Annotated in this window: 43 protein-coding genes and 6 pseudogenes (2 of these 49 cut by a window edge); 40 read left to right on the top strand and 9 right to left on the bottom strand. The window is 54.5% G+C overall.

All coding sequences use genetic code 11. The annotated features are described in order from the left end of the window. The 3 genes from CRO62_RS00270 to CRO62_RS00280 form a co-directional block, all read left to right on the top strand. A protein-coding gene (locus CRO62_RS00270) for a cation-translocating P-type ATPase C-terminal domain-containing protein (RefSeq protein ID WP_323455406.1) crosses the window boundary here: on the top strand, window positions 1-63 show its 3' end. Its footprint begins 303 nt before the window's first position; 63 of the gene's 366 nt are visible here — the last part of the coding sequence; the start codon falls outside the window, past its left edge; the stop codon is at window positions 61-63. Window positions 64-453: 390 nt separating this feature from the next. Beyond that, window positions 454-1,836, top strand: a complete 1,383-nt coding sequence (locus tag CRO62_RS00275; protein WP_323455407.1) for a hypothetical protein — start codon at window positions 454-456, stop codon at window positions 1,834-1,836. Between the two features lie 322 nt (window positions 1,837-2,158). After that, window positions 2,159-3,235: a hypothetical protein gene (locus CRO62_RS00280; protein ID WP_097098698.1), complete on the top strand. Its 1,077-nt coding sequence runs from the start codon at window positions 2,159-2,161 to the stop codon at window positions 3,233-3,235. A 3-nt stretch (window positions 3,236-3,238) separates the two neighbouring features. On the opposite strand, the gene CRO62_RS00285 is transcribed toward CRO62_RS00280, so the two are convergent. Genes CRO62_RS00285 through dndA form a run of 3 tightly spaced genes read right to left on the bottom strand, consistent with a single transcriptional unit; the run spans window position 3,239 to window position 5,776 of the window. Next, the gene (locus CRO62_RS00285) at window positions 3,239-4,036 is read right to left on the bottom strand and encodes a hypothetical protein (RefSeq protein WP_097098699.1); all 798 of its coding nucleotides are present in this window, start codon (window positions 4,034-4,036) and stop codon (window positions 3,239-3,241) included. After that, window positions 4,012-4,596 carry a class I SAM-dependent methyltransferase gene (locus CRO62_RS00290; protein WP_097098700.1) on the bottom strand — a complete coding sequence of 195 codons (585 nt, stop codon included), beginning with the start codon at window positions 4,594-4,596 and terminating at the stop codon, window positions 4,012-4,014. Before CRO62_RS00290 ends, CRO62_RS00285 begins: the two co-directional genes overlap by 25 nt. A 43-nt stretch (window positions 4,597-4,639) precedes the next feature. Further along, window positions 4,640-5,776 (bottom strand): cysteine desulfurase DndA, encoded by a 1,137-nt coding sequence (gene dndA / locus CRO62_RS00295; protein WP_097098701.1) that lies wholly within the window; start codon window positions 5,774-5,776, stop codon window positions 4,640-4,642. Between the two features lie 89 nt (window positions 5,777-5,865). Here dndA and dndB point away from each other — a divergent pair, with 89 nt between their 5' ends. The 6 genes from dndB to CRO62_RS00325 all read left to right on the top strand — a co-directional run bounded on the left by dndB (window position 5,866) and on the right by CRO62_RS00325 (window position 14,600). Then, complete coding sequence (gene dndB, locus CRO62_RS00300) at window positions 5,866-6,948, top strand: DNA sulfur modification protein DndB (protein WP_097098862.1); 1,083 nt, start codon at window positions 5,866-5,868, stop codon at window positions 6,946-6,948. After that, complete coding sequence (gene dndC / locus CRO62_RS00305) at window positions 6,938-8,518, top strand: DNA phosphorothioation system sulfurtransferase DndC (RefSeq protein ID WP_097098702.1); 1,581 nt, start codon at window positions 6,938-6,940, stop codon at window positions 8,516-8,518. Before dndB ends, dndC begins: the two co-directional genes overlap by 11 nt. Further along, a complete protein-coding gene (gene dndD, locus CRO62_RS00310) occupies window positions 8,515-10,497 on the top strand; it encodes a DNA sulfur modification protein DndD (protein ID WP_097098703.1) in 1,983 nt (660 codons plus the stop codon). Before dndC ends, dndD begins: the two co-directional genes overlap by 4 nt. After that, window positions 10,497-10,871, top strand: coding sequence for a DNA sulfur modification protein DndE (gene dndE, locus CRO62_RS00315; RefSeq protein WP_097098704.1), 375 nt, complete (start codon window positions 10,497-10,499; stop codon window positions 10,869-10,871). The genes dndD and dndE overlap by 1 nt, the downstream gene beginning before the upstream one ends. Before the next feature lie 112 nt (window positions 10,872-10,983). Continuing rightward, window positions 10,984-13,344 carry a DEAD/DEAH box helicase gene (locus CRO62_RS00320; protein ID WP_097098705.1) on the top strand — a complete coding sequence of 787 codons (2,361 nt, stop codon included), beginning with the start codon at window positions 10,984-10,986 and terminating at the stop codon, window positions 13,342-13,344. 14 nt (window positions 13,345-13,358) lie between these two features. Then, window positions 13,359-14,600, top strand: a complete 1,242-nt coding sequence (locus CRO62_RS00325) for a hypothetical protein (RefSeq protein ID WP_143539360.1) — start codon at window positions 13,359-13,361, stop codon at window positions 14,598-14,600. Between the two features lie 38 nt (window positions 14,601-14,638). Here the strand turns inward: CRO62_RS00325 and CRO62_RS00330 are convergent, their stop codons facing one another. Continuing rightward, complete coding sequence (locus tag CRO62_RS00330; protein WP_097098707.1) at window positions 14,639-14,989, bottom strand: DUF2958 domain-containing protein; 351 nt, start codon at window positions 14,987-14,989, stop codon at window positions 14,639-14,641. Window positions 14,990-15,718: 729 nt separating this feature from the next. Here CRO62_RS00330 and CRO62_RS00335 point away from each other — a divergent pair. From CRO62_RS00335 to CRO62_RS00345, 3 genes are all read left to right on the top strand, one after another. Further along, complete coding sequence (locus tag CRO62_RS00335; protein ID WP_097098708.1) at window positions 15,719-16,228, top strand: hypothetical protein; 510 nt, start codon at window positions 15,719-15,721, stop codon at window positions 16,226-16,228. After that, on the top strand, window positions 16,228-17,481 hold the full coding sequence (locus CRO62_RS00340) for a DGQHR domain-containing protein (protein WP_097098709.1): 1,254 nt from the start codon (window positions 16,228-16,230) through the stop codon (window positions 17,479-17,481). The genes CRO62_RS00335 and CRO62_RS00340 overlap by 1 nt, the downstream gene beginning before the upstream one ends. A gap of 407 nt (window positions 17,482-17,888) precedes the next feature. Next, window positions 17,889-18,518: a hypothetical protein gene (locus CRO62_RS00345; protein ID WP_097098710.1), complete on the top strand. Its 630-nt coding sequence runs from the start codon at window positions 17,889-17,891 to the stop codon at window positions 18,516-18,518. Between the two features lie 6 nt (window positions 18,519-18,524). Here the strand turns inward: CRO62_RS00345 and CRO62_RS00350 are convergent, their stop codons facing one another. Continuing rightward, window positions 18,525-19,664 (bottom strand): RHE_PE00001 family protein, encoded by a 1,140-nt coding sequence (locus CRO62_RS00350; RefSeq protein WP_179784412.1) that lies wholly within the window; start codon window positions 19,662-19,664, stop codon window positions 18,525-18,527. A gap of 100 nt (window positions 19,665-19,764) precedes the next feature. Here CRO62_RS00350 and CRO62_RS27390 point away from each other — a divergent pair. The 21 genes and pseudogenes from CRO62_RS27390 to CRO62_RS00455 form a co-directional block, all read left to right on the top strand. Then, window positions 19,765-20,034: pseudogene (locus tag CRO62_RS27390) on the top strand (integrase); the annotation flags it as partial. An 840-nt stretch (window positions 20,035-20,874) separates the two neighbouring features. Next, window positions 20,875-23,040, top strand: a complete 2,166-nt coding sequence (locus CRO62_RS00360) for a hypothetical protein (RefSeq protein ID WP_143539361.1) — start codon at window positions 20,875-20,877, stop codon at window positions 23,038-23,040. A gap of 150 nt (window positions 23,041-23,190) precedes the next feature. Further along, window positions 23,191-25,371 (top strand): type I secretion system permease/ATPase, encoded by a 2,181-nt coding sequence (locus CRO62_RS00365; RefSeq protein WP_097098712.1) that lies wholly within the window; start codon window positions 23,191-23,193, stop codon window positions 25,369-25,371. Continuing rightward, entirely contained in the window at window positions 25,368-26,855 is a 1,488-nt protein-coding gene (locus tag CRO62_RS00370; protein ID WP_097098713.1) for an HlyD family type I secretion periplasmic adaptor subunit, read from the top strand. Before CRO62_RS00365 ends, CRO62_RS00370 begins: the two co-directional genes overlap by 4 nt. Window positions 26,856-27,016: 161 nt before the next feature. Further along, complete coding sequence (locus CRO62_RS00375) at window positions 27,017-28,165, top strand: site-specific integrase (RefSeq protein WP_065703558.1); 1,149 nt, start codon at window positions 27,017-27,019, stop codon at window positions 28,163-28,165. 292 nt (window positions 28,166-28,457) lie between these two features. Beyond that, window positions 28,458-29,165, top strand: coding sequence for a lysozyme (locus tag CRO62_RS00380; protein WP_210201833.1), 708 nt, complete (start codon window positions 28,458-28,460; stop codon window positions 29,163-29,165). A gap of 13 nt (window positions 29,166-29,178) precedes the next feature. After that, window positions 29,179-30,435, top strand: coding sequence for a hypothetical protein (locus tag CRO62_RS26955; protein WP_097098714.1), 1,257 nt, complete (start codon window positions 29,179-29,181; stop codon window positions 30,433-30,435). Between the two features lie 229 nt (window positions 30,436-30,664). Continuing rightward, entirely contained in the window at window positions 30,665-31,843 is a 1,179-nt protein-coding gene (locus tag CRO62_RS00390; protein ID WP_143539362.1) for a HEPN domain-containing protein, read from the top strand. 205 nt (window positions 31,844-32,048) lie between these two features. Continuing rightward, a pseudogene (locus CRO62_RS00395) lies at window positions 32,049-33,140 on the top strand (IS3 family transposase). A gap of 1,013 nt (window positions 33,141-34,153) precedes the next feature. Then, window positions 34,154-34,756: a helix-turn-helix transcriptional regulator gene (locus CRO62_RS27395; RefSeq protein ID WP_323455408.1), complete on the top strand. Its 603-nt coding sequence runs from the start codon at window positions 34,154-34,156 to the stop codon at window positions 34,754-34,756. After that, entirely contained in the window at window positions 34,756-35,130 is a 375-nt protein-coding gene (locus CRO62_RS00410) for a HipA N-terminal domain-containing protein (protein ID WP_097098718.1), read from the top strand. Before CRO62_RS27395 ends, CRO62_RS00410 begins: the two co-directional genes overlap by 1 nt. A gap of 96 nt (window positions 35,131-35,226) precedes the next feature. Then, window positions 35,227-36,105, top strand: a complete 879-nt coding sequence (locus CRO62_RS27760) for a HipA domain-containing protein (RefSeq protein WP_097098719.1) — start codon at window positions 35,227-35,229, stop codon at window positions 36,103-36,105. Window positions 36,106-36,524: 419 nt separating this feature from the next. Beyond that, entirely contained in the window at window positions 36,525-37,739 is a 1,215-nt protein-coding gene (gene repA, locus CRO62_RS00420) for a plasmid partitioning protein RepA (protein WP_097098720.1), read from the top strand. Next, entirely contained in the window at window positions 37,736-38,701 is a 966-nt protein-coding gene (gene repB, locus CRO62_RS00425) for a plasmid partitioning protein RepB (protein ID WP_097098721.1), read from the top strand. The genes repA and repB overlap by 4 nt, the downstream gene beginning before the upstream one ends. 152 nt (window positions 38,702-38,853) lie before the next feature. Next, window positions 38,854-40,065, top strand: a complete 1,212-nt coding sequence (gene repC, locus CRO62_RS00430) for a plasmid replication protein RepC (RefSeq protein ID WP_097098722.1) — start codon at window positions 38,854-38,856, stop codon at window positions 40,063-40,065. Between the two features lie 240 nt (window positions 40,066-40,305). Then, on the top strand, window positions 40,306-42,096 hold the full coding sequence (locus tag CRO62_RS00435) for a hypothetical protein (protein ID WP_179784413.1): 1,791 nt from the start codon (window positions 40,306-40,308) through the stop codon (window positions 42,094-42,096). An 835-nt stretch (window positions 42,097-42,931) separates the two neighbouring features. Further along, window positions 42,932-43,141: pseudogene (locus CRO62_RS27405) on the top strand (acyl-homoserine-lactone synthase); the annotation flags it as partial. Between the two features lie 133 nt (window positions 43,142-43,274). After that, on the top strand, window positions 43,275-43,556 hold the full coding sequence (locus tag CRO62_RS27410) for an acyl-homoserine-lactone synthase (RefSeq protein WP_323455421.1): 282 nt from the start codon (window positions 43,275-43,277) through the stop codon (window positions 43,554-43,556). Between the two features lie 22 nt (window positions 43,557-43,578). Beyond that, a complete protein-coding gene (locus CRO62_RS00445; RefSeq protein ID WP_097098724.1) occupies window positions 43,579-44,652 on the top strand; it encodes a class I SAM-dependent methyltransferase in 1,074 nt (357 codons plus the stop codon). 4 nt (window positions 44,653-44,656) lie between these two features. Further along, entirely contained in the window at window positions 44,657-46,051 is a 1,395-nt protein-coding gene (locus tag CRO62_RS00450; protein WP_097098725.1) for a hypothetical protein, read from the top strand. Between the two features lie 25 nt (window positions 46,052-46,076). Next, the gene (locus CRO62_RS00455; protein WP_097098726.1) at window positions 46,077-46,589 is read left to right on the top strand and encodes a GNAT family N-acetyltransferase; all 513 of its coding nucleotides are present in this window, start codon (window positions 46,077-46,079) and stop codon (window positions 46,587-46,589) included. Window positions 46,590-46,859: 270 nt separating this feature from the next. Here the strand turns inward: CRO62_RS00455 and CRO62_RS00460 are convergent, their stop codons facing one another. Next, complete coding sequence (locus CRO62_RS00460; RefSeq protein WP_097098727.1) at window positions 46,860-47,258, bottom strand: hypothetical protein; 399 nt, start codon at window positions 47,256-47,258, stop codon at window positions 46,860-46,862. Between the two features lie 20 nt (window positions 47,259-47,278). On the opposite strand from CRO62_RS00460, the pseudogene CRO62_RS00465 reads away from it, so the two are divergent. After that, window positions 47,279-47,563: pseudogene (locus CRO62_RS00465) on the top strand (enoyl-acyl carrier protein reductase FabMG); the annotation flags it as partial. Window positions 47,564-47,736: 173 nt separating this feature from the next. Here CRO62_RS00465 and CRO62_RS00470 read toward each other — a convergent pair. After that, a complete protein-coding gene (locus CRO62_RS00470; protein WP_097098728.1) occupies window positions 47,737-48,648 on the bottom strand; it encodes a LysR family transcriptional regulator in 912 nt (303 codons plus the stop codon). 279 nt (window positions 48,649-48,927) lie between these two features. On the opposite strand from CRO62_RS00470, the gene CRO62_RS00475 reads away from it, so the two are divergent. After that, window positions 48,928-49,914, top strand: coding sequence for an aldo/keto reductase (locus tag CRO62_RS00475; RefSeq protein ID WP_210201843.1), 987 nt, complete (start codon window positions 48,928-48,930; stop codon window positions 49,912-49,914). A 307-nt stretch (window positions 49,915-50,221) separates the two neighbouring features. On the opposite strand, the pseudogene CRO62_RS27415 reads toward CRO62_RS00475, so the two are convergent. Both CRO62_RS27415 and CRO62_RS00485 read right to left on the bottom strand, forming a co-directional pair. Then, a pseudogene (locus tag CRO62_RS27415) lies at window positions 50,222-50,740 on the bottom strand (peroxiredoxin); the annotation flags it as partial. A 283-nt stretch (window positions 50,741-51,023) separates the two neighbouring features. Then, window positions 51,024-51,221: a helix-turn-helix transcriptional regulator gene (locus CRO62_RS00485; protein WP_097098730.1), complete on the bottom strand. Its 198-nt coding sequence runs from the start codon at window positions 51,219-51,221 to the stop codon at window positions 51,024-51,026. 491 nt (window positions 51,222-51,712) lie between these two features. Here CRO62_RS00485 and CRO62_RS00490 point away from each other — a divergent pair. The 5 genes and pseudogenes from CRO62_RS00490 to CRO62_RS00510 form a co-directional block, all read left to right on the top strand. Then, a pseudogene (locus CRO62_RS00490) lies at window positions 51,713-53,316 on the top strand (ABC transporter substrate-binding protein). Between the two features lie 4 nt (window positions 53,317-53,320). Further along, window positions 53,321-54,298, top strand: coding sequence for an ABC transporter permease (locus CRO62_RS00495; RefSeq protein WP_097098731.1), 978 nt, complete (start codon window positions 53,321-53,323; stop codon window positions 54,296-54,298). A 14-nt stretch (window positions 54,299-54,312) separates the two neighbouring features. After that, entirely contained in the window at window positions 54,313-55,212 is a 900-nt protein-coding gene (locus CRO62_RS00500; protein WP_097098732.1) for an ABC transporter permease, read from the top strand. Then, window positions 55,209-56,924 (top strand): dipeptide ABC transporter ATP-binding protein, encoded by a 1,716-nt coding sequence (locus tag CRO62_RS00505; protein WP_097098733.1) that lies wholly within the window; start codon window positions 55,209-55,211, stop codon window positions 56,922-56,924. Before CRO62_RS00500 ends, CRO62_RS00505 begins: the two co-directional genes overlap by 4 nt. Window positions 56,925-57,039: 115 nt before the next feature. Next, on the top strand, window positions 57,040-57,671 hold the 5' portion of the coding sequence (locus CRO62_RS00510) for a CapA family protein (RefSeq protein ID WP_097098734.1). It continues 601 nt past the right edge of the window; the window shows 632 of its 1,233 coding nt (coding positions 1-632); the start codon lies at window positions 57,040-57,042; its stop codon lies beyond the right edge, outside the window.

The raw sequence follows: 57,671 nt of genomic DNA on the forward strand, positions 1-57,671 counted from the left end.
AGCAGCAGCGTCCTTTGGTTCGGCGAGGTCCGCAAATGGGTGCTTCGGCGCTGGGACAGATGATACAAGTCACCTACCCAGCCGCACAACACCCGACCAGCCAACAAGAAATCGTCGCCTTGATGGGAGTCGAACCGTCGACACGCAATTCGTCCATACTAAGCCATTATATTAATAGCTTTTTTCGAATTGGCACGCCCATGGCGCCAAAAGAGCTAAGGTGGCCGCCGCTCATCAATCCCACTCACCTGCAGGATCGGACTCTTACGCAATTTCTTGATATTGCGTATGGATAGCTTCGCGGAGGTTTTGACGGATACGAAAATTCATTAATTGTTTTTTACCAGTCACCCACTCTAGATAGTAGCATGTGAACTGGCATTCCTCACATCTTCGATAGCGACCCAGCACGGCTGGGAATCAAGATAGTGTTTGAGGGTAACTAAAGCAGGCATGCTGCGCACCGGCTCAAAAAAGGTGTCTCTCGAAAGCCCAGCAAAGCTTCCTCTCTCCTGTGTTGATGGTACGCTATCGCCATTAGAGATGGAGCTGCTGATGAAACTTACCCGTTCGGAGTTATTCAGGAAGGTATGTGAGCTTCCACTGAGTAAACTTGGACCGGAACTGGAGACAACAGGCACTGCTCTGGCCGCGATCTGCAAGCAGTATCAAATTCCCTATCCGGGATCGGGATACTGGACACGTAAATCGTTGGGCCTTGCCCCTGATCTCCCTGTCCTTCCAGAGGGGACGGATGACGCGATCGAGATTGCGGCGCGCGTGGTCGTCCCACGAAAGTCGCGGGCACCCATGACAGAGGCCAAACCGTCAACAATGGTCAAGTCAAGCCCGAAGCGTCGTCGGTCAGAACACCATTCTTTGCTCTTCGGAGTGGAGGAACACTTTCGGAAAACCCGAGCTGCCGACAAGAATGAGTTTCTACGTCCATGGAAGAGGCTGTTACCGGATATAATATCATCACAGGAAGCGTTGCCCCGAGCCATTGCAATTGCAAACAGGCTTTACCTGGCCTTCAACGAAGTCGGCTTGGGCGTTCAGATCGCTGCAGCGGCAGAAAATCTTTCGAGAATTCAAGTCGAGGAACGCGAGGTTGAGCTTACAGACCGTAAATATGGGCGTTACAGTTTTGGTACCATTTGGGCTCCGGACAGGCCGACCGTGGTATTCATTGACAACGTGCCCATCGGCTTGACCATCACGGAGATGACTGAACGCGCAATAATGAGATACGTCAATGGCGACTATTATCGGGAGGATAGCAAGCTCATCAGGTCGCTGAAAAGCTGGCAGTTAACGCACTCATGGACTACGGAACAGGATTTACCTTCCGGGCGCTTCAGAATTGTTGCCTACTCCCCGAAACCTGGTGTTGACTGGACGCATCAGTGGCAGGATTCAGAATCGGAAGAAGTGTCCAATAAGATACCGGAAATCGTTCAGGCATTAAGGGCGGCCAAGGGAAAGCTGCATGCAATGATGCTTGCTGAAGATGAGGCTCAGGCTAAGCGTAAGAAGGAGCAGGAAGAGGAATGGGAACGCTATCGCCGCCGTGAGGATACCAGGCAGGTTGAGCAGGCTTTTCAGACCAGCCAGAAGCAACTTGCTGAGATCATCGACAGTTGGGGGCGGGCGATGGTCGTTGAGCGCTTCTTTGCGGACGCAGAGGTGCGCCTGGAGGATGCGGAGGAAGAGCGAAAGCAGCGACTGAAGGAGCGACTTGCGCTTGCTCGCCAGATGATGGGAAGCGTTGATCCGTTGGATTTTATTGATAACTGGCAAGCACCTGAAGATCGATATCGCTCGAAATATGATTGATCTGCAGGCGAGCGCCAACGTCTGAGGTCAAGATGGAAATTTTGCCGTCACTTTCCATTCTCGAGCTAGCTCGGCTGATAAAAACCAATTAACCGGAACTATGCTTTCCTGTTCGAAGATACTCCTATGGCGCCTTAGGCGGCGCGACAGGGAGGCAAGTCTCTTACAGCGCTCCTGTTTCTTCCGCGGAAACACCGCAAGTGTTCACTGCATTTGGCCTAGAGTTAAGCGATGTCCTTTGCATCGCTAAGAGGCTTCTTGACGCCGCCGCCGATCTAAGGATCCAACTGCTTTTATCGCCTAACCATTCGGGGGAACAGAAATGCCGATACTCGACGCAGGAGCTTACTCACAACCGAACACTGAATATTTGTTGTCGATGCTAATTGAGCTCTCCGGTGATGAAGCGTTTCACGAAAAGAACGATGTGTTCTTTTTTAATCTTTACCTCGGTGACCAATACGTAGCCTTCCCTAACGGCATGAGTCGGTTCCATCTATGCAGAAATATGGACTACGGTTATCTGTTCGCTATTTTTCACACAGTCCGCCGACAAGATGTCATTGGTGAAAATGTGATGTTCCCGGATTACAGGGATACCTGTTTGACTTTACTTTGGACTGCCGAATCCGACTGCAACGATCACATCACCGCCGCATTGAATTATGCAGACGAAGTAATCAGAAATCTGGAGTTTGCCACGGGTAGAGCGATTCCGATTGGCCTTGGCGAAATGCAGAGACAATCGAACTTCGAAGTCGCGCATGTGAAAGTAGTTGAAGGAATCGTTGATAGGATATCGCTACAGCACGACCGTAGACATGTGCCTACCCTCACTCCCGAGATCGCGCCCATACTCAATGCTCTCATGGGTTTCGACGACGAGTATGAAAAAATTAAGAATTCTGAGCCTGTGAAGTCTGTCACCCATGCGGGGCGTTGGCAGCAGAAGGCGATACGTGCACATGGGAGTGGCGAATATGCCGATTGTGTCATTTGCTCGGCAGTATGGGCCGAGACGTTCTTGGTTCGAATCACTTCCGAGCTCATGGCTCTACTGGGAGAGCCCATCGCCGACCTAAAAGCCGAGCTGCAACGGGGGATCCCGCAATTCCTGAACCGCTATCTCGGATCGAAGTTTTTGAAAGGAAACTGGGATCACACTTCACCGCTGACCCATGTGGGGAAGTGGCATCAAAGAGCTTACAGTCTACGCAGTCGCGTTATGCATGAGGGCCATCTGCCAACGGCTGACGAGGCTTATGACTGCTACGAGACCACACACGATTTCGTACGTTACGTCAGCAAAGAGATTGGAAAACTGAAGGACCCAAGGCTTGCTGCCGCAACACGCTTTTTCAGACATATGCGTCGTGAGCGGCACCCAATTTCTTCGTAATCGTCATAACTTTAGCGGTTCAATCGGCCTGTGTTTTTTACCCGGCTTTGCGAGAAGAACTATAATGCGGGAGTTTAGGCGAGCGATCTCCTTACTGATGGCGTCATCCAATTCGCGCGGATAGACGTTATCTTCAAATCGATCAGATTTTCGATCGAGCAAACCCTCGCTCGCCAGCTCCAACAAGCAGTAGTGCGCGCTGGCTTTCGCGAGGATCGGAATAAGCTGGAGATCAACCAATCCAGATTTTTCGCGAATCAGATCTCGGAGAGCCGCCGCATTTGTGATCATCTTCGCAATAATAGCTTTGTCACTACCATCCAAACTTGCTCGCCAGGCCGGATCGGTTAGCGCGATCAATGTTCGAAACTTATCATCTACCGCTTTGTGTCTGTTCCTGAATTCAAGCGACAACAACTCGTTCTCTCTTGAGATTTGGTTGAACGGGCCATAAAACTCGTTCAGCCTCGTCTGAAGCTCCTTGATCTCGACTTCGTTGGACTTTTGCCTGAGGGTGGACGTTGTGTTTCGAAGGGCGAACCATACACCGAAAATGGCGGCAAACGCACTAGCTAGCCCACTTCCCACTGAACCAGTCAAAATCTCTCGCCAAAGCGGCTTGCTTGGCTGGTCTAACCGGATCGCGGGTATGTCAGAGACTGTAACGGCAAACCTCTGTGGAACAGCCGTCATTGGCGGCTGTCCAGCTTGCCAAGCAATTTCAGAGGCAATGGCACCCGTCGCCAGGAATGCGAATATACTAAATATGATCGCGTTTATGATGCGAATGCGCGTATCCATTTTTCACCATTTTTCGAGAATTCTTGGTCAAACTCAAGTCGTACGTCCAGAAAACCAGCCGATCTGAGCATGGCTTCCCACTCATCGGGCATCACGTAAGTGAAAAATCGTTGGTCAGACGTCCGGCTCTCTCCCTTACCCATCTTTAAAGAGGTGAAAAGTGTGCCTCGCGGGCGTATAACTCGGCGAGCCTCCAGTAGGCCATCGGTCATTTCGCCTCTGCGCAGATGCAAAAAGGACGCAGATGCCCAGATGCCGTCAAATGATCGGGTAGAAAATGGCAGCTGAGCGATGTCCGCAACGACGACAGGGCGATGAGCGAACGCCGCGGCATGTCGAGCCAACCCGAGCGAGATGTCCAATCCGAGTGCATCACAGCCGTGTTCGGCAAGATACTTCAAATCCCGTCCGCTTCCGCAACCCAAGTCCAGAACTCGCGCACTCGTTGGCAACTGATTTAGAAATTGATCTATCTGCTGGGTCATCGACAGTCCGGCGGTAAAACCAGCATATCGAGCGGCATTCTCGTTGTAGAAATGGACTGTTTGAGGATCGCTCACAAATAACTCTGTCTGTTATGACGAACGGCTGCTTTTTCAGATGTCAAAATTGCAAATCTCTTAGTCTGTTCACGAAGTCTTCCCACGGAGGTGTCTCTGTTGCGTGCGACCAAGAAATCCGGACCGTCCCATTCATAATCTCGGACGAAACACCCATAGCTTTGAGAACATGGCTAGGTTCATAACTTGCTGACGTACAAGCCGATCCATTAGAAATTGCCACGATATCCTTTGTAGCAACCATCACGGCTTCTGAGTCGATCCCGTCAATCGACAGGCTCAGGATATGGGGAAGAATTCCCTTTGCGTCATCACCATGAACATACGGCTTCAAACTTCCGAATGCCCGCAGTGCCTCCATCCTCAACTCTGCACAGCGTTTATAACGCGCATCGGCTTCACGATGTGCTAGAGTTGCGGCCAAGCCAAAGCCAACGATCAGCGGAACCGGGAGTGTTCCTGGTCGCAGGCTTTTTTCTTGTCCGCCTCCAAACATCAGCGGCTTCAGAGGTGCTCTCCGATTATCTCGACGTTTCAAGATGAGCGCGCCAATCCCTTTAGGCGCATAAACCTTATGACCAGATATGCTGATCAAGTCGATCCGAGGATGCGCCAGGCTAGAATTTAGACGACCAAAAGTCTGTGCGGCATCGACGTGAAAGAATACGCTTTTCCCGCTCAGTCCATCGGCAATCGCGTCAATCGGCTGGACGGCTCCCGTCTCGTTGTTCGCATGCATCACAGACACAAGCAGAGTGTCTGGACGAACAGCTTTTAGGACGTCATGAGCGTCAATGTATCCTTGGGCATCAGGCTTGATCAGGGTCACTTCGAAGCCGAGCGACCGAAGGTGATCGAGCGGCTCCAACACAGCTTTATGCTCAATTTCCGTCGAAACGATGTGGCGCTTTCCAAGCTTTTCGCCTTCTGGAACCAGTCCAAGGATAGCGAGATTGTCGGCTTCTGTCGCGCCACTCGTGAATATGACATCGGATGCGTCGACCTTAATCGTCGCAGCAATTTGTGCTCTCGCAGTATTGACCGCTGACTGAGCATCCGCACCGAAAACATGCGTTCTGCTGCCAGCGTTTCCGAACTCGCGCACCATAAATTCCATAACACGCTCGGCGACTCGAGGATCCGTAGGTGTTGTGGCAGCCATATCCAAATATGTACGCATGTTTGTGTCTGTTTGTTTTGTTTGGTTGACTTGTTCATGAACAGGTTTATACGATCTACGCCAGATTGGAAGCGTTTTTCGAGGTCGCTATGAAGGCTGTTCTGGAGTTTCCCACCGTGCGCGGGATACAGGCTGGGCGGGAGTATTACATCTCCATGTGCCCTCTTGGTTTGGTGCCAAAAATTTTCCTTTTCAACGAGGGCTTGACACCAGAACAGCGGTCGCAACGCCAGCTCAATCGCGGACGCGTACCTGAAATAACTCGCTATCTTGTTGACAACAAAGACGATTATGTCTTCTCGGCTATTACTGCTTCTATCGATGGGGATGCCGAGTTCTTGCCGAACACCGGGGACGACCTCACCGGGACATTACGCGTTCAGATGAAGACCTCGAAGATTATTATTAACGATGGGCAGCACCGGCGAGCCGCTATAGAAGCGGCCTTGGAAAAAGCTCCAGAGCTCGCTGACGAGACGATTGCAGTCGTACTCTTTTTCGATCGTGGACTTGAACGTTGCCAACAAATGTTTGCAGACCTGAACCGATATGCGGTTCGCCCATCGCGCTCGCTGAGCGTGCTTTTCGACCACCGCGACGAGCTGGCGGTCGCATCTCGGCTCTTGCTAAGCCGCCTTCCTTCAATTGCAGAACTTGTAGAGTTTGAAAAAACAAGCTTGTCTCAGCGGTCAAAAGCGCTGTTCACACTAAGCGCATTTTATACCGCCACTGAAGCTCTATTGGTTGATTACGAGCCCGATAGTCCCAAGCAAAGAGACGATGCAGCTGTTGAGTTCTGGAGTTCTATTGCACAGCAGATGCCTCACTGGGACGATGTTCGGTGTGGGGCGATGACCTCCGGCGCACTCCGTGACACCTACATAAATTCGCATAGCGTGGCACTGCATGCGCTCGGACGCGTCGGCAATGCGCTGTTGAAGCTCCGGAGCAAACGGAAAATAGATGATCCTCTTCCGCGACTTGCGTCAATCGACTGGCGACGGTCGGCGGACACGTGGGTTGGGCGCGCTGTCGTCGCTGGGCGGATGTCTAAAACCCATTTGAGTGTAACGCTGACATCGAATGTCATCAAAACCCATCTGGGGCTTCCGCTATCCGCCGATGAGCAATCCCTCGAAGACGCATTTAGGAGACAGCCTCATGCAGCTTGACCTAGGCAGTAAGAGCACATCCAAAACCTCAGCATTCAGCGCGCTTGGCATGAAAGCGACCATTAACGCGCTCTTGGATGAGATCTCCACCCTCTACCAAGCCGACAGCACGCCGTGGGTCGTCGGATACAGCGGCGGAAAGGATTCGACAGCGACACTCCAACTGGTTTGGATGGCCTTGTCTCGTCTGGATCCTACGGCACGACTGAAGCCTGTATACGTCATCAGCACGGATACGCTGGTCGAAAACCCAATCGTTGCGGCCTGGGTTGCGCGGTCGCTCGATAAAATGGGAGAAGCAGCCGCCAAGAGCGGACTTCCGTTAACGAGCAATCGCTTAACCCCCGATGCTTCGGAATCGTTTTGGACGACCTTGATTGGGCGCGGTTATCCAGCGCCCCGACCGAAATTTCGTTGGTGCACAGACCGACTTAAAATCAATCCCTCAAATCGCTTCATCTCAAACGTCGTCAAAGCGAGCGGTGAGGCTATTGTCGTGCTAGGCACAAGAAAGGCCGAGAGCCAAGCTCGTGCGAAAGCGATGGAGCGGTTTGAGAGCAAACGCGTTCGCGAAAAACTGAGCCCAAACGGCAAGCTACCCAATTCTTACGTTTATTCCCCAATCGAGGATTGGACGAACGACGACGTTTGGATGTTCTTGATGCAGGTCCGCAACCCTTGGGGCTTCGATAACAAGGACCTCCTGACGATGTATCAAGGCGCATCGGCTGACGGCGAATGCCCACTGGTCATCGATGCATCGACACCCAGCTGCGGCGATAGTCGTTTTGGCTGCTGGGTCTGCACCATGGTAGAGCGTGACAAGTCCATGACTGCCATGATTCAGAACGACGTCGAAAAAGAGTGGATGCTCCCATTGCTTGAGCTACGCAACGAACTGGACGTGCGTAACGCTGAAACCGGAAAGCGTGATGACCGCCATTTGCGTGATTTCCGCAAAATGTCGGGTGCGTTACAAGTGCACAATGACCGTCTAGTTCACGGACCTTACTTGCAGGCTTCTCGCGAGCGTTGGTTGCGTAAAGTTCTTCAGGCGCAGCGTCATATTCAAAACAACGGACCGGCGGGTGTATCGGACATTCAGCTGATCACGTTGGAGGAGTTGCGAGAAATACGACGCCTTTGGGTCGTTGAAAAGCATGAAATCGAAGACAGCTTACCACGCATTTATGAAGAAGTTCTTGGCAAGCCGTTTCCAGATGGCCGCATGGATGACAGCCTTTCATTTGGTCATGCGGAAATGGAGATCCTGCGTCAAATCTGCGGCGAGGATGAGTTGCATTTCCAGTTAACGCGCGAGTTGCTCGATATCGAGCGGCAGCATCGAACGATGGCTCGACGCTCAGGCCTGTTCAGGGCCTTGGAGCAATCGTTGCGGCGTGGTTCATACGACAGCGCTGAGGAAGCCGAGCAAACTGCCCTACGGCGACGTGACATCATGGATGACCTCTACGACGGCGACGAGATCGTCGAGGATGAGGATGAGGATCAGGGATCGCCTTTATTGCCTGGTCTCGCATCCTCTGACGACGAAATGAAATCGATATGATCCTTGACGAAATTATTCTGCATGACTTCGGCACCTATGGCGGGCGTCAAAACATCACGTTGACGCCTGACTCACCGGATCGCCCAATAATCCTTTTCGGTGGCCTTAATGGAGGCGGGAAAACGACGCTGTTGGATGCGCTCCAGCTTTGTTTTTTCGGGAATGTTGCGCAGTGCGCCGGACGCGGAGACCTGCCATACGATGAGTATTTGCGACGGTCTGTGCACCGCGGAGCAATTTCACGAGAAGCGTCGATAGAGGTCAGCTTCCGACACACGGTTGACGGCGCCGAACAGAATTGGCGGCTTTCTCGCTCGTGGACTGCCAATGACGCGGTCAAAGAGCGATTTCAGGTGTTTCGCGACGATGTCTTCGATAAAGCGGCCAGTGATCACTGGAGTACACAGGTTGAGGAGTTCATCCCGGCGAGGATTGCTCCGCTTTTCCTGTTCGACGGTGAAAAGGTCGAAAAATATGCCGACCTTGAAGAAGCGCCAGCATTGATACGGACCGCAATCCAGAATCTTCTTGGGCTCGACATCGTCGAGCGTCTCGGAGGTGATCTCATTTCCATCGAAAGGAAAAAGAAGAGCGAGCTTGCGGCGCCGGCCGAGGCAGACGAGTTGAGTTCTCTCCGTGACGATATCCAGGCATTGGCAACCAACAGAGCACGGCTTCTGCGGGAGCGCGCTTCTGGCGCCAACGAACTCGACCAAGCCAAACGAAGAACCCTTGAGTTAGATCAGCGGTACGAGCAAGAGGGCGGAGCGCTCTTCGAAGACCGGGGACGGCTCGAGGCTGAGCTCGCAGTGACGAACCGAGGCAAAGACGCTGTAGAGCGTTCACTTCGCGAACTTGCTAGCGGCGCACTACCTCTAGCCCTCATCGCTGATCTGATTTCTGGCGTGACCGATCAAGCGAAGCTTGAAGCAGAACGTACGCGTAATGCTCAAACAGCGGACGTTTTGGACGCCGAATACAAAGAAATTCTTGGGCTTGATGGCGTCGCAGGGCTTCCAGCAAAGACTCAGCAAGAGATCAGCGACCATCTGCAACTCCGACTCGATAGCTACCGCCGGAAATCGGATGGTCCGCGCTACCTCAATCTCGACGACACTACGAGTGCGATGGCGGAAACGATAGCAACGACCGGGCTAATGGATGTTCAGGCCCAAGCCAGAGAAATGCTCTCTCAACAGCAGCAGTTGGCAACTAATTCCGAGCAGCTCAAGGGTACACTCGCCGCGGTCCCGAGCCAAACATCAGTTGCCGAGCTCATTTCGAAGCGAGAAGCGGCAAATGACGTCGTTCGGCTCGCCGAATTCGAGCAGAAGAAGCGTGATGAAGAGATTGCGCGTCTTGATAGGGAGCTGGAAGCAAAACGTTCGAAAGAAGCGCGGCTACTTGAGAACGTAGCTCGTCAGAAATTTGAACAGGAAGATGTGACGAGGCTTCTGGATCACTCGTCACGAGTTCGCTCAACTCTGGACCAATTCCGTGCGGCCGTCATTGCGAGGCACGTCTCTCGCATCGAACAGTACGTGTTCGAAAGCTTCCAACAACTCGCTCGCAAGGCCACCCTTCTTTCGGGATTGTCGATCGATCCGACAACGTTCCATCTGTCGCTACGCGGCGGTGATGGTCAGGTCCTGACCGCAGAGCGATTGTCAGCCGGCGAGCGTCAACTTCTTGCTATCGCAATTCTCTGGGGACTTGCGCGTGCTTCCGGGCGCCCATTGCCCATGGTGATCGATACCCCTCTTGGTCGACTTGACTCCGAACATCGATCTCGACTGGTGAGCAGCTACTTCCCTTACGCAAGCCATCAGGTCATGCTTTTGTCCACAGATAGAGAGCTTAATGGGACCGACTACCAGGCACTGCTGCCATACGTTGGCCGTTGCTACCATCTGCGCTTTAGTGAAGCGGAAAGCCGAACGATAGTTGAGACAGGATATTTCAACGAGGAGGCCGCCTGATGACAATAGACCACATCAGACTCTCTAAGCAGGCGCGCGAGCAGCTCATTCGATTGAAACGTCATACGGGGATTGAGCACTGGAACATCCTGTGCCGCTGGGCATTTTGTCGCTCGCTTGCCGAGAAATCGGTTCCTCCACCAGCAAAGATCCCTGCAGATAGTAATGTCGAAATGTCATGGCGCGTGTTTGGTGGCCGGCATGCTGACCTTTATTTCGCCCTACTGAAGCAACGATGTGTCGTTGACGGAATTCCAATTAATGATGACGAATTGGCCATACAATTCCGACTTCATCTCCATCGGGGAATTGCCTACCTCGCAAACGATCGGAAATTGCGTGACATCAGCTCGCTAATCGCGCTCGCAGCATAAAATACGAAATTCCGAACATTCATGTCGACATTACGATTTTTCGTAATTGTACAAAATTTCGTACTTGAATTTGCGTGATTACGAGATTATGTAAATGCCATGGAGGCTTTTCATGGCACGCATTGGCATTTTTGAAACTGAGGTCCAGGAAGTCGTTCGCGAACTTGTTATAAGGTTGGCGGCGACCCAAACCGTCGCTGCCTTGGTTCGACAACTCAACGAAACATTGGCTGCATCTGGCGACGACCGGCAGCTGCACGCAAACCGCGTAACACCGTTTTTCTCCGATGACCCGTCTCGCGGCATCAACGAGGCAACTCTGGAAACAGTGCGCTCGGCCATTCGCGCAGCACCCGTAACCGATTCTCAGCTCGCGGCCTTTGTACACTTGGCGGATCAGGTCAAAACACACAAGGGCTTAGGCTTTGGCAATGAAGATATTGCGCGAGTATTGAACATTACACCGGCAGCGGTCCGACTTGGTCTTGGGGACCCAGTTGACGAATTGAAAGATGAAAAACTCGTGAGCCGGGTCTTAGACTCTACCCCGGACTGGTCACACCAAGAGGTCGCTATTGCACGCGTGATGGATGCATTTCGTCGGCGTCCCGCAGGGCGCATCGGGCTAGTACTTCCGACTGGGGCGGGCAAAACGCGCGTAGCTCTTCGTATTATCCTTGAACGACTTGCAAGTGCTCCGGCGTTAGCTCGCGTTGTCTGGATTACCCACCGTAAAACCCTTAAGCGCCAGGCTTTCCGCCAGCTCAACAAACTTCTGCAGTCGAAGAGCAACCTTCCTGCAGATGCAGATAAGCTTGCCAACAGGATCATCTTTGCAATGGTCGGTCAGATTGAGACACTGATCTCAGCCAACGGCCCGAATCTGGCCCTTGTCGTTGTCGATGAGGCGCATCACGCAGCAGCCCCCTCTTATGCAGGGTTGTTTAGCCCCGACCTTCGCTGTCCTGTCTTGCTTTTGACCGCAACCCCGAACCGACCGGACGCCCTCCCGATCGGCGTTGAGGAAATTGCTTACACGATTACCTATCGTGAACTTGCTGAGCGCCGGGTCATCCAGATCCCCAATTTCTTACCATTTGCCGTGGATGACTTCGATTGGAGCGCCAGCGCGGTACGCCAGCTTGCGGACTGGCTTGTTGACGAGACTGCCGGTCGGTTTCGCAAAGTGCTCATTCTGGCACCGCAGGTCAGCCGCGTCGAAGAATTCTATGAGGCGTTTCTAGCGGCACTCCGCAACGAGCAACCCCACCCCCTCCTTCCAGAGGATGTGGGTTATATCCATGGCGGCCGCAACTCACTTGGCATCCCGGATGAGGACTTTTTAGAGCGCTTCGAAGACAAGCCGAGAGCGGTGCTTGTATCCGCCCAAATGCTGTTGGAGGGTTTTGATGATCCGGCAGTCGATACCGTTGTCCTTACATATCCGACGTCGAGCGTAATCCGATTGATGCAAGCAGCGGGGCGAGCAGTACGCTATCATCCCGGCAAGGCTGAGGCTTATGTCGTGCAGGCCGACAACGCCAACCTCGCGTACCGCTTTGATCAGCGCTGGCTATATCAGGAGCTTGATGATTACCTGCGACCCGAGATCATCGATACATCATATGCGGCAGGCGCTGAGCGACGTCTTGCGATTGAGGAACTTCTGGAGCGGCACAACGTGAGCAATGAAGAGCGCGCGGCAGCCCTTAAACAGGTTGACGAGGCTCACCCTCAAGAAGACGTTCGCTTACTTTTTTACGGTAAGCCATACTTTGGCGCTGCTGGAGACTTCGACGCTGAGGCAAAATGGGGTGTCTTCGTGGAAACGCCCGCCAATAGCGTGGCCTTCCGTCAAATCTTCAATTCTTTCTCTGCAATGGGTGCCCATCTTTCGGATCCCACTGATTTTATGACCAAGCAGGCGCCCGGGCTAGGCATCGCCAAGGATCTGTCCCAAGGCTCGACTTGGCGCCAGTTTGGATTGATCCTCACCGCAGCTTATTGTGCCCGCGAAGAGATTTACGGCACGCCAAACTTTGGGCTCCAGGGTAACCGGCCAAAGCCAGAAAAAGGTCCAACGACCTGGCTCCGTTATGCAACCTTCAAATTTGAGCCCCGACTGCCTGCAAGTTTGGCGGCCTTCCTTGCTGATTGCCACAACCGCCAAGAGATCGAGAACGCTTACCTTGATGATATTGAGGGTTTTGAAGCAGTTGCAAAGGTATCCCTGCCCCTTGCTGGGAGTGAAGCCCTTCTCCTTCGGTCCGACACCTTCTGCTTGCTGCAAAGCCGGCTTCAAGAACTCGCTGCAGCAATGAGGCTCGCGGCTCCCGCTGATCGGTATGCAGCACTGGCGGCGCAATTGGCAACCGGCCAACAACCTCCCTTGCCCAGTCAGTTTATCACTCGCATTGAGCAGCTTTTTGAAGAAACGCCGGCAACTTCCCGCATTTTGAAATTCGAACGATAAGGATGTCTATTATTATGGCAGTCAGTGAACTTAGCGATCTCCAGGAAGTCGAATTCGACAGCCTTCAGCTTGATCCGAATAATCCCAGAATCGCGCCTCGCCCGGCGCCCGGCTATACCGACGAGAACAAACTTTTCGACAAGGATGTCCAGGCGTCACTCACTCAAAGGGTCTTCGATGCCTACAACGCGGAGGAGCTGGAAAAGACGATCACCAGCCTTGGCTGGGCGCCGGTGGATCCCATAATTGTTTGGCGACATCCGGCTCACCCCGAGAAAAACCTCGTTGTTGAAGGGAATACACGGACGTCGATCCTTCGCCGCGCGCGCGTGCGCTTAGACGAATCCAAACGTAAGCTTGAAAAACTCAAGGAGGGCGGCCGCCAGTCGATCATTGCGGAAGTGGAACGCGAGGTTAAGCAGTTGCAAAGCCTGGTGGATGACACCAAGACACTCAAGGTTCAATGCGTCCTGGCCGACACACCTGAAGAGTTAAAGGCGAAACTCCCACGCCTGCTAGGCGTTCGCCATGTTTCTGGTGCAAAAGACTGGCTGCCATACGCGACAAATGTCTACATCTCGGACATCTACGAAGAAATGTTTCTCGACGCTTATCCCGGAGAAGAAGTTCGACTGGTTGAGCCTCTCATTAAGGCGGCCGCGAAGATATTCTCTTTGAGCCCCGACAAGGCTCGTAAACGCATCCAAGCTTGCAGCATGTTTGACCATTTCAAGCTTGATTATGAGGATAAAATCAAGGGTGCTGGAAACACGCTCCTTGACGAAGACCAATATTATTTCGATCAGATCCTCCAAAGTAACCACGCACGCGGTCAATTTGACGTCGACAAAGACACCCTAAAGCTTTCTGAAAAGGCGGCTGAAGCGCTCTTCGTGTGGGCGTTTAGCAAACCCGGTAAGGGAAAGAGCAACAATGAAAACGTATTTCGAAAGGCGGAAGACATGCGTGTCTGGCAGTCACTTTCAAAGTACGATAATGAAAATAGCACTAACTTCGCCGCGCAACTCGACGTGGACGACCCGTCGGAAGCGCCTACGCTCAAAACTCTAAACAATCGCCGCGGAAATCACGAAGAGCAAATGTCTCCGATACAGACGATCGGAAGCCTAATCGAGACATTCGAGAAGCTGCCTGCCTCCAATCTGATCACGCAGTCGGATATGTTGCATCCTATGCTGGTCCAAGTGCGCGATGCTGCCGATCGCTTTCTGGCAATGATTGAGAAAGAAAGCTGAGACCGGAAGAGAGGAAGGCCCCGGATGGGGCCTTTCGATTATGCGATAATGCGACCCGCGTCGATCGCGATGTCGGCATAGACACTGATCGGGTAAGTCGCCCGAAAGGACGTGTCACGCTCAACCGCAAGCCCGAGTGGTCCGCGAAGAAATTCCAGTTGGGATAGCGATACCGTTCCTAACTCCGGCTCTCCCAGACCAAGATCGCAAAGTCCAAACGCAATGTCCTCATCGGCAGGATCGAGGTCGCAAAGTAGCCAAGTGCTCGCCGCGTCCGGAAGGAAAAGTTTGACGACTGGAAACGGGTCGTGATCCATTTCGTCTTTGGTTTTTTGTCCGTTCATTAGTAAAGCTTGTCGCTGCTCGTCTGTGATTAGATCTTGTCTCATTCTTTGCTCCTTTTTACCGCGCCGTTCGCGGACACGGGCAGACAAGAACCTGCAGGGACCAACCGCACACGCAGTGCCGAAGCGAAGCGAAGGATGGCGAAGCAAAACTATTTTGTTGGCGGTGCAACGGCGGCAAAGCCGCGGCGGAAAATAGTTTGGATAAGCCATTGAGGTAGGGAAAAGCAGATTCTAGTCCACCCGGATGTCGCAAGGGCCGGGAGTGGAGAGAATTGAAAAGATCCATCTGGCGAACGAAAGCCATCATCAACTACACCTTGAGCCAAAAAACACTGAGGCGGCCGCCTGATGATTCTGACAATCGCTAGGACCGCAGAAATCGGTGAGAGTCTCGATGTTTTGTCAGGATGACGATGGAAGGTTCAGCGTAACACAATGTGTCGCCGTTCAGCCCGGAGTCTCGTCAACTGTCCAAACGGCTACGCCCATCGGCGACGAGCAGGTTCCGGTGACAGACGGCGGGAAGCTACATTCTATGAGGTCGATTCATGCTGCAAGAACATACGCAAAATGGAGGCGCGATCATGAGTCTACTCGGACTTGCGGTCTGTACACATCTCGCAAATAAGCGCCGATCTGTTAGTCGGCCCAATGGTGCGAGTCTCAATGCTATTTCTCTGAATTAGCTTTGCAAATGTGGAAAAATTTGAATGCTGCTTGCGTTTTGCCGCAACACAACCATAGTTTGCCTTCCAAACTTAGTGGGATTTCATGGCAGCCGGACAGTATCACGATCTTGTAAGCAACACCAAAAGGCTTAAAGCGGACGGCCATAGCTTCTATCTGAACCTGGCCAGTTGGCGAAAATTTAAGACACGCTATTCGCTCGATTGGAAGAAGGTGCGGTTTGAACAAGCAAGCCAGGAGCTTCTTCCGCATGAACGCGGTGTCTACGCCTTTGTGCTTGAGCTCTCGCTAAGCAAACTCCCGCCGCACGGGTACATCATGTACGTCGGCATCACAGGAAACGATTCCGGTGGAACCCTTTATAAACGCTACCAGCGGTACTGGTACGAGTTCAAGACGAAGGGCGGGCGTCCGGCCGTTTTCTATATGATGGACAACTGGCGCGACGATCTGTTTTTCCACTTTGTGCCCCTGCCCAACACATTCATCGACCTGTCGAAGATCGAGAAATCTTTCATCAACGCTGTCCTCCCACCCGTTAATAAGGCGGACATTGTGGCAGAGCTCAGCAAAGCGAAGGCGGCGATTTTCTGATGAAAATACAACCCATTACACTGCCGGCTCTCCGTGGCACCTTTGGTGACTGGATCTACTATATTTGCTTGATTCCTCTCGAAGAGTTAGGTCGGCGGGCGATGTATGCGCATGAGATACATCCAAACAAAGCACTTTCTGAGCTCATACAACGAAGCCTGGAGGGGCCTCGCGCCGCACATATTGCTACCTATCTTGAGACTGTTCCGGAACGATTTTTCAGCTCACTCGTTCTGGCAACCTATGGCGGCGCACCTGATTGGTTGGAAGTTGGAAATTTCCGTGCGAATGGCGACCCCAAAGTAATCGCCGAAATACCGGATGCGCTGACCAACAGTATGGGATTTCTTAGGCTTAATGGTCGCGAAATCATCTTTGCACTTGATGGCCAGCATCGATTGGCCGGCATAAAAAAGGCGTTGAAAGATGGTTTGCAAGCGCCCGACGACGCCGTTCCAATCATACTTGTCGGGCACAAAAAGACAAAGACGGGGTTGCAGCGAACACGGCGGTTGTTCACCACGCTCAATAAGACTGCGGTACCAGTGCGTAAGCGCGACATCATAGCGCTTGACGAAGATGACGTAATGGCGATCGTTGTGCGCCGGCTCGTCGAAAATGATCCAAGATTTCAGCATCCCAAAATCGCGGTAATCGCTAGCCAAAACCTGCCTACCTCCAATACTGAATCGCTGACAACGATTTCCAGTCTATATGATGTGTTGAAAGACATCTTTATGTACCGAATTGGTCAGCGAAGTGACCGATCGCTCCGATTTAATCGTCCATCAGACGATCGACTAGATGCCTACGAAGCATATGCGCTTGAATACTTCGACGCGCTCGCAAAAGCCTTTCCGCCGGTCAAGACGCTAATGGGCAGCTCCAATCCGCAAACGATAGTCAAACGCTTTCGTGGTGACCATGGAGGTCACGTGCTATTTCGACCCGTCGGACTGGACATAATCACCAAAGTCGCGATTGCTTACGCCAGAGAACGGAAGACTGAACTCTCCGATGCGGTGCTTGCACTCAACAAAATCCCGGTCGACCTTACGAAGCCACCGTATCGCGATGTGATTTGGGACGCCACGCGCGAAAGAATGATCGTCAGAGGAAAAGTCTTGGCGCGAGAGCTTTTGAAGTACATGGTTGGGCTACCCGTCGATGCAGCCGACTTAAAGCGAAATTACCGTGTAGCGCTAGGGGTCGACCCAACCGACACGAAAGTTCGTCTGCCAGCAAAGCTCTAGGATCCTAATTGAGCTATAGAGACGGAAATCAGATGTGCCTCCATGTGCTCGGAAAGTAAATGCGGCAGACTGCACGCGCGCTCGGCAGCAATGTCGTTGATCCTAAAGCAGCACTACGAGGGATATCTACGCTTCCAAAAAACAAACGAGGCGGTCCGAGAGCAGTAGAGAAAGGAAACATCCGTTCGATAGATAGTGCAGTCACCCGGCCATAAGCCGGAAGCTTGTTCGCGATGTTTATGGGGCCAGCGTCTCGATGTGATCCGAACGCGACCCAGCCTTCCGGATAGCTGGCTCAACAGCCGCTGAGAGTAACGGGCACGAGATGATGCGGTCTAATCGGTTGGCTCCATGACAGGCTGGCGGAATACCGCGACTTGGCATTTGAGTCCGAGTGCACGAGAGCAATGCAAGGTAGACTGACGTGTTCGCAGCCAACGGAAGAAGAGCAGTCCCCGGAAGAGCTCGTTCGATACACATTCCAAAATCTGTCCGTTGAGTTGATCGTCGATAATGGAAACAATTTCGTCTTCGGGCGGCTCAAGCTGAATTACTCGTTGATCTCGATGGACGACGGTATCTCCTCACCCGTATGCCAGGTGGCAGACGACGAGAGACGAGTTTATATCGAGTTCAAGGATGAAGTGTATATTGAGGACACGACAACAAACGAAACAGCGCTGCTCTACCTACAGGGCGGACTTCACCACCGCGAAATGCCGGGGTTGAGTGTTGGAAAGCAGTATTACTGGCTTCTAGTGTTTTCGCGACAGGGCGAAATGGTCGCGATTGATCAGAATACCTTCGAACCAATTCCGGCAAAAGTGCATGAATGGAGCAGGATCAAAGACACGATCCTTGATGACAGTCGCCCTACCAAGGAGTACCAAGCGCCGAATCTGGCGCTCTCACGTCGGGGTATTGCAATCAACGGCGTCCCCCTCACGTTTTCCATTTACGATGAAGGGGTCGTGCAAGCTGAGTTCGCTTCAGCGGAAATTTGTGACCCCAACTCGCAGTCTGACGCGTCGAAATGACTGCAATCAAAGTATTCCCCATGCCCGAAACCTCCCCCTCCCCGTCATCTCGCGCAGGCCCAGCTCCAAAACGATCCGCCGCGCCGCCTGCGGCGTCACCTCCAGCGTCTTCGCCACCATGCCGGCCGACACGAGCGGCTTCGCCATCACCAGCTCGACCAGCTCCGGCAATTTTGAGGAGGTTCGCCGTCCTTCAAGTTTTCGGTCCATCATCGTTTTCGCCAGCGTCAGCCGGTCATGCTCTTTCATGCCGATTTCGGCGGCCGCCAAAAATCCGTCGGCGATGGCCAGCAGCCGGGTTTCGCGATCGCGATGCCGGCGCCGATCGACCGGAATGGTTTTGAGGCCAAGGTTGATGGCAGCGAGATGGGCGCCGGTGCTGATGCCGGCCTGGCGCAGGATGGAGGCGCAAAACAGCCGGCCAAGCCAGGGTCCATGCTGGAGGACGGAAAGTTCGTTCCAGGCATCGAGGGCAATGATGGCCCGAACCATCGCCGGCAGGCTTTGCGCCAGTCGTAATACGTCGCGCCATTCGTCGAGCCGGGCATCCTCGTCCCAGTCAAGATCATAGACGAGAGGGTCTCGTTCGCCGGTATCAGCGCGGCCAGGCCGTGTGGCACTCTCGATCGCCGCCTCTGATCGGGCCAATACCGCATCGATGGCGGCATAATCGACGCCGGGAAGCCCTTCGGCTTCATCGATTTCTTTCCCCTCCCCATCCGGATCAATCGCAGCCGCGCTCCGCACTGTGCTGGCGGCCTCCGCCGCCTCAGTTCCGGTTGAGGCAATCTCCGATGTCTGCCGGAGCGTGCGAATGCCTTCCGGTGACAGCGCCCAATCTGGCGACTGGCCAGAAATACGCCGGCGAGTTCGCAACACGTCGCGGGCGATGGTGAGTTCGTGGGTGGGCGTGCGGATATCGCGGGTCGCGTCATGGAGGACGAGATCTTCGAGATGGACGAGTTCGCCGTCGATCCACAGCGAGGCGCAGGCATCGGCAAAATTCTGGCGCTCCAGGAAGCCTGCGCCGACGGGCGAACGAGCGATGCGCTCGTCGAGACGGGTCAGCGCGACACCGGCGTCGAAGGCCGGCCGCATCAGGGCTGTCATGCTGATTTTCGCGAGATCGTAAGCCATTGAAATCATGGTAAATGATTTCTTACACGAACTCTATCTAAATATTAGAGTTCCCCACATGGTACGGTTTTGAGTTGAGTTATCTACCATCGATAAGTCTCCCTTATCGATGGTAGATGATTTCGCGGCGCAAATAGAGGAAAATCGGGGCAAATCACGGTCCCGGCGGCCGCCGAAACACGCGATTCTGGAGCCTCTCGCGGCTAAAGCGAAGACATCACAGACGTCCGTCGAGCGGCGCGCCGAAGAGCTCGATACCATTGCGTCCGTCCTGCCGCTCGAACGCCGCGACGAGCTCGCCGAGCTGTTGACCGATCAGGACGTCGAGACGCTGCGACATCTTGTCAACCAGGGCATGTGCGGCAACACGCTACGGGCGGACCTTCGACTCAATTATAAAAGCGCTGCCAAACCGCCACTAACGAGGGCCTGCCGACGATACTTCTAGTGTTAATATTCCAACATATCTTATCGGTCGGTACTCAAGTGATTTTGTCATCTCACCATAGTATATTTTTATTATAGAATTTATTTTATTACCTTCCGATAACTTATCTAATTCGAGAAGGTGCATATCTCTTGGCTCAGCGTAACCTTCTCCAAGCAGGCAAGGCGTTCCAGAGCACTTAATTCGCGAAGATAGGTGGTTGTAAAATTTTGAGAGGTAAAAAGATATTGTCTTATTATCGTATATTTTTACATCGCAAACGCGCCCCCTGTAGCATGATACGTTGCCTTCTCTCTTTAGTCCTTCTATCTCAAATTTGTATCCTATATTTACAGTATCTTCGCTAGAATGCGAACTAATGCATGATATAAAAAAGAAGAAAATAAAGTTATAAATTAAACTGATATTTCGTTTTTTCATAATTTTCCCTTGCATCATATCGGTATTGTTCCGTATCTATATTAAGCTGCCTATGGTGTAAATTATATATTTGCATTGTTTGAATCACTTATTCAGAGATTATCTTTATAAGTATATTTTATTATTCGGGAAAATATCATGTCCAAGGTTGAATCTGCACCACTGCCCCCGTTGCCGGGAACGACAGTACTATCGTTAACAGAGAAAGACAGGTCGAATGTAAATCGTTGGATAGACAGTCGAGTCCGGAACCTTCTGATGGGAGATGGATCGTATCGGCCTGACGGGCCAAAACTACCGGTCAGTGATATCTACGATAACGTCAAACTTTTCTTGGATAGACTAGGGAATATGGCTTATGAAATCGATGACCCCTTAAATATAGTGCGCGATAAAATAAGCAGTTACAATGACGATATGACCGCATTACTCGAGCTAAAAACCAAATTTGAAATAAATGCGAAATCGCCACCCGATAGAATTGATGTCTTTCCTCCAAAGAATAGCGATACAAAGACGCCTGTATTTGACCCTAGAGGTCCCGGGTTCCCAGCGTCATATACAGGGCAATATGAAATTAACGCTCTGAAAAGCTTTCTAAATAATTCATATGGTGTGGCTGAATCTGGATTGCAGCCAAGAGAGCAGCGTAATTTGTTCGAAACCATGGCAATGAATGAGATTGCTCGTCAGTCCATTTTGACTAAGGACGCTTGGAGGGATTACGAAAAACAAGTGTCGGATTTCAGTAAGACGTGGACACCCATCAATAGACCTTCTGATTATTGGCAAAAGCATAGGTCAATGGTCGACTTGGCGAGAAACGCGCAACAAGTATGGTCGGATGTGATGGATTTTGGAGCGAAGATCCTTGGGGTTGATCTCGACGATTTGTTTACGCCACTGAATGAAGTCACAAAAGCTATTCGTAAACAACAAGAATTAAACAAAGCTGAGTGGCAGACCACTGCAAAAGCCGAAGCAGAACGGCAGGCAGCGGCGAAGGCAGATGCTCTACGACAGGCTGCCGCGAAGGCAGAAGCACAGCGGCAGGCGGCGGCAAAGGCTGAGGCAGAGCGGCAGGCGGCGGCAAAGGCCGAGGCAGAGCGGCAGGCTGCGGCGACGGCCGAAGCAGAGCGACAGGCGGCAGCAAAGGCTGAGGCAGAGCGGCAAGCTGCCGCTAAGGCCGAGGCAGAGCGGCAGGCGGCGGCAAAGGCTGAGGCAGAGCGGCAGGCTGCGGCGAAGGCCGAAGCAGAGCGGCAGGCTGCGGCGAAGGCCGAAGCAGAGCGACAGGCTGCGGCGAAGGCCGAAGCAAAGCGACAGGCGGCGGCAAAGGCTGAGGCAGAGCGGCAGGCGGCGGCAAAGGCCGAGGCAGAGCGGCAGGCTGCGGCGAAGGCCGAAGCAGAGCGACAGGCGGCAGCAAAGGCTGAGGCAGAGCGGCAAGCTGCCGCTAAGGCCGAGGCAGAGCGGCAGGCGGCGGCGAAGGCCGAAGCAGAGCGACAGGCGGCGGCAAAGGCTGAGGCAGAGCGGCAGGCGGCGGCTAAAGCAGAGGCCGAGCGGCAGGCGAGAATTAAAGCTGAGGTTGATCGGCAGGCGGCGGCAAGGCTCGAGGCAGATCGGCTGGCAGCGCAAAAAGCTGAGGCTGAGCGGCGGGAAACCATACTCCGAGAGAGTGCGGAGCGACAGCGACAGTGGAATTTGCGACAGCAGCGTGAAGCCGAAGAGCGGCGACAGCAGGCAGCAGCTGACCAAGCTCGCCGGGATGCAGAACAAGACCGAATGAGAAGACAGATGGACAGCGTTCGGATACCTGGTACAGGTAATGGAAAACGCCCCGCTCCAGGGACGCCAGTCCCCTCTCCCCGCCCCAATCCTCCATCACAATGGCGACCCGGTTACAGGGGCTTTCCTGTAATTATGGACGTAAATGGAGATGGTCAGTTGGACCTGCGGACTTTGTCAGCTGTTGAAGCGGCGGACGGTTCACAGCCGGCTTTCGATTGGAACGGTGACGGAAAAAGAGATGCGACCGCATGGGTCGGTCCGAGTGATGGTTTATTGATTATCGACTTGGACATCGATACTGGGGGCCCCGGACCTGACGGTCAAATCAATCGGCCGGAAGAAGTCGCTTTCTCACTCTGGAAGTCGGAGGAGGAGCGAGTGGCCGAACTCAAAGCGCAAGGCATTGACGACACCGGTCGTCCGGTCACCGATCTTGAAGGGCTGCGTTTCGCGTTCGATACAAATCAGGACAATATTCTCGACAATCGTGATGCGCGATGGAGCGAATTCCGTGTCTGGCAGGATTTCAACCAAAACGGCGTAAGTGACGAAGGCGAACTCAGTACTCTTGAAGCCGAGGGCATTGCTTACATCGACCTTCTTCCGTCGGAACAGGGTGCGAAAGCTTTTCCAGATGGCTCAATGATAACAGGTACGAGTTCGGCCAAACGGATCGACGGGACGTCTATTCTGGTCGGAGACGTCGCGCTCGCTTACAGGCCGTCCCTTTAAATTCTGGCTCAGGACAAAACGGGATGCTGGCTGGCAGCTGTATTGGAGGCAGGTGCCAGCCAGCTTAACCTATGCCGGTCCATTGACAGTCGCGCGCCATGCAATGTGGTTGCGTCCGTATTTCTCGTCCAAATAAAGCTAGTTAATGTCATGCAAGGTCTCGCTGATCTCGATAATCAATACACTGATGATGAAGAACATGTATTCGAACATGATAGCGGCCTCACCGCACTGTGCGCGATAGCCTCGCATTATCGGATTGCCGCTAATTCCAAAACGTTGACCCACCAACTTGCCATTTCGGCGAAGTCCGGTCCTCGAGATATATTGAGAGCAGCAAAACACATTGGCCTGAAGGCGAGGCTTATTTCCACCAGATCTGAGAAGCGATTTGCGTCTCTCCCGGTCCCAGCAATTATTTGCTTTGTCGATGGCGATTGCGGTGTTTATCTCGGGCTTGCCAACAATGGGTTGCACAACATCGCTGACCCGCAAAGCTTGGCGGTTCGCCAGGTCGATTTCGCAACATTGCTAGAAGCTAGCAATGGGTCGATAATTCTCATACAACGTCGCTTCTCAGGGCCCGGTGTTTCCAAGGAAACATTTGGTTTCCGATGGTTTCTTCCATCTCTGTTTCGTTACCGTAGAGCTTTTGGCCACGTTCTGCTTGCCTCGTTATTCGTGCAGGTCTTCGCCCTTGTTACACCGTTGTTTTTTCAGGTGGTGGTAGACAAGGTCCTTGCTCACCGAAGTTATTCTACCCTTCTAGTTCTCGTGGTCGGCCTTGTCGCTCTTGGACTCTTTGAGGTCATTCTCCAGTATCTTCGAACTTACGCCCTATCTCACACTACCAATCGCATAGATGTTGAGCTTGGCCAGAGGCTTTTTCGTCATATGATGAACCTGCCTCTTACTTATTTCGAGACCCGGGCTGCGGGCCAGACCGTTGCACGCATTCGTGAACTTGAAACCATCCGTGACTTCCTGACAGGACAAGGACTTTTCTCGGGGCTCGATCTTATCTTTACGGGGGTCTTCATCTTCGTTCTGTTTTGCTATTCGACGACCTTGGCATGGATCGTTGTTGCGTCCATCCCTTTTTACATCGGAATAGGAATTCTCATCCGACCATTTCTAAAAGAACGTATCGATGAGAAGTTTGACCGAGGCGCCTATAGCCAGCAATTGCTCGTTGAGACTGTTGTCGGCATCCAGACCCTCAAAGCCTCCGCTGTCGAGCCGGTCGTTGCATCCCAATGGGAAGAAAGACTGGCAGCTTATGTACGCTCGTCATTTGCCGCAACGATGCTGGCTGCCAAGGGCCAGAATGCGATCCAGTATGTCAGCAAAGTGACAAGTGCCGCCCTGCTTCTGTTTGGTGCGCAGGCGGTGATCAACGGGGAACTGACGGTCGGGGCACTCGTGGCCTTCAACATGATAGCGGGTCAGGTGTCCCAGCCAATTCTGCGCTTATCTCAACTCTGGCAGGACTTTCAGCAGGTTCAGGTCTCCGTTTCGAGACTTGCCGATATTCTCAACGCGCCGCAGGAGCCGCGACCTACCACGACCGTCAATCAACCAACTCCTCGTGGTGCACTTGCGTTCCAGGGTGTCAACTTCCGCTACCGTCAAGATTCGCCCAAAATCCTTAGCGACATCAATCTCACTATACGACCAGGCGAAGTCATTGGAATGGTCGGGCCTTCAGGTTCAGGAAAATCAACCCTGACCAAGTTAGTTCAGCGTTTTTATCTCCCTGAAAGTGGACAGATTTTTCTCGACGGTCAAGATATTGCACAGTCTGATCCTTCGTGGCTACGGAGCCACATTGGCGTCGTTTTACAGGACAATATCCTGTTCAATCGCACAGTCCATGAAAACATCGCGTTCAGCAATCCGTCTATGCCGCGCGAAGCTGTCATCAAAATGGCGCGTATGTCGGGAGCTGATGAATTCATTGGCAAGCTCCCGCGTGGGTATGACACCATGATCGAAGAGCGAGGCGCAAATTTGTCTGGGGGGCAGCGACAAAGGCTGGCGCTTGCGCGCGCTCTTTCGACCAATCCTCCCATCCTTATCCTTGATGAGGCGACAAGTGCGCTCGACTACGAAAGTGAACGCATCATCCTCAACAATATGCGCGAGATCGTCAGAGGCCGTACCGTCATCATCATCGCGCATCGATTAGCAACGGTTCGATACTGCAATCGCATTATCGGCATGAAGGACGGTCATATTGTGGAACAAGGTTCACATGACGAGTTGCTTGCCCGCAAGGACGGCCTCTACGCACACCTTTGGAAGCTGCAGAACGGGAGCGATGCAGCATGAGAGCCAAATTCTCTCCAGTTGGTAATCGCGTCGAAAAGAAGTCAAAAATCTCTCGTAATCGAGCTGACACGGAATTCCTTCCAGCTGCGCTAGAAATACTCGAAGGTCCGCCGTCGCCGATTCGTGTTGCCGGCTTGTGGTTCATATGCACGCTCGCCGTCACAGCATTGTCCTGGGGATGGTTCGGTAAATTCGATATTGTCGCAACTGCCCAAGGAAAGATACAACCGGCTGGACGAGTCAAAATCATTCAGTCTCTCGAAAGCGGTAAGACAAAATTCGTTCCAGTCACCAACGGCATGCCCGTTAGGGCGGGCGATGTCGTTGTTGCACTAGATGACTCAGCGATCGCGGCCGAAGAGACGGCCAAGACAGGTCTGCTGCTCGCCTCGACCACAGAAGTCGTTAGAAGTGCGGCATTGATATCTTGGATCGCCCAGCGAAAACACCATGGCGATGCAGACGATGCGTCAGCGTTGAGTGTGCCCACGCTTGTTTTTTCCGAAGAAGTACCGGGTTTGCGCCGGGCCAGAGAACAAGCCGTCTTCGAAGCTGAACTTCACGCGATATCTACATCGCTCGCCAGCCTCAGTGCCCAAAGAGGTCAACGTCAGGCGGAAATTGAGGGGCTCAAGAAAGCCATAGAAGCGCAAGAATCTTTGGTGGAAACCCTTCGCGAGCGCGTCACCATGCGCTCAAAACTCTTGCACTCAGAATCGGGCTCCAAGGCTCAGATGATCGACGCCGTACAAGAACAACAGGAGGCTGTTGCGACATTGTCGGATAAACGGGCTCAACTCGAAACCACCACTGCAGCGCTCGTCGTCGCAACAGCTGAACGGCTCAAACTTTTGGACACGGCTTCTGCTGAAAATGCCTCGCGAAAACTGAAAGCTGAACACACCATCGATGAACTCGTTCAGGAAATCATAAGGATCAGAAAACGTCGCGAACTGTTGACCATTCGGTCGCCGGTCGATGGAGTCGTCCAGCTGTCCTCGATCGCCACCGTCGGACAAGTCGTTTCACCAAATGTGGAAATCATGCGCATTGTGCCTTCCGACGCGGTTTTGGAAATCGAAGCCTATCTGTCAAATAAAGATATCGGATTTGTGACCGAGGGGCAGCCAGTCATCGTTAAAGTTGAAGCGTACCCGTTCACGCGCTTTGGAATTATTGAAGGCGCGGTGGAGCGAATTTCAACAGATGCCGTTCCTGAACCGGATGCGCAACAGATAGAGTCAACCATTCTTCAAAGCTCCAGCTCGACAATACCAACGGGTAATGTGCCAAGAGTGCAAAATCTCGTTTTTCCTGTCACGCTTCGCCTCAACTCTTTCACTCTTCAGGTTGAAGGCCGATCAATGCCCCTCGCAACCGGAATGGCGGTTACAGTTGAAATCAAGACCGGCGAGCGCCGAATTCTGGAGTATCTATTCTCCCCGCTCTCCCAGATCACGTCAGAGGCGATGAAAGAGCGCTAGACACTTAAAGTGTTATGGAGGGACCGGAGAAGTTCACGACCTTTAGTCTCTGCTAGGTGTACCCCCTATCTTGGCTAGTTGATCTGGAGCTGCAAATCAGCAAGAATCGCGACGGATTACGGTCCCAGCGGCCGCCGAAACACACGATTCTGGAGCCTCTCGTGGCTAAAGCGAAGACATCACAGACGTCCGTCGAGCGGCGCGCCGAAGAGCTCGATACCATTGCGTCCGTCCTGCCGCTCGAACGCCGCGACGAGCTCGCCGAGCTGTTGACCGATCAGGACGTCGAGACGCTGCGCCATCTCGTTAATCAGGGCATGGGCGACAATACGCTGCGCGCACTCACATCCGACCTCGCTTACCTAGAAGCCTGGGGGCTGGCGACCACCGGCAGTTCTCTTCCCTGGCCCGCACCGGAAGCACTACTGTTGAAATTTGTCGCCCATCACCTCTGGGATCCGGAAAAGCGCGCAACAGATCCCGACCACGGCATGCCAGCTGCGGTCGATGAAAACCTCCGGCGCCAGGGTTTTCTGAGATCCGTCGGCCCACACGCACCATCGACGGTGCGCCGGCGGCTGGCCAACTGGTCGACGCTGACCAGGTGGCGCGGCCTCCATGGCGCCTTCGCCTCCCCTGCCCTTAAATCAGCCATTCGTCTGGCCGTGCGCGCCGTTCCGCGAACCCGGGCGCGCAAGAGCGCAAAAGCGGTCACAGGCGACGTTCTGGCAAAGCTGCTTGCGACTTGCGAGTCAGACAGCCTGCGCGATCTACGCGACAAGGCAATCCTGATGGTGGCCTTTGCCTCCGGCGGTCGGCGGCGCAGCGAGATCGCCGGACTGCGGATTGAACAGTTGGTAGTCGAGCCGCCGATCGAGGTGCCGGACGGCCCTCCCCTCCCCTCTTTAGCCATTCATCTTGGCCGAACCAAAACGACGGCCGGCGAGCAGGACAACGTCGTCTATCTCACAGGCCGGCCTGTCGAGGCGTTGAATGCCTGGCTGGCGGCCGCCAGGATCGACAAGGGCAGCGTGTTTCGCGGGATCGGAAAATGGGGAACGGTTTCCAAACGGGCGCTAGATCCACAGTCGGTCAATGCAATCATCAAGCAGCGCGCCGAAATAGCAGGGTTGGAGGCAGGCCAGTTTTCGGCGCATGGTCTGCGGTCGGGCTATCTGACCGAAGCGGCCAACCGAGGCATTCCCCTCCCCGAGGCGATGGAGCAATCACGCCACCGATCGGTCCAGCAAGCATCCAGCTACTACAATAGCGCGACAAGGAGAAGTGGTAGGGCAGCTAGACTACTATAGCAATTTGCGATCCACGGTCCGGCAAGAAAATCCGGTCAATGTCACCCCCGTCTACGAAACAGTGAATTGATGGGTTGGATGTCCACCGTCTACGGCGGACGTCACCCGTCAGCAATTCAACGTGTGGATACTCGTTAGACATAAGCCTGTGCTCAAGCCTGTGCTTGAGCCTTTCTGCTTATGCCGACCGTTCGGTCGAAATGGGGGCAATTCACTGTCATTATTTCTAGGTGGGATTGCATCTAGCCGAAGATGTTGCATTATTTCCGGACAATGTTGAGGGGAGAGGGGAATGCTTAAAGTTGCGATAGTCAGCATCGCACTGCTTTTCGGCACTGTGGCCGGAGCGACGGAGTATCGGACCATAGAACGGTTAGCATCACGAAGCCTGGTCGAGAACTTTGGGAATGAGGCCGGAGTTGCAGACAGTTCTACCGTTCGATCGATCAATGCGCTGGCATTGAATATGATCAAAGACTTTGAGGGTTGGGAACCTCGTGCATATAATGACCCCGCAGGATACTGCACAATTGGCTACGGACATCTCATTGCGCTGAAGCGATGTGAAACCATTGATCTCAATGAATTCGCAGCTGAGCTTTCGCTCGAGAGCGGTTCTGTACTCCTCGAGAACGACACTCTCGAGGCTCGCCGGGCTATCAAGAGGTTCGTAAAGGTCGATCTCTCTGATCATCAGTTCGGAGCGCTCGCGGCCTTCGTCTTCAATGTAGGTGAGACAAACTTTAAGTCGTCGACAATGCTCAGAAAGATCAACGACGAGGATTTTGCCGGCGCGGCAAAGCAGTTCGGACGCTGGGTGAAGGCTGATGGTGTGGTGCTTCCGGGACTAGTCAAGCGAAGAGCTTGCGAAGCCACCCATTTCAAGGGCGAGCTCGAATACGGTGCCTCGGGCAAGTTCAGCCGCAGCCTGTGCAACGATGCTGGTATCGCTGGCGGAGATACCGAATTGATCGATCTAGAGGTTGGTGAAACGAACTAGTAGGAGGGTGTCGTTGCGAACCGTGACCCGGATTCAACCTCGGAAGCCGCTTATCGCGGCGGCGTTTCTCCTTACAGCTTGGCTGCCCACCGACGCGTCTGCCTCGGTGCGTACGTGCATAAAGGCGCTTACAGCGGGTAAGCTCACGACTGATCCAGTTGGCGAGCGCCTCGTTCGTGAGGTGGCGGGTTCTATCGGTATCCACCGGAAGATCACCGTGATTGCCTGTCCCGATGGTGTGGACAAAGCCTCTGCGGATGAAATTACCGATGACGAAGTCGCCGTTGACGTTCCCCGGGGAGAATACATCGCATTCAACCCGGAATGGGTGAGAGAGGTCGTGGGTGATCAGAGCGAACCCGGTCAACCCAATCGTGTGCCGGCGATAGCTGTGTTCGGGCATGAGTTGGGGCATTTGCTTTACCGGCATTTCGATCTTAACAGCAACAAACCTCTTCGAGAGAGCGAAGCGGAAGCCGACCATTTCGCTGGCTGTGCTGTCGCCAGCGATGGTGGTTCGTGGGAACAGCTTGAGGAATTTATGCATCGCCTTCGGAGCGAGAAAGATGAGCTGTATCCTGACCGACTTATGAGCCTGGATTCCGCCTTGGACGGGTTCAAGGCTTGCCGGGGCGGCAACGTGGATGCGTCGAGTGACTATCTCGACATGGTCGAAGCTGCACGCGAAACACCGATCATAGCTTTGCCAGATGGCCTTTATTGCGGAAGGACGGTCTCGGATCTTGAGATTGAGGAAGTTGTCGGAATTTCGGTGCAACCCAAAGGTTGCGACATCGACCCCGAGGGTCTGGGCTTCGTAATAGAGAACAACAATCCGGAGATACTCCCAACGGCTTCAGTAAATCCTAAGAGAATAAAGGCAAGAACGTCCTGCTATCCGGTCAATTTCAGGGACGAAGCAAAACGCTTTCTAACGATGATGGAAGACGATCTGTCCAAACGAGAGCACGCCGCAGAATGCCGGTTTACCCTGTCTTATTATCGCTTAATCAAATCGCAGTATTTGGAAGATCTGGACCAGATAAGCTCGTCCAATTTCGTTGCATTTCACCAAGGGGGCGATGGTACTGCGGGACGCATGTTCTCGATAGAAAGCGCGGACGGTAGCACAAAGCGTCGCAAGTTTAATCTTCTATGGAGTGCGTTTGACGAAGACATGGTCGCAAGGATGAAGATCGTTGGCGGCGCCTTCGATTCAGGGATGATGGACCAAATCTTCACCGACAAATTAGGCGCGCGAGAAGATTGATGCCTGTCGATTGTTTTCGGCCGACGAAGACCTAGCAGAACATCGTCGTGCGTATCGCGACAGAGATCACGGATCTTGAAATATGGCTCCCCCATTCCGATTTCGGGTGCTTTTGCCTCTGACGTGTTGGCATGGTCACCCGGAGTGAAGGCCGGCGGCGCGGGTAAGCAGGCTCTGCAGTTCAGTCGACTTGCAGGGATCAGTTCTAGCCATGGAGTTGGGTGGGGTAATGAAAGACGGTGTAGCCAAGGCTTTGGCGGATGCAGCAGAGGAGCTCAGAAATATTCATCGCGGAAAGCACTACGGGTTCTGGCGTGAAGAAGCAGCGCCTAAGATCGATGCTGTGTTCCGCGCGGCCGAGCCTTATAGTTCTTTCAACCACGTTTGGATCCAAACCGGCGACGGCGACTATACCAAGGCGAACGCGCGTTACGGCGCATGGGCGATCGACATGCTCGTCTCAAAGCACAGCCCAGAGGAGATAATCTCGGCCTTCGATGACGAAGTCAGGCGGAACTTGGCGATCTACGAGGATGCATCTCCGCTGTTTGGCGTTCAACTTGACCAGGATTGCAGGATTGATGACGACATTGCCCTCGTCGCTGCACCGGGCGATGATCTGAAGAGACTCGCGCACATCTTACCGTTTCAGGCGATGCGTCTTCCTGCCGGGACAGCCATCATGAAGCAGCGGTTCACCGTAGCGCCGGCATTTGAAAAGGTTCAGCAATCGATCGAGAGCCCCTCTGTGGTTTCTCTCACTCGTCCAAACCGTAACGAGAGGGCTCAAACGCGCGACAAAATCCGTCTGGCTTGCATACTCGTCAGCCCTGGCCCGGTGGAGTTGCCGGAGACGTTATTGATACCCGCTGCAGGGGCTCTCTTTGCCGCAGGCGAAGGGAATTCGACGCGCCGACCGCTCGGCTTGGTTCCCCTCGTCGCGCTTCCGATCGAGGCAAAATGGGTCGAGCATGCCTATAACCTGCTGACGGCATTCCAAGATCTCGAAGCATTGGGCCGATCAATTGACAGACTGGGTCGATCGAGGATGTCTCGCTCAGACGTCGACCGTGTGATCGATCTCGGGATGGCGGCGGAGATCGCCCTGATGCATGATATGAGCCCCTCCAATACGGAAATCTCACACAAAATAAGCACGAGGGCAGCATGGCTGCTCGGTTCGGAGGCTGCCAAACGCGTTGCAATAGCAAAGGAGATGAGAGAGCTCTACAACGCTCGATCGAGCGCCGTCCATTCGGGCAAACTCTCGACAAAGTCTCATCTTGATGTCGCAGGTGCCGACCGGCTGGTGTCGGAGGCGCTGCTGGCCATCCTAGCGCATGGTTCGTTTCCGGATTGGAACGCCCTGACGCTCGGTGACAGACCCGACGTTCCGGGCGAACGATAGCCGCCTTGCCTCCTGAGGGCATCGCGTTGGCTTCCCGCTGAACAACGCTTGATCAGGCAACGCCTTTCCCGCAAACGTCCCCTATTTGGCCCAGTCGGCCCGAAGCTGCGATTTTGGCCAACTTTGACGTGCCCCCAATAAATTAGGCCATTTAGAACTGGAATTTTCCACTTATGATCCCTGGTGGGAAGAAGAGGAGAATTCGATGAAGGCCTCGAAGTTTTCGGAAGCGCAGATCGCATTCGTGTTGAAGCAGGCAGAGGATGGCACGCCGATCGGCGAGGTCTGCCGCAAGGCAGGAATTTCGGACGCGACGTTTTACAATTGGCGCAAAAAATACGCGGGCTTGATGCCCTCGGAGATGAAGCGGCTGCGACAGCTTGAGGAAGAGAATGCCAAGCTGAAGCGGATTGTTGCCGACCTGTCGCTGGACAAGGCCATGCTGCAGGATGTGCTTTCAAAAAAGCTTTGAGGCCTGGCCGCAAGCGCAAGCTTGTCGACACGATCAAGGCGGACTGGAAGGTTTCGATCCGGCGTGCATGCTCGGTGTTGAAAGTCGACCGGTCGCTCTATGTCTACAAGTCCAGGCGTGGCGAGCAGGCCGAGTTGAAGCTGAAGATCAAGGACATCTGCCAGACGCGGGTACGCTACGGCTACAGGCGTGTGCATATCCTTATCAAGCGTGAAGGCTGGCCCGTGAACCCGAAGCGAATCTATCGTCTTTACAATGAGATGGACCTCCAGCTCCGCAACAAGGTTCCCAAGCAAGGCGAAGCTGCGGGCTGACCGCACGGAGCCGACCCATTCCAACCATGTTTGGGCGATGGATTTCGTTCATGACCAACTGGCCACTGGTCGCAAGATCAGGGTTCTGACGGTCGTCGACACTTACTCGCGCTTCTCGCCGGCAGTCGATGCCCGCTTCAGTTACAAGGGGGAGGATGTCGTTCAGACACTGGAGCGGGTCTGCCGGCAGGTCGGATATCCGACGACCATTCGCGTCGATAACGGCAGCGAGTTCATCTCTCGAGACCTTGATCTTTGGGCCTATCACAAGGGTGTCGTGCTCGACTTCTCCCTGCCAGGCAAGCCGACCGACAACAGCTACATCGAGAGTTTTAATGGCAAGTTCCGCGCCGAGTGCCTGAACGCTCACTGGTTCATGACCCTTGACGACGCGCGGGCAAAGATGGAGGATTGGCGTAGAGACTATAACGAGTTCCGGCCACACAGCGCGATAGGCAACAAAGTGCCGATTTCGCTTATGAACGGCTCATCGGCACCCCCGCCGAACTGAGCCAAAACCCCGGAAAATTCCAGCTCCCGCTGGCCCAAAATCGGGGAGCACGTCAGCGGCGAACAGGGTTCGCTTAAACTTAACAGTGATCGGAAGCAGAACATCGTTGTCGATCCCCAATATGCGCCCTTGGATCCGCACGTACTCATCCTCAAACGTGCCGAACGCGAAGTGATAGTCGTAGTTATCTGAAACCCTATCGGTTCCTGCGGGCGGGTTTGTCAGGTCAGTGCGTTCGAAGTAGAAGACGCTGGAAAGTTTGCATGATCCCGAGGTCTTCAACTCCTCCCATACCCAATTGTTGTTATTAAAATCCGCTCGATACTCGAGCTCGAGACCAGTGGTGGTGTGTCCGAAACTTATCATTTTCCCCCCGCGTGTTTGTGGGGCGCATCCTAGCCAGGCTCAACACTTTGTCCAAGCGCCCAGGTGTTCTCCCGATCAATGCGGGCGAGGTCATCGCTGGCATCGAGCGTGAGAAAGGCGGGCAACTTCCAGACAACAGTTAGCGCCACGCCCCACCGGCAACGTTTCGAAGCGGGCTCTTGATCCGCACTCCATCGAGGATCCCCCGGCGGCCCATTTCGCTCCTCTCGGTGCTATGTCGAAGCTTCGCCAATACGTGCAAAGCCTTACGCCGCCGAAGCATTTTCCGCCGGGCACCATCGATCCGGCCTGTGCCCCTCCTGCCCCCACATCCGCAAACCGTCGGGCTTCACATAATAGGCTGTGCATCAAGCATGCGCCCGCCGATGAGATTTCCAATCTGCCGCGGACGGGGTCACCCGCGTGGCAGACGGCATCCTGAGGGAATGCGACGTGGTGGCTAGGGCTCTGATCGCCGGATGGTTTTTGATCCCGTTCGGGAGCGATTCCCTTGTTTATGTCGAATTGTCGTCGAGTGTTACCGAACGGGAGCAAAAATTTACCGTGCTCCCGTAAGGGTGCAGCTGCGCTTGCCGAAAAACCGGAAGAATGCTATTTTCCCGTGCGGGAGCAAAGGATTTGTGCGCTTGCCGAAAAAACCGCTAGATAGCCTAACCGACATTCAAAAATTGGCCGACCAGGCATATCCTGCATTGTCGCTGGCGAGTACGCTCGCTTCGGCCAATGCGCCAGCAAAAGCTTTGCAAGATCTCAACAAGAGATTTTCATCCAGCGAGGAGCTAATGAGATCTCTCGAGTCTGCCACCGAGATCGCAAAGCGGCTGACGCAGCATTCGGATCTGGCAGCCAAACTCACAGATGCGTTGCCGAAAGTCGAGCTCATCCTACCGAATGTTTCCGCCACGATAAAGGCATCCCTGCCCAAACCACTGGCGGATACCTCTGCCCCATCAACGCCGCATGCCCCAGTCGCCAGCCAAACGACAAGCCCGCAAAACTTTGCACACGAGGATGTCCCCGTTAATAGCATCATGGATCTCGGGCGCATGGTTCGTCGCCTGCGGGAAAGTCGGAAACTATCGCAGCAGGAATTTGCGGATCTGGCCGGTGTGGGACGCCGCTTTCTTTCTGAACTTGAAAACGGCAAACCGACTTTGGAATTCGAAAAAGTTCTCCAGGTCGCTCGGGCGGCCGGGATATCCCTTTTTGCGCGGGGCCGATCGCTGTAATGGAAGTACTTGCTCTCGACGTCCGCCTTGACAGTGCGCAAGAGCCGGTGGGCGTGCTCGTCCGCGATCAACGTGGCGGCTTGGCTTTCGCCTACGACGAAGCCTATGTGTCACAACCGGGGGCGATTTCCCTTTCTCTTTCACTGCCCTTAACCCGAGAGCCGTTCGAGGAGGCCGTTGCACGCCCTTTCTTCGACAACCTGCTCCAAGAACGGGATGGGGCGCTGTATGACATCATGGCGCGCGAAGGCATAGCTCGTGATGATATCGCAGGCCTCTTGTTCCATCTTGGCAAGGATTGTGCGGGGGCGCTTTCGGTTCTGCCCGCTGGCTCGCCTCCAACCAAGGTTCCGGGTGATTATGAGAAAGATTAGCGTATCGAAGACGGTCGGCTGATCGCGATCGTCGACTCGCTTCATAAGCGGCGGCGATTACCTGCCGGCACGGACGACCCCTCCCCCCTTGCTGGCATGCAAAGTAAAATCGCACTCACACTCCTGCCGGATGGTTCTCTGGCAGAGCCAGTTCCCGGATCGGGTGCGCCGACGACGCATATCCTGAAGGTCCCCGACCAGGATCACCTCCGTGACGCCTCTCTCGAATATGAGGCAATGCAACTGTCGCACGCCGCCGGATTTTCAACAGCTGATGTATCGTTGCTCCCATTCGCGGGCATTGAGGTCCTTTTGGTCACCCGGTTTGACCGGGCTCTCGACAGAGACGGTCGCATCGTTCGAATTCACCAGGAGGACTTCGCGCAGGCTCTTGGTCTGCCCTCTTTGCTCAAATACGAACGACGAGGAGTTCCCGGCCGGCGTTTCGACGTCGATGCGATCCGGCGAATTCTCGACGCAACCGACGATCCTGCCGCAGAACGAGAATTCTTTATTCAAGCGACGCTTTTCGATCTTCTTGTAGGAAACGTGGATGGCCACGCAAAGAACTTTGCGCTTCTTCATGAGAAAGGCGGAAGGATCAGAACCACGCCACGTTACGATATTCTCCCGACCCGGCTCGATGACACACTCACCGACGAACTCGCTTACAAGATTGGCGACGCCGATACGCTTGACGCGATAAGTCGAGACGACTTCGATCTTTTTCTCAAGAGCTTGGGAATTTCGAGTTCCGCTGCCCGCCAGCGCCTTTCCAAAAGATACGCCACTGGAATCGCGAACAAGCTTGCCGAACATTTGGACCAGCTTGGGAAGGGTGGGCAGAAGCCTTTCGCCGACCTCATCGCTTCCAATATGCGTACGCTTCTCGGGGCACTGGATATCGACGTCCCTGGCCCCGCAAGAGACCGTGACGCGTATATCGGGCGGGCCGGTGGTTGGCTTCTGAGCTGACGATGCCGGGCGATCTTGACCAAAAGCGATAAGGATCCCGTGCAAAATTTCCGCCGTTGCGACAACCACGTCGAATGCATTCCGGGCGAACTATATGTCGATTGCTCAATGCAAACTTGTCGCTGGTGATTCTGCCCAGAATCGGAACATTCACCGCCGTGACGATCATCCATGCGGGTACTTCAATCTTATCGACTCATATTTTGTGCTTCGGCGCGAGTGGGATTTTTGGACAAAATCCTACTAGAGCTTTGCTTTATCACGATGTTTTAATTCAAATGCGTTCGTGGGGAATTTTGCGTTAAGCTTCTGTTAACCGTAAATAGCTTGCCCAGGCGCCAGAATCGAGGCTAATTGTAACAGCGGTTGAAAAAGGGTTTTGCCGCATTGAACCGCTGTTACTGAATTTTGGGCCGGACATGAAAACAAAAGCTGAAGCGAAGGCACCGTCAAGGGAAACTCTCGTAAGCCTCATTGAGCGGCATTCCTCGGCTCTTGCTGTCCAGTTACAAGCTCATCACCTCAGTACGTTTCCGCCTACGGCACAAAAGGGAATACGCTATTTCCAGCCCTCTGAAGCTGCAAAGTTCGTGGGCGTGAAGGAGGTCTACCTCCGTCAGGTCTCAAACGACATTGACGATCTGGAGGTAAGTACTACCCCCGGCGGCCGGCGCTCCTATTCCGTCGATGATATCGACAAGATCCGCCGCCATCTCGACAAGGTCGGCAGGGCTGATCGCAGGTATTTGCCGCACCGCCGGGACGGTGAAGACCTCCAGGTGATTTCCATTATGAACTTCAAGGGCGGCTCGGGCAAGACGACCACCTCCGTCCATCTCGCCCAATATCTGGGGCTCAAGGGTTATCGCGTCCTTGCCATCGATCTCGATCCTCAGGCAAGTATGTCCGCGCTGTTTGGACATCAGCCTGAACTCGATGTGCACCCGAACGACACGATGTACGGCGCGATACGTTATGACGAGAGCCGTCGGCCGGTAAAGGACATCATCCGGAAAACCTACATTCCGGGGCTGGAACTCGTCCCCGGCAATCTCGAACTGATGGAATTTGAACATGACACCCCTCGCGCACTGATGACGCGCAAACCGGGCGATGTTATGTTCTTTCAACGACTCAGCGACGCGATTGGTGATGTGAGTGATGACTACGATATCGTCATCATCGATTGTCCTCCTCAACTGGGCTACCTGACGCTGTCTGCCCTCACCGCGGCAACGTCGGTTCTGGTGACGGTTCACCCGCAAATGCTGGACGTCATGTCGATGAACCAGTTCCTAGCAATGGTCGCCGATTTGCTTCGAGAAGTCGCCGCCGCCGGCGGCGATGTTGATTTTGCCTGGTTGCGCTACCTGGTCACGCGCTTTGAGCCGTCTGACGGACCTCAAAATCAGATGGTTGGATATCTTCGGTCGATCTTCGGCGCCCATGTGCTGAATTTTCCGATGCTGAAGTCGACCGCTGTCTCGGACGCAGGGCTTACCAATCAAACTCTTTATGAAGTCGAACGGGGGCAGTTTACACGCAGCACCTATGACCGCGCCATCGAATCCATGAACAGCGTCAATGACGAGATTGAAACCCTGATCAAGAAAGCTTGGGGACGAGCGATATGAGCAGAAAGAACCTTCTGAACCTGATCCAGGTCGATGCCGACATGCCCGTAAAGACTGCGACATCCGACAACAAGCTTGTCGGCCAAGTCGCCAGCACGATGCGCGAAGAGAAAGCCCGCCAGGCACGCGCCGACGATATCGAGCGGCGGCTTGCCGAGGGTCAGTCTGTCATCGACCTGGACACAGCTCTCGTCGAACCGTCTTTCGTTCGTGACCGCATGCCTGGCGATATCGACGGTCTGGTTTCGTCGATCCGTGAGCAGGGCCAGCAGGTGCCAATCCTGGTACGTCCCCACCCTGAGAAACCGGGACATTATCAGGTTGCCTTCGGTCATCGCCGTCTACGCGCCATTGAGCAACTCGGCTTGCAGGTCAAGGCGGTTATCCGTGCCTTGACCGACGAGGAACTGGTGATTGCCCAAGGGCAGGAAAACAATGAACGCGAGGACCTATCCTTCATCGAGAAGTCACGGTTCGCGCAAAGACTGAAGGAACGGTTTCCCCGTGAAGTGATCACGTCTGCGATGTCTGTCGACAAGGCGGAACTGTCGCGAATGCTTTCTGTCGTGGATGCCATTCCCGCCGATCTGATCGATGCAATCGGGCCTGCACCCGGCGTTGGCAGACGAAGCTGGCAAGAGCTCGCGGATCTGATCCATAAGGCCGAAAACAACAACCCCTTGGAACTGGCACGATCGGACGAGATGCAGACCATGAGCTCGCAGGATCGGTTTAAGGCGCTTCTCAGCGCCTTCAAGCCACGCCGGGTTGTTCGCGGGTTGCCTGAGGTTCTGTCGACGTCGTCTGGCCAGCGCTTGGGCCACGTCAAGCAGAGCAAGTCAAAGATCGAAATTACGCTCGACAGGAAGGAAGCAGGAGAGTTCGCGTCCTTCCTGCTCAATGACGCGGTGGCTCTTTTCGAAGAGCGCCGTGCAAAGTCTGCTGGAAAAGAGGAAGCATAACCGCAAAAGAAAAGAGCCCCCAAAACGTCGCCGTCTCGGAAGCCCCTATCTGTCTAAGCACCAGTAGAATCGCATTTCCGGGATTCATCGTCAAGAGTCTAGGCGCCGTTTTGGCGAACGAATTTCTTTTGCCTGTTAGAAGGTGAAGAACGATGCATACGGAAAGTGTGACGACGCCCTTTGGGCGGCGGCCGGTGACGCTTGCCCTTGTCAGGCGGCAACAGGCGGCCTGCGAAATACCGACAAGCAAATCTGCCGACAAGTGGAAGGTCTTCCGCGATGCGTGTGCAGCAATGGAACTTTTGGGGCTGCAGTCGAATAGCCTGTCTGTCCTCGACGCGCTGTTGAGCTTCTTCCCCGAGAAGGACCTGCGCGGGGACGCGCAGTTGGTGGTTTTCCCATCGAACATCCAATTGTCGCTACGCGCGCACAGCATGCCTGGATCGACCCTGCGGCGCCATCTGGGTGCACTGGTCGATGCCGGCCTGATCATCCGCAAGGACAGCGCCAACGGCAAACGCTTTGCACGCAAGGGTGCGGATGGGGATGTTGAAAGCGCGTTCGGCTTCGATCTTTCTCCTATGCTCGCCCGTGCTGAAGAACTCGCACTGCTGGCTCAGCAGGTGATCGCGACGCGTGCAGAGTTCAGGAAAGCCAAGGAGAAGCTCACGATTTGCCGACGGGACACCCGCAAGCTTATTTCGGCGGCCATCGAAGAGGGTGTCGATGGCGATTGGCAGTCAATCGAGAACATCTATGTCGGGCTGGTGAGCGCCATCCCGAGGACGCCGTCGTTGGCTGACGTAGCAGAAGCTCTCGAAAGCATGGAAATGCTGAAGGAAGAAATCCTCAATCGGTTGGAAACAAATACAAAAGCACAAAATAATAGCACCAATGATGCCCAAAATGGGCGTCACATACAGAATTCAAATCCCGAATCCACAATTGTATTTGAACCTAGCTCTAGAAGAGAGCAGGGTGAAAACTTGAGCAAGACAGGAAGGCCGAGGGAGCCGCTGAAGGCATTCCCGCTTTCCGTTGTCCTGAAGGCCTGCCCACAAATCCCTGACTACGGGCCCGGTGGAGCCATCGGGAATTGGCGCGATCTCATGTCGGCGGCGGTGGTAATCCGCTCCATGCTTGGCGTAAGCCCCTCTGCTTATCAGGAGGCCTGCGAGGTCATGGGTCCGGAAAATGCCGCAGTGGCCATGGCCTGCATTTTTGAACGGGCAAACCTGATCAATTCCGCCGGCGGCTATTTGCGCGACCTCACGAGACGCGCCGAGCAGTTGGAATTTTCGCTCGGGCCAATGATCATGGCGCTTTTAAAGGCGAACGCAGGCGGACAACTGAAGACGGGATGACGCGACTGGCCGCGGCTTGTCACCGCACCGAGCAATCCTGCAGCCTCACTTGACTTCTTCCTGGCCGAGTTCGTCATAGACATTGGTCGATGACCTGGCTCAGGTGCACGGGCAGCGCCTGCTTTTGCATTGCTTTTGTCCCGGCGCGCCACGTTCGATAAAATTCGACGAGAGCAGTTTAGGAGTGATTTTGTTTTATGCCTTATGCGCGTTGGATGGTCGGATGAAGGGGATTAAATTATGGCAGGACCAACACTTGCATTCGGCAGGCATTCAAGTGGCGAGTTTTTGCATATCTCTCAGGCTGCGAACGGCAGCAGTTGCTGCTGTACTTGCCCCCAATGTGATCTGCCCCTTGTTGCCCGCACCGAACACGTGACACCGCATTTTGCCCACCGGTCGGACGCGGCAAACGCTACAGCAGGTTGCGGAACGACAGGTCAGATGACCGCCCTTCACACTTTTGCCAGAGACCTGTTCCTTGACGGCGGTCGCGTTCAGCTTCCCTCTGTATCGCAGGAGGGACATTGTTTGCTCAATCCGGTGGAGGTCGAATTGACTGATGTCAGAACCGAGCAGCGCTTCGACGGATACCAGCCTGATGTTATCTTCACAGCCTTGGACAGGCCTCTTCTCATGGAGATCGCCGTTAAGCATCCAGTTCCTTTTTTAAAGGCCGGCTTGATCCGGCGCCAGCGGGTTGAAGCTTTCGAAATCGCCATCAAACCAGGTTCTGTCCCTGGCACTATGCCCCTTGTGGCAGTAGAGAACCACGTCAGACGCGTAGCGCCACGAAGATGGATCTTTAATGAGGTGCTGGAACGTCATTTGCAGGCTCTTTACCACCTTGATGGTGTGCAGGCGCGTGGCGCGCTGACATCGCAGAAATCAAAGAACTTGGTCAGGCTCTACGATCGGTTGTCCGAATTGCCCAAAACGCCCGTCCCTGCCCTTGCCGCAAAGAAGGAATTGCTCTCTGAGTGGTTGAGCGACGCCCACCCATCGTTCGAAGGTTATTTTCGAACGTCCTCCCTTGATTGGCGCACCTTCGTTTTGCTCGAGCTGGGTGGTCTCGGGCTTCCGTTGCGCCGCATTGTCAGGAGCCTCAAAGCCGCGCAGCATCTGCATCTCGAACTGACAGATTTTGATTGTTCCGAGCCTGAAGCAGCTGAAGCGGGTCTGCCTGCGTTCGGGGTCGAGGCGTGTGTGTTTACCTTCTTGTCTGAGCTGGAACAACGTGGCGCTGTGGTTTGTCTTGGCGGAATCTGGCGTCTGCTTGTGGAACTGCCCCGGCAACAGGCGCAGCCATTTGGGCCCGTCGCTCAACGCCCGACGCGAGCCGAACTTGTCGCCAAGCGCCGCAACGAGGTGAAAGCAACTCTTCAGCGGATCGTAGCAAAGCTGGACGCCGCAGACAGGGATGAGTTTGAAAGTGACATCAAGGAATGGTGGACATGTCCGCTGTTTGGTCGTTCGACGCCCCTCGATATTATTTCTGTCGGAAATTATCAGTGGGAGCGGTTGAAGAAGCAACTTGCCGCAATCGAGAACGCGCTTAACTCGGATACACCCGATCTTGGCGAGCCACTCGGTCTTCCGATGAGCGCTGCAATCGCAGCTCACGCGGCGCGGGCGGCGATCCTCGAAACGGAAAGGGGACTTCGTCGGTGTGAAGGACTTCGCGCGAAAGCTTTACAGAAATTTGACGCGGAGGTCGCTGAGATCTGGCTCGCGACAAGACCATTTCAAAAAGGGCAATCTCCCCTTGAGCATGCGATGGCATCGGACAGCGGTTTGAAAACCTCGCTTGAGGCGCTGGAGCGACGGTTCGTGCATCGGGGTTCAATCCCTGTGATCCGGGAAGATTTTCAGGTTTGGGTGACGAAAAAATTTGGTAACAGGGGTCTTCGCTTCATCCACAGACGAAATGACGGGCTTCCTGACCGACGAACGCCCTTGCAATGCTGTTACGACGAAGTCAGCCTAGCCGGAATGCGAGAGCTGACACTGCGGGCCGCGCCATTTACCTGACACGTCCATTCGTCAGGAAATGCGGTCCAATCTCAGGACCACTGATAGGACGTGCTGACCGCAGGTGCTCTCCATGTGACGATGGCAGACACATGGGCTTCCCTGTTTCGGAACAACCGACCTCGTCGTTGACCGCGGTCAACGATAGTAACTCGTTGATTTTCAAAGATAGTTTTGGACGGATCTTTGGTGTTATTTCTCTCTGATCGACCGTTTAAGCGCTATTGCACCGACAAAGCGCGTGCCAATTCAAAGCCGACCTGAAGCAAACTTTGATACATGGGCATGCTGCGTGTAACTGAAAGAACTGTCGTTGACCGCGGTCAACGGACGTAACTTACTGTTCGACATAGCTTTTTCGGCGGTGTCGGCATGGAGTCCGGTTGCCTTAGAACCGGAGTTTTGAAGCCATCGCTACAGGCGCTTTCAATTACCGCGCACATGGACCGTCAAGCGCCCTCCCCGGTTCAGAGTGTTTTCGCAGGTTGGACGGCTCTATTCGTGACGCAGCAAGATCCTCGGGCATAATTGCTCTTGTCGGCGTCTCCGCCGGCTCGAGACCTCGCGAATCTTGCGATGAAATTCAAAACGACACCAGACTTTGAAAAAAGGGCAGGGGGCCAACTTGGGCGAGGAGAATGGAATTCGCAACCCGCTCGGCTTTTCCGGGGTCGACACCATGACGTCCCTCCGAAGATAGAATCACCGGCTGCAGATCTGCAGATTGCCACACCGTTTTGAGATGATCATTTTCCTCATGTTCGAAACCACGGAGGGAGAAATGCGAATCTTGACGGTCCCGCGTGATCAACATCAATCAGATGAACTGGCACAGATGCATCGACTTCGCGTGATCGGTTTTCGAGACCGCCTCGAACGGGGTGTCACAACCAGCGAGTCGGGCGAGTTTGACCAACGCGACCAATTGGACCCCACGAACATCCGCGCGGTGGCCAACGACAACCGCGTAGTCGTCTGCGCGCGTCGGCTTCCCGCAGTCGGCCGGACCATGTTGCAGCGGGCATTGCCGCAGCTTTTAGCGAGCGGCTCATTCAATGCGACCTACAGGATGATCGAGAGTTTTTGCGTCTGCATCGACACGAGCTTTCCGGGTAGGGGAGGGGGCCAGTTCCATCTCCATAGCACTGACCGTGTTCGCTTTCATCATCGAGTTGTCGATGGCGAATGGCTACGATCAGATTGTCACGGCAAAAGATCTAGACTTCGAATGCACCCGGAACCGGCCCCGTTGGCCGATAACACGGCTAGGAGAGCCGGTCGAGATCGTCAATACGATTGCGATCTCCGGCACTCTTCCTATCGATCAAGCGAGTTTCGAACAGGTCTGCCCGCGGGGCTATCGTTCGATCACTTCCGGCAATGGCGTGGACCCTGCCGGCGCCATAACTTCCGCAGTAGTCCCGCCACGTATGACAAACCTAACGGCGCGTCCCACTTAGGCGCAGGCAAGGACGAAGAGAGATGAATGACACGGTAAAAAGCGCTTGGCGACGTGCACCGAGACTTAATGAGTTTGCCGACTTCTTCGAGAGAACTGCAAGCGGGCTGGAGGGCGCGCCCGACTATGGCGCGCCGATCGCTTCAGCCGATCTCCTGCAATTTGATCTGGATTGCCTGACCTATGCAGACACGCACCGACGACTGTGGGGGGAATTTGAGCATCACTACTTTGCCAGCATCCCCTATCGGCTGGAGGAGGAGTGTCGTATTGCTGTTGCAGCATTCCGGTTTTGCTTAAACGTTTGGGCGCAAGAGCACCGGCCCGCGACACTCTACACCCTGGGAGCCGGCGCCGGTAGCCTTACGCGTTCGCTCGCGAAACTCGGCGATGGGCGCATCATCACGCTGAACTGCAGTCCGACCGTTGCGAACCGTGTGTGCTTTTACAAAAAGCGGGGCAGCGAGCACGCCCATTTCTTCGAGGGCCCTTTTTTCGAACTCGATGCTGATCGCATCGCAACTGATCGGGACCTCGAGCCATTTCGGCGAGGATTCGATGTACTTATCGAAGACACCACGTTCCAGATGTATGGAAGCGACAGGGATAATCAGACAAAATTTGTCGCCCGCTCGCTCAGGCCGACAGGGGTGCTGGTGCAGGTGCAGAAGCTCCGGCATCCGGATCCACTGATCTACGCAGAGCGTGAACGTCAAAAAGACGAGATGTTCAAATCGCTTTTTTTCTCACCGAGCCAGATTTCGGAAAAGAAACGTGAAATCCTCAACACAATGTTGGATTTTCAGGTCGACATGGCGACGACTGTTGCGGCGCTCGACCTGTCTTTTCGCTACAGCGTGGTGACCTGGAACAGCGGCAATTTTTACACGATCGTCTCGTCGAACTCTCGACGATCCATGATCGATTACGTTTCGTTGCTGTTGAGCCCTGCAATACCCGCTGACTTCTCTAACGAGCGACTGCCGCTGACGATTGTTGACGACGCCAAAGAGCCGCTCCCCACAAACTGGAAATGGCGCCCTCCTTGGTCAGTGAAGCCGATCATTGCTCCATTGCCTGTACCACGCGGAGATTGAACTCATGAGTGGCAGTTTCGGTGAACCTCGCTTTTCCGCCCCACAAATCAGACAGGCGCTGACCCTTCTTATGCCCGAACTCGAGGAATTCTGGCAACGTCCGCTCCTGAATTATGCATATGCGGTATATGACGATGTCCACCGGGGACACTGCTCTGTGCGTAACGATGCGATGGGGCGTTTGCAGACGCTAGTCCACAGTGTGGCAATTCGCGCAGGTGCTGACGAGGACCAAGCGCTGGATGCGGCCAGGCAGATATCAGAGGTGCCCGTATTACAAAGCGGACCACATAGTTTCCTGATTGTGGACCCGGAAGCGTTCTACACGCATCTGTTCAGCGCATTGGGCTTAAGTTCTCACAAACGCCGGTGGTACCTTTATTTTGGCTGCTCGACCGTCAAGTTTACGGAGAGCCCCGGAAAGGGGCCAGGTTGGCTGGATGCCGGTGGTGATCTCATCAATGTCTTTGGCTTGTCCAAGCGACGCATGGGATCAACCAACCTTTGCGGCCGCAACGGGCCATACCAATTCGACCTCTCACCCACCACCGCAACGGCTCGAAACCCATACGCCGCATTGCTGAGAACCGAGCTGCCCGACGCCACGTTCCCGACGGCGGCCGACGCGATCATCGCTGCCAATCAGGCTCTCTGGAAGAAGTCATTTCCGCTGTCACTGCAGTTACTACAGTTCAACGATGTGGATGTGGGAGACCTCGTTGCCGATCACTTCGAAGACCCGGACTCATGGCTATCGAGACGTTTCACGGCTGATGGTCAGGCTGCGGAGAAAATGCTGTCGACAATTGACACACTGAACGAGGGTCCGTGGGCAGGGTGGATCAGGCGAACAACTGACTTTTTCTGGGGACTCACGGACGGACGGATCGTGCCACTTCACCTCGACCGCGGCGTGCTGACCGGTTCAAGTTCGCACGCCTTCGGCATTCCGTTCACCCCTGAAGGCCTTGCGCAGTCGCTGCGCCAGCGCGAGCTGGTTCCGAATTTGCTGATGATGGCGCTCGTCACATCAATCCTCCCGGGCATTCGATTGCTCGGTGGTAGTCGGCAGACTGTCTACCACCCGCTGATGCGATACGTCGTTGCTTCCGCACTCGACGCAAACCACGACCGAGCGCTTTTGACTGCAATGCATGAGGACCGCCACGCCAGCATGTGGGGCCATCGCATTCTCCGTCCACCAAACGCCTCTCCGCTTCAAGAAACGGAAGAGGTCGGACATTGGTTGGCCGTCGCCGCGGCCTATGGTGAGCAGCCACTGGAAGTGGCGGCAGGCGATCTTGGTTTCTTCACCGCCGATCCTATTTGGCGGGAGATGTACGGCCATCTCACAAGCCAAAGGATTACCACTGCATCACCGGAGTGGCGGTGGGCCTAGGCAAGATTCGAACGGAGAAGCCCCGATGGAAACACCCAGTTGGCAGATCCGCACAATCTCGCCAGGGGAGGTGGACGTGTTCCGCCAGATTCGACTGGAAGCATTGCAAAGCGAACCTGGTGCCTTCGCGAGCGTCTATGAGGATTGGGTAAGGCTCTCGGATGCGGAATGGCGTGAGCGCATCAATATCCCTATTTTCGTAGCATTCGCCGAAAGACGTCCTGTCGGATTGATGGCACTAAAGCAATTGCACCAACCCAAGATGATCCACCGAGCAACGATTACGATGGTGTACGTAAACAAGCGCTTTCGCTCTTCCGGTCTTGCAAACGCACTTTTGGACACGGCCATTAGATACGCTCAGCAACACGGGATAAGGCAGATCGAGCTGGGAGTGCGATCCGACCGTGCAGGGGCGATACGATTCTACAAGCGCGCCGGTTTCAGAGAAATTGGGACCGTCCCACAGGGATACATCGATGATGGACTTGAATTTGATGAAATCCTCATGGCCAAGTGGCTGGACGCAAAGACTTGACCGTAGTCACTTTCTTCAACAGACGATCAAAGATGTGTAGAACATAAGGTAACGGCTCCATCGTTCTAGATTGATCGAGGGGAGCGTGCCGCAATCGCATAGATTGCGGGGGTTTTGTGCGACGATGCCGCTAATTTGAGATCGCTGAACCCTCTGAGGCGCCGTACCTCATCGCCATCGATCATGATGCGGCTTAGCAACTTCATCTCCAGACGCTGCATTTTTGCCTGTTAGCAATGAAGACATAAGAGCGACAGGACACGTAGCCTGTCAGGTTGCTTTGTGAAAGACATCTGCTTCGGCTTGGGTCGTGAAGGTGAATGTGACCAATTCACTGTCATCATCCTGACGGATACCGATTGCAGTCACAATCAACCGAGCGATTTCATCCTGGGCTTCACTTCCCGAACGGTACGAGCTCACTGCTTTATCAATGGCTGGGCCAAATACCTCGCTGATGACACCAAGGCGCATATTGTATTTCATGATGATGTCCCGGTCCTCCATGATCGCTATCTGTTCGGCCTTCGGGATGCCGGCATTGTCCATTGCGGTTATCGTTGCATTCGTCGCAAGCTTGATGGGACCTTCTCCCAGCCATCGATCAACCATTTGGTGGAACTGGCGCATTCGCTCGGCAGGGATTGTTCTCTGTACAGTGATCGACATTTGGGTTCCTTGTCAGCTTCCCGCTATTGCTTGCGTTGAAGAAAGAAAACGGTGGCCAATGGGTGGACGAACAGTGGCAGGCCTGCCAGTAGCTTCTCGCCGGCGGTTTGACCATGAAAGATGTTTTCCGGAAGATCACCGATATGCAGGCGAGCGAGGTAATGCGTCTGTTCTATGATTTTTCCGCATGGCCCATGGCGAACAGTCAGTCACAGTCCGATCGGACCATTGGCATGTCAAATGAGATCACACAGATACATCGGGATGGCAAGGTGATGATCAGCGACCTCCTGAGCGGTCTCGTTACTTAACGCTTCGCACCCGAATTTGAACTCTCCCGAACCACTTTTTGAGGAAAGACCAGAATCCTCGCATAATGAGATGGCCTGGAGGCGTTCCAGCCTGGCCTAGTAGCTGGGCGTCTTGGTGATAAAGCGGAGATCCCTGTGACAGGAATGCGCCAACAGCGGTCGTAAGGCTACAGGTTTCCTGTTTCCTGTCTACGATAGCGTAATGCATGCAAAATTAATGAAAAGGCTGGCGTTGGTTGCCGACGGCTTGGGTAATAGAGATGGTAACCTGTGGCCGGAGGCGACCAGTCTGTAAGGACCTTTATCAGTCGGCCGCTTGCGATGTGCTCGCTAACTGCGTCTTCAGGCAAATACGCGAGGCCTACAGAAGCCAGAGTCAGGTCAAGTGCGAGGCTGATGGTGTTAAAAGCTGCCGGACCTTGCGGGCGCACTTTCAGTTCGCGACCGTCTTTTGCAAACGGCCACGACCACAGCCCTCCTGAAGTGGGCAAGCGCAGCCCGATGCAGGCGTGGTTCGGCAAGTCATGTGGTGTGAGCGGGACTGGTCGGCTTTCAAAATACGTTGGCGAGCCGACGACCGCCATCCCGAAATCTGGTCCGATCCGAACCGCGATCATGTCTTGGGCGACCTGCTCGCCGAGCCGAATGCCCATATCAAAGCGATCAGCCACGATATCGGTCAAACTGTAGTCGTTGATAATTTCAACGGTGATTTCAGGAAATTTGGGAAGCAGTTTCGCCAGTGCCGGAGCCAAGATCGTCTGAGACGCATGTTCCACGGATGTGATCCGTAGATTTCCTGCTGGACGATCTCGAAGTTCCCCTAAAGCCGCCAATCCGGCATCAATCCCGTCGAAGTGCGGACCGATGGTTTGCAGCAGCCGCTCTCCCGCTTCAGTCGTTGACACGCTACGCGTTGTTCGCGTCAACAACCGCACACCCAACCGATGCTCAAGTTCGCGAATTGTCTTGCTTAGCGCAGGCTGAGAGATGCCCATCTGGGCTGCGGCGCGGGTGAAACTTTGCTCTCTCGCTACGACCAGAAAGGACATGAGATCATCGACTGTCTGTCGAGCCATTTATATTCCAGAGTTATAAGAACGAGACGATCATAGCGCCTAATCGTATGGGTCCGCCAGTGATATCTTTGGGCAAGTCAGGAGCTGACGGAAAAATCAGAGGTGATCATGAACACAGACCAAGCATCAAAAGACCTCGAACGAGACCAATTCGTCGAGAACCGCCGTCAGTTTCTGAAAACGACTGCCCTTTTAAGCGCGGTTGCCGCCGCCCCTTTCTGGAGCGCGGAAAGAGCGCAGGCGCAAACCTCCACACGCAGTTCATCAGGAAGCACGACGATGAAGACACGGAAACTCGGAAACTTAGAAGTTTCGGAACTTGGGTTCGGTTGCATGAGCCTTAGCGGCAACTACAACGCTCCGGTAGCCAAATACCACGGCATTAAAACGATCCGCGCCGCATTTGATAATGGCGTGACTTTCTTTGACACGGCGGAAGTCTACGGCCCTTACATCAATGAAGAGCTTGTTGGGGAGGCCCTCCAGCCTATTCGTGATCAGGTTAAGATCGCGACGAAGTTCGGCTTTGCCATCGACGGAACAGTCGCGCTCGACAGTCGCCCAGAACGCATCAGGAGAGTGGTCGAGGAGTCACTGAAGCGGCTGCGCACCGACCATATCGACCTCTACTACCAGCACCGTGTCGATCCGAACGTGCCAATCGAAGACGTTGCCGGCACGGTGAAGGACCTCATCAAAGAAGGCAAAGTTCTTAGCTTCGGTCTTTCGGAGCCGAGCGTCAAAACCATCCGCCGTGCCCATGCGGTGCAGCCGCTTACCGCAATACAGAGCGAATATTCTCTGTGGACCCGGAACGTGGAGATCAACGGTGTTCTTGATACCTGTAACGAACTGGGTATCGGTTTCGTCCCATGGTCGCCAGTTGGGGCGGGCTTCCTGACAGGCAAGTATGATCTTAAAACCGAGTTCGATGTAAAGACGGATTTCCGCGCAGGCTTCCCGAGGTTCTCAAAGGAATTCATGCCGCTCAATATGCCGATCATCGATTGGCTGAAAGAGTACGCGGCAGCAAAGAGCGCGACCCCGTCACAGGTCGCCCTTGCATGGTTGATGGCGAAAAGCCCGAACATCGTTCCGATCCCAGGTACACGTCTCGAGACACATCTGCTAGAGAATCTCGGCGCGCAGGGAGTGGAACTCACTGCTGCGGACGTGCAGGCAATCGACACTTCGTTGTCAAAATTTCCGGTCTATGGCGACCGCATGGGTAAGGATCACATGCTGTCGATTGATTATTCAATCTAACTAGACCCTGGACAATCCGACCGATGATCCCATCGGTTGGATATAAATGTGGTGCGTTGATCATTTTACTTTGTCTCCTTCGGGCCCGAACGCGGACCACATCACGACACTCGTGGATGTCCGGTTTCGCCGTTCGGCACCCCATCATTGGACAGTCTACTTCCGGCCCCAAGTCGGCCTTTTCGGAAGTACCTAACGAGACGACTATCGTGCCGAAGACGGCAGCATCTGTGCGGGGATCACAAGGCAACAAGCGGGTAGCGTCTCTCTCCCGTGTCGGTAATCCGTTTAATCGTGAGCGATAGTTCGCTGCCAGCCAAGAAATTACCGCATCGGCATTTTCATCGGGCAGATGTACCGGATAAAAAACATGCTTGATGGTGCCGTCTTCGATTATCATTGTCAGCCTTTTGAGCAGGGTGAGCCCTCCTGCTTCAAAGGTCGGCAAGTTAAGAGCATTGGCCAGCGAAAGCGAACTGTCACAAAGCAATGGAAAAGGCAGATGGAGCCGGTCTGCGGCCTCTTTTTGATATTCAGTGGGCTGCGTTGAGAGTCCGAAAAGCCGACTCACCCCTAATCGCCTCAACTCGGCGAAATGATCTCGAAAAGCGCAAGATTGAGGCGTGCACCCTCTAGCTCCGGGTATTTCGTCCCATCCGTCAAATGCCCTGCCGTCCGGTGGACTTGTGCGTGGGTAGGCATAGACTACGGATAGACCCGGTCCTCTAAGGTCAACGGACGTACCATCGGTCGCACAAAGCAACACGCGCGGTACTTTCATCCCTAGCAAATCGTCCCCTGCGAAATCTTCCTGTGAGGTTTTCATATTCGGCCATCTACGATCAATTCAATGCCGGGTGTCTCCAATCACAAGGACCTGAAAAATTTTGCATTTCCACGATGCGTTATTGCCGAAGATCCAGCTCATAGACCTTGTCTTGGCGGCCAACCCAAAAGTTCGCCTTCGACAGGCAGATAGTGGAGAGTACCGCTGTAACGAGAAAAATCAGTCGACGATCGCAACATCCATGCAATCCTCCGCCCAAGCGGGCTTTCCTCAGAGTGCTTAGTTACTTCACGCCTGATAAAATCGATATTGCATCGCTTAATTAACGCGGATTCTTAAAGCGGAGACCCACTCCACCGCCATTTTCGTCTATGAATTCAATTCCTTCTCGTTCGAAGGCCTTCGTGATACTCGCAATATTGTTACTAATCGGAAGGTGAGCGCCTCTTTCGAAGTCTGCGACTGTTTGCCTTGAGACGCACGCGGCTTTCGCAAGCTCTCCCTGGCTCCAACCCAACATCGCCCGAGCTCCTCGGCATTGTTCCTTAGTTATTAGAGGTTGTGTGGCCAAGGCAAACTTTCTGATTGACTTCTATCATTCTGTAGGGAAAAGTGCAGCTTATCGATCGGGCAGGTGCGTCAACACCATACCCGACCTGACCACAATCAAGCTGTTAGGGAGCTCGGATCATGGCTGATTCCGACAATAGCAGAACTATGCCTTCTTTCGCGAGGGCAGATTTCAGCTCAGGTTCTCCATCTTATCTCCAGACCATTCCCATTGTGACCGATCCACCGTCGCAGAAGATTGCGCCTATCCAACCAAATAGGGCAGGGGACCGAAACGGGAAGGCCGTAGAACTCTAAATTCGAGCACCGTCACATTTATCCGGCGGGGTCAGAGCGTCCCGTCGTGTTTCCGATTCAACCATCTGACTGCTGAACCAAGCTGCAGCCTTTTCGCAGCATGGGTCCCGGCCGTCCAAATTCCAACGACAAAAAGGGAACTCGATGATCAATTTCACCAAAACAATTCGGCCAGGCACCGTCGCCACAGCCATTCTAGCAATTGCGCTCCTCGCCCAGCCCTCCACGCTGGCGAGTGCCCAGACGCAGTCCGACTTGCGCATCGCAACATCATACAAGCTGATGACGCTCGACCCACATTATGCAAACCTCAACGAAAACACATCGTTGCTGTCGAATATCTACGAGCGGCTCGTTTATCAGGATGAAAAACTCGCCTCAAAGCCGAGTCTCGCGGTTTCATGGTCAATGATCTCCGGCAACCGCTGGGAATTCAAGCTGCGTGACGGGGTCAGATTTCATGACGGCTCGCCGTTTACTGCGGAGGATGTTGTCTATTCCATCGAGCGTATCCGGAACTTCCTGCAATCACCCAGCGGCGGATACCGTTCCTACGTGAAAGATATCAAGTCCGTTGTAGCATCGGATCCCCTGACCGTCACCTTGGAAACGGATGGGCCAGTCCCCAATTTGCCTCTACTGATGTCTTCCGTCTTCATCATGCACAAGCCGGGGGAGGGGTTTCAGACAACGGAAGAACTCAATTCCGGGAGGGCGTCCGTAGGCACCGGCCCTTACAAGCTGGACGGCTGGAGTTCGGGCGAGACACTTCAACTGATACGAAACGATGACTATTGGGGCGGCCGTCCTGCATGGCCCACGGTCACCTTCAGGGTCATGGAAAGTCCTGCAGCCCGTGTCGCTGCTTTGTCTGCCGGTGATGTGGACGTGGCTGACTCGGTCCCGGCAAGGGACGTCAGTTCCCTGAAACAGCGTGGCGCCAGCATCGCCAGCATCAGTGCGGCTCGCATCAATTTTCTGCAGTTCGACGTCGAGAAGGAGAAAGTGTCGGGCGTAACTGACAAATCCGGCACCGCTATCCCCAACCCGTTTCGAGACGTAAGGGTAAGAAAGGCCCTGGCGCTTGCCACGGATCGCAGCGTGATCGCAGAGAAGATCCTCTCGGGTTACGGTACTGCCGCGTCACAGATGTTTCCCGAAGGCTTGCCTGGAACCTCCCCCAACCTGAAGGCAGAAGCGCCCGACTATGACGCCGCCAAAGCGCTGCTTTCAAAGGCGGGTTACCCTGAAGGCTTCAAAATCGTTCTAGCTGGCCCTGCCGGCCGCTCCCCGGAGACAGCGACAGTCTTCAGGCGGTGGCACAGAGCTGGGCGCGTATCGGCGTTTCTGTCCAGCCCCAAGCATCACCGTTTTCGGTGTTCAACACCAAACGCGCCGCCGGCGAATACGCCGCGTGGTACGGTGGGACCTCTGGTGAATCTGTGGACGTCATCCTGCAAGCACTGCTGGCTTCTCCGGATAAGGAGCGCGGTACCGGTGCGCTGAATTTTGGGCATTATCGCAACCCATCCTTTGATGCACTTCTTGCAAAGGCAGAGAGCATCGAAGAGGGCGAAGAGCGCAATGCTGCGCTTGCAGCGGCGACTGAACTTGCTCTCAAAGACCAGCCGATCATACCGCTCTATCACTTTCATCATATCGTCGGCTACGGCCCGAAAGTTGGATCATACGTGATGCACCCGCGCGGCTGGACAACTGCCATGCAGACCATCGCAGCGATGGAGTAAGCTGATGGGTCTGATCTTCGCCGTTTCGGCAAGGCTCTCACAGGCCGTGCTTCTCCTCCTCGCCATGTCGCTGATCGGCTTCATCGGCATCCACAGCATTGGTAATCCCGTTTTCAACGTGGTCAATATTGAAACTGCCACCCCTGAGGATATCAGGCGTGCGACGGCTGCGCTGGGGCTCGACCTGCCGATATGGCAACAATATGGATTGTTCCTGAAAAATGTCGTGAGCGGTAATTTCGGCACCTCCTATATCTACCACCAACCCGCATTTAAACTTGTTCTAGGCAAGCTGCCGGCAACGTTGGAGCTTGCATGTGCGGCGATGCTTCTGTCGGCGATCACCGGCGTCGGCCTCGGTCTCGTTGCCGGCAGAAGAAAGGGAACGGAGCTCGATCGGGCGGTCCTCAACGGCAGCGTCTTTGCTCTCAGCGTTCCCTCGTTCTGGCTCAGCATGATGTTGATCCTGACGGGTGCGGTCCTGACCGGCTGGTTCCCGTCGGGCGGCAGGGGGACGACGGCAAGTTTCGCGGGAACTGAATGGAGTTTTCTGACAGCAGACGGATTGCGGCACATGATCCTCCCGATGCTGGCGCTCGCCATTCCGAACATCGCGCTGATTGCCCGACTGACGAGATCAGGAACGATCGAGATAGAACAGCAGGAGTTCACGCGTTTTTGCAGGGCACGAGGCCTCTCACCAAGGCGGATACTGTTTGCTCACACCCTGCCGAACATCAGCGTGCCCCTTGTCACGATCATCGGCATGCAATTTGGCGGAATGCTCGCCTTTGCCGTCGTGGTTGAATCGATCTTTGCCTGGCCGGGGATTGGCAAGCTGCTGATCGATTCCATCCAGTTACTGGACCGGCCCGTAGTCATGGCGAGCCTGACCTTCACGGCCGTGAGCTTCGTAATGTTGAACGCGCTCGTCGATCTCTATTACGCGATCGTCGACCCACGCGTGCGCCTGTCGTCATAAGGAGGGATATATCCATGAAACCGCTTATTCTCCGGGCGCTCAGAATGCGCAGCGACTCGTCTGAACACCGCACGCTCCCTTATGCGTCTGCCCGCCTGTCGACGATTGCCCTCTGCTTCTTCGTTCTGGCAGCGCTCGCTGCACCACTAATTGCATTGCAGAACCCCTATGACCCGCTCCAGATTTTTGGGTGGGAGGCGTCGTCGGCGCCGGGCGCCGCGGGCAGCGGAGGCTACATTTACCTCCTCGGCACCGATGGACTGGGACGAGATATCTTCAGCACCATTCTCTATGGGCTGCGCATCAGTCTGGTCGTCTCGCTTACAAGCTCGGGTATTGCTGCACTCATCGGTCTTACGGCGGGGGTAAGCGCTGCGTATTTCGGGCGCTGGGTCGATGTCATGATCATGCGGATCGTTGACCTGCAGCTCAGCCTTCCCACAATTCTCGTTGCGCTGATTGCCATCGTCACGCTTGGACCGGGCGTAGACCGGATCATTCTTGCGCTGGTCATCGCGCAATGGGCAAGCTACGCGCGGCTGGTGCGGGGCGTCGCCCTCAGCGAAACGCAAAAACCGTATATGGACGCAGCACGGCTGATGCGTCTGCCGACCATCAGGGTCATATTCCGGCATCTACTGCCAAACAGTATCGCTCCGGCAGTCAGTCTGATTCCAATCGAAGTGGGCCACGCGGTGGCCCTTGAAGCAACATTGTCGTTTCTCGGTCTTGGCGTTCCCCTGGACAAACCGTCGCTCGGCTCCATGGTCGCAAACGGGTTTCAGTACCTTCTGACTGGCCAGTACTGGATCAGCCTGTTTCCCGGCCTTGCACTGTTCTGCCTGATCGCCGCCATCAACTTTACCGGCGAGGGGATTCGCCTGCGCCTCGACCCCAGGAGCAAGCCACGATGAACAGCTCTGCACCAGCATCCACGACACTTGTAACGGACATTAAAACCGTGCCGCTTCTTGAAATCAGCAATCTGAGCCTCCGCCATCTGTCCAAGTCTGGATCTTCGAAAATCCTGGATGATGTCAGCGTTACGCTCAGCCGTGGCGAGATCCTGGGAATCATCGGCGAGTCGGGCGCCGGAAAATCAACGATTGGAAACGCGATCCTTGGGCTGCTACCTCCTGAAATCGAGCAGGTGTCCGGAACGATCGTCATCGACGGGAAACCCCTCGATCCACTCGACAGACAGAGCGACCTGGCCCGGCGCCGGCGGGTTTCGGCGGTGTTTCAGGACCACACCGCTTCCCTCGATCCGCTGATGAGCGTCGGTGCCCAGATCACCGAGACGGTTCGAGCCCATAACCCGGACCTGGCCATAGGTGATGCCCGTATGCGTTCGCTGGACCTTCTCGGCCGGGTTGGCATTCCCGACCCGGAGCGTCGCTACGGTCACTTCCCGCACCAGTTTTCCGGCGGGCAGAGACAGCGGGCAGTGATCGCCATGGCGCTGGCCGGATCGCCAGATTTCATTATTGCGGATGAGCCGACCTCGGCACTGGATGCAACGGTGCAGAAGCAAATTCTCACCCTGTTGCGCACCCTCGTTAATGAAACGGGCGTTTCAGTCATTCTTGTCACCCATGACATGGGTGTCGTCGCGGAAGTGACTGATCGCGTACTGGTCATGCGCAACGGAAAGGTCGTTGAGGAAAACGACACCGCCAGTGTGATCAACAAACCTGCCGAGGAGTATACACGTGACCTTCTCGCCGCGGTTCCCCGCCTACGTCTGAGGACCGAGGATGCTGCCGAAAACAGCGACAACGGCCAACGAGGGGGAAAATCGGGTCCCGCTTCAAGGGATGCTTCCAATCCATCTCTTGTGGTCGAAGGCATTGAAAAGACTTTCGTTGCAAGGGGACTGTCCTCGTTGATCGGCAGAGGGCGTGGCTCTTCACGATACGCGTTGAGCGAGATCAGCCTGACGCTACCTCGTGGCGAGATCACCGGCATAGTAGGGGAAAGTGGCAGCGGGAAAACGACGCTCGGCCGGATCGTCGCGGGGCTGGAAACAGCCTCAAAAGGGACGATGCTGCTGGAAGGCCGTCCCTACGACGTGACACAATCGGGGCAGCGCAATGGCCTGCTCGGACAGGTGCAGATGATTTTTCAGGATCCAGCTGTTTCGTTAAACCCGACGATGCGCATAGGCGAAACCCTGCGCGAAAGCCTTCGCTTCGGCGCAGGTGCCAGAGACGACAGCAAGACGCTCTTACTCGACGCCATGATGGAACGGCTTGGGCTTTCGCTGGGCCTGCTGGCCCGGTATCCGCATCAGCTCTCCGGCGGGCAGAAACAGCGCGTCTGCATTGCAAGGGCTCTTCTGGCTCGTCCGCGAGTTATCGTCGCTGACGAGCCGACCTCGGCACTTGATGTCTCGGTGCAGGCCCAGATCATCGAACTGCTCAGGGAGACCGTTCAGAGCCAGAACCTTTCGATGCTGTTTATCTCGCATGATCTGGCGGTCGTGCAACAGCTCTGCCGATCGGTTTTCATCTTGAGGGACGGCAAGATCGAGGACAGCGGCCCTTGTGACGACGTCTTCTCGAATTCGCGAAATCCATACACGCGGAGTCTCATCGACGCACGTCCACAAAGGTTCACGCACTGAGCATCTCCGCGGAACACCCCCGTTCCACTTCCGGTACCGCGGCTCCGCAAGCGCCGTTGTTGCGGTTGTCAACCAATACGCCGTCCCGTGGGCGGTCAGCACAGGGCAAAAGCATATGACAGGACGATTTACCTTGGCCGTGACAGGCCAGTCTCTCATCAAGCACGACATTCGGGATATCGACGTCGCGGAATTCAGGGCGGTCCAGAATATTCTCCGAAAAGCAGATCTTTCGTTTACAAATTTTGAGGGCACCATTCTTGGAGATCATGGCGGCTGGCCACTGAAAGGTTCGTTTTTCGGATGCAGCCGGCCAATCGTGCTTGATGCTCTGGCCGAGATGGGTTTCGGCGCACTGTCGCTATCCAACAACCACGCGTTTGACCTTGGTCCGTCAGGGGTTCTGGCAACGTTGGACGAAGTGGAACGACGTCGGATGCTGCGTGCAGGGATCGGACGGGACCACCGGCACGCAAGCCAAGCGGGCAGGGGAGTGGTTGGCACAAACTGCATAGCGATGGTTGCCATGGATGGGGGTCCAGGGCCTGATCTCATGTATGCAGCTGACGGCGACGAACATCGCCCCGCGCGTCCCGGCATCAACCGTCTCAAACTTTCTCAGCTCATTGAGGTGGACGATCGCGCCTTTGAAGAACTGAGCGCGATCCGGGACAAGGTCGGATATACTGCAATCGATCTTTCCAATGACAGTCAGCCGAACGACCCGCCATTCGTGGATCCCATTGA

Origin of the sequence: Rhizobium sp. AN6A (assembly GCF_900215635.1) — a bacterium.
Classification (GTDB): Bacteria; Pseudomonadota; Alphaproteobacteria; order Rhizobiales; family Rhizobiaceae; genus Agrobacterium; species Agrobacterium tumefaciens.

Bases quoted from the DNA above. Each gene is read 5' to 3' on its own strand.
- CRO62_RS00275 (WP_323455407.1), top strand. From the start codon at position 454: ATGCTGCGCACCGGCTCAAAAAAGGTGTCTCTCGAAAGCCCAGCAAAG.
- CRO62_RS00280 (WP_097098698.1), top strand. From the start codon at position 2,159: ATGCCGATACTCGACGCAGGAGCTTACTCACAACCGAACACTGAATAT.
- CRO62_RS00285 (WP_097098699.1), bottom strand. From the start codon at position 4,036: ATGGATACGCGCATTCGCATCATAAACGCGATCATATTTAGTATATTC.
- dndA (WP_097098701.1), bottom strand. From the start codon at position 5,776: ATGCGTACATATTTGGATATGGCTGCCACAACACCTACGGATCCTCGA.
- dndB (WP_097098862.1), top strand. From the start codon at position 5,866: ATGAAGGCTGTTCTGGAGTTTCCCACCGTGCGCGGGATACAGGCTGGG.
- dndC (WP_097098702.1), top strand. From the start codon at position 6,938: ATGCAGCTTGACCTAGGCAGTAAGAGCACATCCAAAACCTCAGCATTC.
- dndD (WP_097098703.1), top strand. From the start codon at position 8,515: ATGATCCTTGACGAAATTATTCTGCATGACTTCGGCACCTATGGCGGG.
- dndE (WP_097098704.1), top strand. From the start codon at position 10,497: ATGACAATAGACCACATCAGACTCTCTAAGCAGGCGCGCGAGCAGCTC.
- CRO62_RS00320 (WP_097098705.1), top strand. From the start codon at position 10,984: ATGGCACGCATTGGCATTTTTGAAACTGAGGTCCAGGAAGTCGTTCGC.
- CRO62_RS00325 (WP_143539360.1), top strand. From the start codon at position 13,359: ATGGCAGTCAGTGAACTTAGCGATCTCCAGGAAGTCGAATTCGACAGC.
- CRO62_RS00330 (WP_097098707.1), bottom strand. From the start codon at position 14,989: ATGAGACAAGATCTAATCACAGACGAGCAGCGACAAGCTTTACTAATG.
- CRO62_RS00335 (WP_097098708.1), top strand. From the start codon at position 15,719: ATGGCAGCCGGACAGTATCACGATCTTGTAAGCAACACCAAAAGGCTT.
- CRO62_RS00340 (WP_097098709.1), top strand. From the start codon at position 16,228: ATGAAAATACAACCCATTACACTGCCGGCTCTCCGTGGCACCTTTGGT.
- CRO62_RS00345 (WP_097098710.1), top strand. From the start codon at position 17,889: ATGCAAGGTAGACTGACGTGTTCGCAGCCAACGGAAGAAGAGCAGTCC.
- CRO62_RS00350 (WP_179784412.1), bottom strand. From the start codon at position 19,664: ATGATTTCAATGGCTTACGATCTCGCGAAAATCAGCATGACAGCCCTG.
- CRO62_RS00360 (WP_143539361.1), top strand. From the start codon at position 20,875: ATGGCTTATGAAATCGATGACCCCTTAAATATAGTGCGCGATAAAATA.
- CRO62_RS00365 (WP_097098712.1), top strand. From the start codon at position 23,191: ATGCAAGGTCTCGCTGATCTCGATAATCAATACACTGATGATGAAGAA.
- CRO62_RS00370 (WP_097098713.1), top strand. From the start codon at position 25,368: ATGAGAGCCAAATTCTCTCCAGTTGGTAATCGCGTCGAAAAGAAGTCA.
- CRO62_RS00380 (WP_210201833.1), top strand. From the start codon at position 28,458: ATGCTTAAAGTTGCGATAGTCAGCATCGCACTGCTTTTCGGCACTGTG.
- CRO62_RS00390 (WP_143539362.1), top strand. From the start codon at position 30,665: ATGAAAGACGGTGTAGCCAAGGCTTTGGCGGATGCAGCAGAGGAGCTC.
- CRO62_RS00410 (WP_097098718.1), top strand. From the start codon at position 34,756: ATGGAAGTACTTGCTCTCGACGTCCGCCTTGACAGTGCGCAAGAGCCG.
- CRO62_RS27760 (WP_097098719.1), top strand. From the start codon at position 35,227: ATGCAAAGTAAAATCGCACTCACACTCCTGCCGGATGGTTCTCTGGCA.
- repA (WP_097098720.1), top strand. From the start codon at position 36,525: ATGAAAACAAAAGCTGAAGCGAAGGCACCGTCAAGGGAAACTCTCGTA.
- repB (WP_097098721.1), top strand. From the start codon at position 37,736: ATGAGCAGAAAGAACCTTCTGAACCTGATCCAGGTCGATGCCGACATG.
- repC (WP_097098722.1), top strand. From the start codon at position 38,854: ATGCATACGGAAAGTGTGACGACGCCCTTTGGGCGGCGGCCGGTGACG.
- CRO62_RS00435 (WP_179784413.1), top strand. From the start codon at position 40,306: ATGGCAGGACCAACACTTGCATTCGGCAGGCATTCAAGTGGCGAGTTT.
- CRO62_RS27410 (WP_323455421.1), top strand. From the start codon at position 43,275: ATGGCGAATGGCTACGATCAGATTGTCACGGCAAAAGATCTAGACTTC.
- CRO62_RS00445 (WP_097098724.1), top strand. From the start codon at position 43,579: ATGAATGACACGGTAAAAAGCGCTTGGCGACGTGCACCGAGACTTAAT.
- CRO62_RS00450 (WP_097098725.1), top strand. From the start codon at position 44,657: ATGAGTGGCAGTTTCGGTGAACCTCGCTTTTCCGCCCCACAAATCAGA.
- CRO62_RS00455 (WP_097098726.1), top strand. From the start codon at position 46,077: ATGGAAACACCCAGTTGGCAGATCCGCACAATCTCGCCAGGGGAGGTG.
- CRO62_RS00460 (WP_097098727.1), bottom strand. From the start codon at position 47,258: ATGTCGATCACTGTACAGAGAACAATCCCTGCCGAGCGAATGCGCCAG.
- CRO62_RS00470 (WP_097098728.1), bottom strand. From the start codon at position 48,648: ATGGCTCGACAGACAGTCGATGATCTCATGTCCTTTCTGGTCGTAGCG.
- CRO62_RS00475 (WP_210201843.1), top strand. From the start codon at position 48,928: ATGAAGACACGGAAACTCGGAAACTTAGAAGTTTCGGAACTTGGGTTC.
- CRO62_RS00485 (WP_097098730.1), bottom strand. From the start codon at position 51,221: ATGTTGGGTTGGAGCCAGGGAGAGCTTGCGAAAGCCGCGTGCGTCTCA.
- CRO62_RS00495 (WP_097098731.1), top strand. From the start codon at position 53,321: ATGGGTCTGATCTTCGCCGTTTCGGCAAGGCTCTCACAGGCCGTGCTT.
- CRO62_RS00500 (WP_097098732.1), top strand. From the start codon at position 54,313: ATGAAACCGCTTATTCTCCGGGCGCTCAGAATGCGCAGCGACTCGTCT.
- CRO62_RS00505 (WP_097098733.1), top strand. From the start codon at position 55,209: ATGAACAGCTCTGCACCAGCATCCACGACACTTGTAACGGACATTAAA.